At 69.0% G+C, this 45,083-nt stretch carries 53 protein-coding genes (1 of these 53 cut by a window edge); 22 read left to right on the plus strand and 31 right to left on the minus strand.

Translation table 11 applies throughout. The features are described from left to right. Positions 1–45, plus strand: partial view of a LysE/ArgO family amino acid transporter gene (locus ACIBG5_RS39730; RefSeq protein ID WP_396397102.1) — the final stretch only. Its footprint begins 552 nt before the window's first position; 45 of the gene's 597 nt are visible here — the last part of the coding sequence; its start codon lies beyond the left edge, outside the window; its stop codon occupies positions 43–45. A gap of 120 nt (positions 46–165) precedes the next feature. Beyond that, a complete protein-coding gene (locus tag ACIBG5_RS39735; RefSeq protein WP_396397104.1) occupies positions 166–966 on the plus strand; it encodes an MBL fold metallo-hydrolase in 801 nt (266 codons plus the stop codon). Here the strand turns inward: ACIBG5_RS39735 and ACIBG5_RS39740 are convergent. Next, positions 963–1,874, minus strand: a complete 912-nt coding sequence (locus ACIBG5_RS39740; protein ID WP_396397106.1) for an SDR family oxidoreductase — start codon at positions 1,872–1,874, stop codon at positions 963–965. The genes ACIBG5_RS39735 and ACIBG5_RS39740 overlap by 4 nt on opposite strands. A gap of 50 nt (positions 1,875–1,924) precedes the next feature. On the opposite strand from ACIBG5_RS39740, the gene ACIBG5_RS39745 reads away from it, so the two are divergent. Continuing rightward, positions 1,925–2,614 carry a TetR/AcrR family transcriptional regulator gene (locus tag ACIBG5_RS39745; RefSeq protein ID WP_396397107.1) on the plus strand — a complete coding sequence of 230 codons (690 nt, stop codon included), beginning with the start codon at positions 1,925–1,927 and terminating at the stop codon, positions 2,612–2,614. Here ACIBG5_RS39745 and ACIBG5_RS39750 read toward each other — a convergent pair. Continuing rightward, positions 2,539–3,465 (minus strand): DMT family transporter, encoded by a 927-nt coding sequence (locus ACIBG5_RS39750; protein WP_396397108.1) that lies wholly within the window; start codon positions 3,463–3,465, stop codon positions 2,539–2,541. The two genes, ACIBG5_RS39745 and ACIBG5_RS39750, sit on opposite strands and share 76 nt — an antisense overlap. 10 nt (positions 3,466–3,475) lie before the next feature. Beyond that, on the minus strand, positions 3,476–4,612 hold the full coding sequence (locus ACIBG5_RS39755; protein ID WP_396397110.1) for an MFS transporter: 1,137 nt from the start codon (positions 4,610–4,612) through the stop codon (positions 3,476–3,478). A 240-nt stretch (positions 4,613–4,852) separates the two neighbouring features. Between ACIBG5_RS39755 and ACIBG5_RS39760 the strand changes: the two genes are divergently transcribed. Further along, positions 4,853–5,734 carry a hypothetical protein gene (locus tag ACIBG5_RS39760; RefSeq protein WP_396397111.1) on the plus strand — a complete coding sequence of 294 codons (882 nt, stop codon included), beginning with the start codon at positions 4,853–4,855 and terminating at the stop codon, positions 5,732–5,734. Here the strand turns inward: ACIBG5_RS39760 and ACIBG5_RS39765 are convergent. From ACIBG5_RS39765 to ACIBG5_RS39780, 4 genes are read right to left on the minus strand one after another with little or no spacing between them, the layout of a single operon-like run. Then, positions 5,718–6,119 carry a GNAT family N-acetyltransferase gene (locus ACIBG5_RS39765; RefSeq protein ID WP_396397112.1) on the minus strand — a complete coding sequence of 134 codons (402 nt, stop codon included), beginning with the start codon at positions 6,117–6,119 and terminating at the stop codon, positions 5,718–5,720. The two genes, ACIBG5_RS39760 and ACIBG5_RS39765, sit on opposite strands and share 17 nt — an antisense overlap. Next, positions 6,116–6,889, minus strand: coding sequence for a phosphotransferase family protein (locus ACIBG5_RS39770; protein WP_396397113.1), 774 nt, complete (start codon positions 6,887–6,889; stop codon positions 6,116–6,118). The genes ACIBG5_RS39765 and ACIBG5_RS39770 overlap by 4 nt, the downstream gene beginning before the upstream one ends. Before the next feature lie 41 nt (positions 6,890–6,930). Then, positions 6,931–7,914, minus strand: coding sequence for a pyridoxal-phosphate dependent enzyme (locus tag ACIBG5_RS39775; RefSeq protein WP_396397114.1), 984 nt, complete (start codon positions 7,912–7,914; stop codon positions 6,931–6,933). Positions 7,915–7,917: 3 nt separating this feature from the next. Further along, entirely contained in the window at positions 7,918–8,274 is a 357-nt protein-coding gene (locus ACIBG5_RS39780) for a helix-turn-helix domain-containing protein (protein WP_396397116.1), read from the minus strand. Positions 8,275–8,400: 126 nt separating this feature from the next. On the opposite strand from ACIBG5_RS39780, the gene ACIBG5_RS39785 reads away from it, so the two are divergent. Continuing rightward, positions 8,401–8,979: a ClpP family protease gene (locus tag ACIBG5_RS39785; RefSeq protein ID WP_396397117.1), complete on the plus strand. Its 579-nt coding sequence runs from the start codon at positions 8,401–8,403 to the stop codon at positions 8,977–8,979. A gap of 105 nt (positions 8,980–9,084) precedes the next feature. Here ACIBG5_RS39785 and ACIBG5_RS39790 read toward each other — a convergent pair whose 3' ends face one another. Further along, on the minus strand, positions 9,085–10,245 hold the full coding sequence (locus ACIBG5_RS39790; protein ID WP_396397119.1) for a trans-sulfuration enzyme family protein: 1,161 nt from the start codon (positions 10,243–10,245) through the stop codon (positions 9,085–9,087). 133 nt (positions 10,246–10,378) lie between these two features. Between ACIBG5_RS39790 and ACIBG5_RS39795 the strand changes: the two genes are divergently transcribed. Beyond that, on the plus strand, positions 10,379–10,906 hold the full coding sequence (locus ACIBG5_RS39795) for an Lrp/AsnC family transcriptional regulator (RefSeq protein ID WP_396397121.1): 528 nt from the start codon (positions 10,379–10,381) through the stop codon (positions 10,904–10,906). Between the two features lie 82 nt (positions 10,907–10,988). On the opposite strand, the gene ACIBG5_RS39800 is transcribed toward ACIBG5_RS39795, so the two are convergent. The 3 genes from ACIBG5_RS39800 to ACIBG5_RS39810 form a co-directional block, all read right to left on the minus strand. Then, on the minus strand, positions 10,989–11,993 hold the full coding sequence (locus tag ACIBG5_RS39800) for an LLM class flavin-dependent oxidoreductase (protein ID WP_396397123.1): 1,005 nt from the start codon (positions 11,991–11,993) through the stop codon (positions 10,989–10,991). Between the two features lie 207 nt (positions 11,994–12,200). Beyond that, on the minus strand, positions 12,201–12,728 hold the full coding sequence (locus ACIBG5_RS39805) for an NADPH-dependent FMN reductase (protein WP_396397125.1): 528 nt from the start codon (positions 12,726–12,728) through the stop codon (positions 12,201–12,203). 45 nt (positions 12,729–12,773) lie between these two features. Continuing rightward, a complete protein-coding gene (locus tag ACIBG5_RS39810; protein ID WP_396397126.1) occupies positions 12,774–13,997 on the minus strand; it encodes a M4 family metallopeptidase in 1,224 nt (407 codons plus the stop codon). A gap of 171 nt (positions 13,998–14,168) precedes the next feature. Here ACIBG5_RS39810 and ACIBG5_RS39815 point away from each other — a divergent pair, with 171 nt between their 5' ends. Beyond that, entirely contained in the window at positions 14,169–16,418 is a 2,250-nt protein-coding gene (locus ACIBG5_RS39815; RefSeq protein ID WP_396397127.1) for a HelD family protein, read from the plus strand. A 6-nt stretch (positions 16,419–16,424) separates the two neighbouring features. On the opposite strand, the gene ACIBG5_RS39820 is transcribed toward ACIBG5_RS39815, so the two are convergent. The 3 genes from ACIBG5_RS39820 to ACIBG5_RS39830 are packed head-to-tail and all read right to left on the minus strand — an operon-like array spanning position 16,425 to position 17,374. Next, positions 16,425–16,607, minus strand: coding sequence for a DUF5808 domain-containing protein (locus ACIBG5_RS39820; protein WP_360454144.1), 183 nt, complete (start codon positions 16,605–16,607; stop codon positions 16,425–16,427). 21 nt (positions 16,608–16,628) lie between these two features. Beyond that, positions 16,629–17,201 (minus strand): hypothetical protein, encoded by a 573-nt coding sequence (locus ACIBG5_RS39825; protein WP_396397128.1) that lies wholly within the window; start codon positions 17,199–17,201, stop codon positions 16,629–16,631. Next, positions 17,198–17,374 carry a hypothetical protein gene (locus ACIBG5_RS39830; protein WP_396397130.1) on the minus strand — a complete coding sequence of 59 codons (177 nt, stop codon included), beginning with the start codon at positions 17,372–17,374 and terminating at the stop codon, positions 17,198–17,200. The genes ACIBG5_RS39825 and ACIBG5_RS39830 overlap by 4 nt, the downstream gene beginning before the upstream one ends. Positions 17,375–17,540: 166 nt before the next feature. On the opposite strand from ACIBG5_RS39830, the gene ACIBG5_RS39835 reads away from it, so the two are divergent. Continuing rightward, positions 17,541–18,215 carry a hypothetical protein gene (locus ACIBG5_RS39835; protein WP_396397132.1) on the plus strand — a complete coding sequence of 225 codons (675 nt, stop codon included), beginning with the start codon at positions 17,541–17,543 and terminating at the stop codon, positions 18,213–18,215. A gap of 251 nt (positions 18,216–18,466) precedes the next feature. Further along, a complete protein-coding gene (locus ACIBG5_RS39840; RefSeq protein ID WP_396397134.1) occupies positions 18,467–18,982 on the plus strand; it encodes a M23 family metallopeptidase in 516 nt (171 codons plus the stop codon). Here the strand turns inward: ACIBG5_RS39840 and ACIBG5_RS39845 are convergent. From ACIBG5_RS39845 to ACIBG5_RS39875, 7 genes are all read right to left on the minus strand, one after another. Then, on the minus strand, positions 18,911–19,519 hold the full coding sequence (locus tag ACIBG5_RS39845) for a hypothetical protein (protein WP_396397135.1): 609 nt from the start codon (positions 19,517–19,519) through the stop codon (positions 18,911–18,913). The genes ACIBG5_RS39840 and ACIBG5_RS39845 overlap by 72 nt on opposite strands. Positions 19,520–19,580: 61 nt before the next feature. Beyond that, positions 19,581–20,234, minus strand: a complete 654-nt coding sequence (locus ACIBG5_RS39850) for a response regulator (RefSeq protein ID WP_396397136.1) — start codon at positions 20,232–20,234, stop codon at positions 19,581–19,583. Then, positions 20,231–21,343, minus strand: a complete 1,113-nt coding sequence (locus ACIBG5_RS39855) for a sensor histidine kinase (protein ID WP_396397137.1) — start codon at positions 21,341–21,343, stop codon at positions 20,231–20,233. The genes ACIBG5_RS39850 and ACIBG5_RS39855 overlap by 4 nt, the downstream gene beginning before the upstream one ends. A 52-nt stretch (positions 21,344–21,395) precedes the next feature. Next, positions 21,396–22,361: a GNAT family N-acetyltransferase gene (locus ACIBG5_RS39860; protein WP_396397139.1), complete on the minus strand. Its 966-nt coding sequence runs from the start codon at positions 22,359–22,361 to the stop codon at positions 21,396–21,398. 17 nt (positions 22,362–22,378) lie between these two features. Continuing rightward, the gene (locus tag ACIBG5_RS39865; protein WP_396397140.1) at positions 22,379–22,735 is read right to left on the minus strand and encodes a YciI family protein; all 357 of its coding nucleotides are present in this window, start codon (positions 22,733–22,735) and stop codon (positions 22,379–22,381) included. Beyond that, positions 22,735–23,184: a YdeI/OmpD-associated family protein gene (locus ACIBG5_RS39870; RefSeq protein ID WP_396397141.1), complete on the minus strand. Its 450-nt coding sequence runs from the start codon at positions 23,182–23,184 to the stop codon at positions 22,735–22,737. Before ACIBG5_RS39870 ends, ACIBG5_RS39865 begins: the two co-directional genes overlap by 1 nt. Further along, a complete protein-coding gene (locus tag ACIBG5_RS39875; protein WP_396397143.1) occupies positions 23,181–23,822 on the minus strand; it encodes a DUF998 domain-containing protein in 642 nt (213 codons plus the stop codon). The genes ACIBG5_RS39870 and ACIBG5_RS39875 overlap by 4 nt, the downstream gene beginning before the upstream one ends. Before the next feature lie 59 nt (positions 23,823–23,881). On the opposite strand from ACIBG5_RS39875, the gene ACIBG5_RS39880 reads away from it, so the two are divergent. Beyond that, a complete protein-coding gene (locus ACIBG5_RS39880; protein ID WP_396397144.1) occupies positions 23,882–26,539 on the plus strand; it encodes an alpha/beta fold hydrolase in 2,658 nt (885 codons plus the stop codon). Positions 26,540–26,618: 79 nt separating this feature from the next. Continuing rightward, the gene (locus ACIBG5_RS39885; protein ID WP_396397146.1) at positions 26,619–26,984 is read left to right on the plus strand and encodes a VOC family protein; all 366 of its coding nucleotides are present in this window, start codon (positions 26,619–26,621) and stop codon (positions 26,982–26,984) included. A 245-nt stretch (positions 26,985–27,229) separates the two neighbouring features. On the opposite strand, the gene ACIBG5_RS39890 is transcribed toward ACIBG5_RS39885, so the two are convergent. Both ACIBG5_RS39890 and ACIBG5_RS39895 read right to left on the minus strand, forming a co-directional pair. Next, positions 27,230–27,460, minus strand: a complete 231-nt coding sequence (locus tag ACIBG5_RS39890) for a hypothetical protein (protein ID WP_012924486.1) — start codon at positions 27,458–27,460, stop codon at positions 27,230–27,232. 210 nt (positions 27,461–27,670) lie between these two features. Beyond that, on the minus strand, positions 27,671–28,435 hold the full coding sequence (locus ACIBG5_RS39895) for an SDR family NAD(P)-dependent oxidoreductase (protein WP_396397148.1): 765 nt from the start codon (positions 28,433–28,435) through the stop codon (positions 27,671–27,673). A 94-nt stretch (positions 28,436–28,529) separates the two neighbouring features. On the opposite strand from ACIBG5_RS39895, the gene ACIBG5_RS39900 reads away from it, so the two are divergent. Beyond that, positions 28,530–29,111: a MarR family transcriptional regulator gene (locus ACIBG5_RS39900; RefSeq protein WP_396397150.1), complete on the plus strand. Its 582-nt coding sequence runs from the start codon at positions 28,530–28,532 to the stop codon at positions 29,109–29,111. A 74-nt stretch (positions 29,112–29,185) separates the two neighbouring features. Next, positions 29,186–29,551 carry a VOC family protein gene (locus ACIBG5_RS39905; protein WP_396397151.1) on the plus strand — a complete coding sequence of 122 codons (366 nt, stop codon included), beginning with the start codon at positions 29,186–29,188 and terminating at the stop codon, positions 29,549–29,551. On the opposite strand, the gene ACIBG5_RS39910 is transcribed toward ACIBG5_RS39905, so the two are convergent. Then, positions 29,542–30,357 (minus strand): DUF3152 domain-containing protein, encoded by an 816-nt coding sequence (locus tag ACIBG5_RS39910; RefSeq protein WP_396397152.1) that lies wholly within the window; start codon positions 30,355–30,357, stop codon positions 29,542–29,544. The two genes, ACIBG5_RS39905 and ACIBG5_RS39910, sit on opposite strands and share 10 nt — an antisense overlap. A gap of 119 nt (positions 30,358–30,476) precedes the next feature. Then, complete coding sequence (locus ACIBG5_RS39915; RefSeq protein ID WP_396397154.1) at positions 30,477–30,959, minus strand: GNAT family N-acetyltransferase; 483 nt, start codon at positions 30,957–30,959, stop codon at positions 30,477–30,479. Between the two features lie 104 nt (positions 30,960–31,063). Here ACIBG5_RS39915 and ACIBG5_RS39920 point away from each other — a divergent pair, with 104 nt between their 5' ends. Further along, entirely contained in the window at positions 31,064–32,572 is a 1,509-nt protein-coding gene (locus ACIBG5_RS39920; protein ID WP_396397155.1) for an LCP family protein, read from the plus strand. 8 nt (positions 32,573–32,580) lie between these two features. On the opposite strand, the gene ACIBG5_RS39925 is transcribed toward ACIBG5_RS39920, so the two are convergent. Together ACIBG5_RS39925 and ACIBG5_RS39930 are read right to left on the minus strand one after the other, a co-directional pair. Further along, positions 32,581–33,348 (minus strand): SDR family NAD(P)-dependent oxidoreductase, encoded by a 768-nt coding sequence (locus tag ACIBG5_RS39925; RefSeq protein WP_396397156.1) that lies wholly within the window; start codon positions 33,346–33,348, stop codon positions 32,581–32,583. A gap of 10 nt (positions 33,349–33,358) precedes the next feature. Next, positions 33,359–33,967, minus strand: a complete 609-nt coding sequence (locus tag ACIBG5_RS39930; RefSeq protein ID WP_396397158.1) for a TetR/AcrR family transcriptional regulator — start codon at positions 33,965–33,967, stop codon at positions 33,359–33,361. 105 nt (positions 33,968–34,072) lie between these two features. Between ACIBG5_RS39930 and ACIBG5_RS39935 the strand changes: the two genes are divergently transcribed. Together ACIBG5_RS39935 and ACIBG5_RS39940 are read left to right on the plus strand one after the other, a co-directional pair. Then, positions 34,073–34,999: an ATP-binding cassette domain-containing protein gene (locus ACIBG5_RS39935; protein ID WP_396397159.1), complete on the plus strand. Its 927-nt coding sequence runs from the start codon at positions 34,073–34,075 to the stop codon at positions 34,997–34,999. 2 nt (positions 35,000–35,001) lie between these two features. Continuing rightward, entirely contained in the window at positions 35,002–35,688 is a 687-nt protein-coding gene (locus ACIBG5_RS39940) for a virginiamycin B lyase (RefSeq protein ID WP_396397160.1), read from the plus strand. On the opposite strand, the gene ACIBG5_RS39945 is transcribed toward ACIBG5_RS39940, so the two are convergent. Then, the gene (locus ACIBG5_RS39945; protein ID WP_396397162.1) at positions 35,670–36,578 is read right to left on the minus strand and encodes a UbiA prenyltransferase family protein; all 909 of its coding nucleotides are present in this window, start codon (positions 36,576–36,578) and stop codon (positions 35,670–35,672) included. The two genes, ACIBG5_RS39940 and ACIBG5_RS39945, sit on opposite strands and share 19 nt — an antisense overlap. Before the next feature lie 164 nt (positions 36,579–36,742). On the opposite strand from ACIBG5_RS39945, the gene pip reads away from it, so the two are divergent. From pip to ACIBG5_RS39960, 3 genes are all read left to right on the plus strand, one after another. Next, positions 36,743–37,723, plus strand: a complete 981-nt coding sequence (pip, locus tag ACIBG5_RS39950) for a prolyl aminopeptidase (RefSeq protein ID WP_396397164.1) — start codon at positions 36,743–36,745, stop codon at positions 37,721–37,723. A gap of 46 nt (positions 37,724–37,769) precedes the next feature. Continuing rightward, positions 37,770–38,579 (plus strand): phytanoyl-CoA dioxygenase family protein, encoded by an 810-nt coding sequence (locus ACIBG5_RS39955; protein WP_393385558.1) that lies wholly within the window; start codon positions 37,770–37,772, stop codon positions 38,577–38,579. A 67-nt stretch (positions 38,580–38,646) separates the two neighbouring features. Then, positions 38,647–39,372, plus strand: coding sequence for a cupin domain-containing protein (locus ACIBG5_RS39960; RefSeq protein WP_396397165.1), 726 nt, complete (start codon positions 38,647–38,649; stop codon positions 39,370–39,372). Here ACIBG5_RS39960 and ACIBG5_RS39965 read toward each other — a convergent pair. After that, positions 39,369–39,953 carry a YdeI family protein gene (locus tag ACIBG5_RS39965; protein ID WP_396397166.1) on the minus strand — a complete coding sequence of 195 codons (585 nt, stop codon included), beginning with the start codon at positions 39,951–39,953 and terminating at the stop codon, positions 39,369–39,371. The two genes, ACIBG5_RS39960 and ACIBG5_RS39965, sit on opposite strands and share 4 nt — an antisense overlap. After that, complete coding sequence (locus ACIBG5_RS39970) at positions 39,950–40,915, minus strand: helix-turn-helix transcriptional regulator (RefSeq protein WP_396397167.1); 966 nt, start codon at positions 40,913–40,915, stop codon at positions 39,950–39,952. The genes ACIBG5_RS39965 and ACIBG5_RS39970 overlap by 4 nt, the downstream gene beginning before the upstream one ends. Before the next feature lie 88 nt (positions 40,916–41,003). Between ACIBG5_RS39970 and ACIBG5_RS39975 the strand changes: the two genes are divergently transcribed. The 3 genes from ACIBG5_RS39975 to ACIBG5_RS39985 all read left to right on the plus strand — a co-directional run bounded on the left by ACIBG5_RS39975 (position 41,004) and on the right by ACIBG5_RS39985 (position 44,047). Continuing rightward, positions 41,004–41,981: an ATP-binding cassette domain-containing protein gene (locus tag ACIBG5_RS39975; RefSeq protein WP_396397168.1), complete on the plus strand. Its 978-nt coding sequence runs from the start codon at positions 41,004–41,006 to the stop codon at positions 41,979–41,981. Continuing rightward, a complete protein-coding gene (locus ACIBG5_RS39980; RefSeq protein ID WP_396397169.1) occupies positions 41,981–42,796 on the plus strand; it encodes an ABC transporter permease in 816 nt (271 codons plus the stop codon). Before ACIBG5_RS39975 ends, ACIBG5_RS39980 begins: the two co-directional genes overlap by 1 nt. A gap of 93 nt (positions 42,797–42,889) precedes the next feature. Continuing rightward, positions 42,890–44,047: a hypothetical protein gene (locus ACIBG5_RS39985; protein WP_396397171.1), complete on the plus strand. Its 1,158-nt coding sequence runs from the start codon at positions 42,890–42,892 to the stop codon at positions 44,045–44,047. Positions 44,048–44,138: 91 nt separating this feature from the next. On the opposite strand, the gene ACIBG5_RS39990 is transcribed toward ACIBG5_RS39985, so the two are convergent. Then, entirely contained in the window at positions 44,139–44,984 is an 846-nt protein-coding gene (locus tag ACIBG5_RS39990) for an NAD(P)H-binding protein (RefSeq protein ID WP_396397173.1), read from the minus strand. Positions 44,985–45,083: the final 99 nt, after the last annotated feature.

Raw genomic sequence — 45,083 nt, forward strand, 5'->3', positions numbered from 1 at the left:
GCCCTCCTGATGGCAACCCTCGCCACCTGGCTTCTCCTGCCCTGACAACCTCCCGGGTGTCTGGACCTGTACCTCCGGGACGACGATCGAGGAGACGACGGTCAACGCGTATCTGTTCCGCTGACCCCCTCGCTGCGGTACCTCTGCGGGGAGGAGGGATCGAGCGTGGACGTGACCGTCTTGTGCGATGCGGTGGCGGTGTTTCCCGAGAGTGTGCCGGATGCGTTGCCTGGCTGGGGGAAGGAGCACGCCGCGTGGACTGCGGACGTGATGCCGGGCAACGTGTCGGGCGGCGGGTGGCTCCTGCACTTCCACAGCTACTTGGTGACTGGCGACGCCGGGGTGGTTCTGGTGGATGCCGGAGTCGGGCCGGCTGGTGGCGAGGCGGCGGAGTGGTTGGGGGTGGCCGGGCGGTTGCCGGGGCTACTGGAGTCGGCCGGGGTGGGTGTGGACGACGTTGACACGGTGGTGTTGACGCATGTGCATCTGGATCACGTCGGGTGGATTGCGGAGGGGTCGGAGCCGCGGTTCCCACGGGCGGAGTACGTCGTACAGCGGGATGAGCTGGAGCATGTGCGCGGCGGGGCGACGTACGAGCGGATGATCCGGCCGGTGGTGGAGGCGGGTCAGTTGCGGATGGTGGACGGCGAGGTGGGGTTGCGGGGGATGCGGTTGGTGCCGACTCCGGGGCATACACCCGGGCATCAGTCGGTGGTGACCGAGCGGGCCGTCCTCGGGGGTGACGTGCTGGTGCATCCGGCGCAGGCGCGGTGGCCCGAGCTCATCTATGTGTACGAGCGTGATCCGGCGCAAGCAGTCACTTCACGCCGGGAGGTGCTCGCGCTGGCGGCCGCGTCGGGGATCCCGATCGCGGCCGCGCATCCACATGCCGCCCTCGACGGCCACGCGAACCCGCTCGCGACACCGACCGCGGGCGACACCGCCTGTCCGCCGTACAACCTTTAGCGATAGCCGGTGGTGTCCGCCGGCTTGCCGGGTTCCTGGACCTCGACGATGTAGCGCCATGCGTCCGGGCGACTCCCGTCCAGGTCGGTGAATCCGTAGACCTGCGCGAGTTCACCGCTGGACGTGGACTTCCCGTTCCAGCGGCGTATGTCGGGGTCCGCCGCCAGCGCGGCCACCGCGCGGCCGACGTACGACGGGCTCTCGGAGATCGCGAAGTGCGGGATCCGCTCGGTCGCCTCGCGCCAGGTCTCCTCGGTGACGCCGAAGCCCTCCAGCATCGCCTCGGATCGAAGCCACCCGGGCGTCAGCAGTACGGCGGTCGCCTCGTGCTTGTCGAGTTCGTGTGCGAGGGCGAATGCCATCCGGCCGACCGCGCCCTTCGCCACGTCGTAGAAGAACGACACGCGGTACGTGTGAGCGTTGTACTCGTTGGTGCCGTCGGTCATCTCGATGACGAGGCCACCCGGTGACTTGATCAGCAGCGGCAGCGCGTAGTGGCTGGTGATCACGTGCGTGTCGATGCCGAGCCGCAGCAGCCGCAGGCCGTCCTCGAGGTTGCTCTCCCAGACCGTCTTGTCCCACTCGGGTTCGCCGTGCTGACCCCAGATGTCGTTGACCAGGATGTGCAGCGCGCCCTGCTCGCGGTCGATCCGGTCGACCAGGTCGCGCACCTGCTCAGGGACGAGATGGTCGACGGGTACGGCGATGCCGTGGCCGCCGGCCTGGTCGACGAGCTCCGCGGTGTCCTCGATCGTCTCCGGCCGGTTCATCTCGGAGCGACCGGCCCGCGTGGTCCGGCCGGTCACGTACACGGTCGCGCCGGCCGCGCCGAGCTGGACCGCGATCCCCCGCCCGGCCGCCCGGGTCGCCCCGGTCACCAGCGCCACCTTGCCCGCCAGCGGCTTCATCCGCCCGCCTCCTTCTTCCATACGTTGTATGATTATGTATCATACGACGTATGATTAACTCCGGCAAGCGGTCCGGACGGCCTCGCGCCGGGGAGGAGCGGCTGAGCCGCGAGGCGATCCTGACGGCGGCCCTGCGGATCGTGGACGACGAGGGGATCGACACGCTGACGATGCGGCGACTGGCCGCGACCCTCGAGGTCAACCCGATGTCGCTCTACCACCACCTGCCGAACAAGGCGGCCGTGCTGGCCGGGCTGGCGGAGTTGGTCTTCGCGGGGCTCGAGCAGCCCGATCCAGGTGATTCCGTGCCGTGGGACGAGCAACTGAAGGACGCCGCCCGGGGCTATCGCAACGCTCTCCGCGCGCACCCGAACCTCGCGCTCCAGGTGCTGTCGGACACGTCCGCGGTGTCGGCGGTCGTGGTGGTGGTCGTGGAGCCGTTCTACCGCGCGCTCGACCGGGCCGGGCTGTCACCGCGGCAGATCTTCGAGACGGCGAACACCCTGGTCGACTTCATCCACGGCTTCTCGCTCGGCGAGGCGTCGGTCCGCACGGAGAACTTCGACCTCGCGCCCGACCTGATCACCCGGGTTGAGCAGTTGCCCGCCGGCAAGGCGCCCGTACTCGCGCGCGTCGTCGGTGAGCTGGGCCCCGAGGGTCTCGCCTACGACTTCGACAGCGGGTTCGAGTCCGGGCTGGCCACGCTGACCGCGGGCATCGCCGCCACCCGTCGCCGGTAGCGCGAGATCGCGACGCCGATCAGACACAGGACACCGCCGAGGTAGGCCAGCGGCGCAGGGCTTTCGTCGAGCAGGAGCCAGCCGAGGAAGATCGTCAGCGGCGGGACCAGGTACGTCGTGGCGCCCATCCGGCCGGCCGTCGTCCGAGCCAGCGCATAAGCCCAGGTCGTGAATGCGATCGCGGTCGGGAACGCGCCGAGGAAGACGATCCACCAGATGGTCGACGGTCGCGCGTCGGCGGTCTCCCGCACCAGCGTCGGCGCGAACGGCAGACAGGCGATCGCACCGATCACGCATGACAGCCAGGTCACCTCCAGCGCGGGCAACCGAGACAGCAGTGGCTTCTGCGAGACCACCGCGATTGCGTACGCCACCGCAGCCACCAGACACAGCAGGACACCCCACGTCTCCGCGCTGCCGCTGGATGACGACAGGCCGATCAGGACCACGCCGCCGAAGGCCGCGACGCTGCCGATCACCAACTGACGTGGGAATCCTTCGTGCAGCAGGACACCGGCGAGCAGTGCGATCAGCAACGGACCGATGTTCACCAGCATCGCGGTTGTGCCGGCGTCGAGGCGGCGCTCGGCCTCGTTCAGCGCGAGGTTGTAGAGACCGAACCAGAGCAGACCGCAGACCAGCAGCAGCTTCCAATCGCCCCTCGCCGGCCAGCGGCGTGGCCGGGTGAAGACGAAGGCGCCCAGCAGCACGCTGCCGACCAGCAACCTGCCCATGGACAGGGCGCCCGCCGAGATCTCCTGGCCGACATGGCGGATCGCGACGAACGCCGATGCCCACAACACCACCGTCACCGCCGCCGCACCCGCGGCCAGCACACCCTGCTTCCTCATGACTGTGACCCTAGGTCTCCGTTGCTTCGGCGGATACCGAATTGACGGGTGCCGGCAGGGCCAGCGGTACGACGAACGCTGTCAGCAGCACCGGCACGGTGAGGGCGGCGACCAGGATCGCCATGCTGAACCAGAGCGAACCGAGCGCGAATCCCGCGAAGACCGCGATCGCGAACACCTCCGAGAAGAAGCCGGACACCGACGTGATCGTGGCGCGCGCCGGTCCGGTGATGGAGTCCTGCAGGCGTGCCTCCGAGACCACGATGACCAGTTGCATGACGCCGTACCCGACCGCGATCGGGATGAAGCCCCAGGCCGACCGGCTCAGCGAACCCCACGCGATCAGCACCGCGGTCACCCCCAGACCGATCGCGAAGGTTGCTTCTGGCAACCTGTACGCCGCTCCCGCCAGCGCACCGCCGATGGCTTGGGCGGCGACCGTACCGGCGATCAGCAACGGGATCGCGCCGGTGGACGCACCGGCCTCGCGGGCGAGCAACGGAAAGTACTCGTCGAACGCCATGAAGCCCATGAGCACGGCGACCAGACCTGCCGCCCGGCGTACCGTCCGGCCGGTCAGCACCTCCGTCACACCCGACCGCACCATGGCCAGGTACGCCGCGAACGCGGCACCCGTCGATTCGGAAGCATCGTCGGCGGCTGCTTCGGCCGGCGGCGCCTCCGGAAGGGTCAGCGCGACGACGGCCTGAACTAGACAGCTGAGCACGCTGAAGACGCCGGCCAAGGTGTAGCCACCGAGGGCGAACAGCGGTGTCGCCAGGGCGGTGGCTGCGAGGTTCGCCAGGAAGGATGCCGACCTGGCGCGACCGAGCAGACTCGCGTATCGACCAGCGCGGTCCCGGGCGACCAGTTCGTCGTACACGAAGGCTTCGAAGGTGCCGGAGATCAGCGCCGAGGATGTTCCCCACAGCACGAATCCCAGGGCGAAGCCGGCGAACGACGGCAGCGTGATCCAGGCGGCGTACCCGAGCCCGCTGATCAGTGCACCGAGCACCAGCAGCTTGCGCCGCGAGTACGTGTCCGCCCAGGCACCCGACGGCACCTCGAGCACGAACCCGGTCGTCGACCAGATGACGAACAGCGTCGAGATCTGGGCAGCCGACAGGCCGTGATCGGCGAACAGCAACTGGTACAGCGGATACAGCGGGATGAAGTCCTGCAGCGCCTCGAACGCGACAATCCGCGCGGAGAGACTGGTCGGCAGGCGGTCGGGGCGGTCAGTGCGTCAAAGGTGCGGGCTCGTGAATCTCATGTCTTGAAACATACGGCGAAATCACCGCGCCGGGCAGATGATTTCCGCGAGCTGTGGACAACCGCCACGCAAAATGAGGAGCGGTCCGGGACACGGGTCCGTCAGAGTAGAGCGATGGAAGATGTCAGCGAACGGTTCTGGGCGAAGCTGCCGGATGGCAGCCGGGACGCCCTCGTCGACGGGCTGAGCCAGTCCGAACTGCAGTCGGTCCTGCTGGACGTGAACCGCCGGCGGGCCGCCAAGGTGACGCCGGCCAGGCTCCTGCAGCGATGGCAGCAGGACCGGTTCGTGCGACCAGGGCCCGCCGACCCGCGGCAGCTGGTGAAGACCCAGCAGCGGCTGTGGGAGCGACTGCCGGCCCGGTTCGAGGGCGTCGAGCTGTCCCCGGTGACTCCGCTCGGCACGTGCTCCGCGATGTCGACCATCAACCAGAACCAGGTGGTCAGCACGATCCGCGGTACCGAGGTCGCCAGCGACCCGACGAACGAGCTCGCGATCGAGGCCGCCGTACGACGACGTGCCGGGCAGGCCCGGGTGGACCTGGCCGCGTGCCAGCGGGTGCTGCGCGCACAGCCGTTCGAGGGGCCGGGCATGTTCGCGCACTTCCAGCTGTTCGTGCTGGTCTCGAGTGCGCGGGACACCGGTTCGGGCCGGACCGAGGCCGAGCTGCTGATCGACCACCTGCGGTTCTGGCACGACGTACTGGGTGACACGGCTGATCTCACCTTCACCATGTTCAGGCCGTCCGCGGTGCGCGAGCGGATCGACGACACGGTCCGGCCGGCGCTGAAGATCAGCCTCACCGAGGACACAGAGCGGACGAAGAGCGAGAACTACTACTCCGGTACGGCGCTCGGCATCGGCTGCGACGGAGAAGGCCTTGGTGATGGCGGCTTCACCACCTGGACCGCGGACCTGCTCGGCGACCAGAAGGAACGCTGCCTGACGTCGTGCGTGTCCACCGAGCGCCTGACCGCGATCAGCCCCGCAGCTTGAGCAGTCCGGCGTCCGTCGGGCGGAACCCGCACGCGTCCAGGTAGAACGCCGTCAGGTGTGGCTCGAAGTCGACGTGGAGCCATTCACACCCGGCGGCCTTCGCCTCCGCGGCGGCGGCCAGCACCAAATGCTTGCCGATGCCTTGCCGGCCGTGGTCCGGATGGACGGCGGTGTCCAGCACGAACGCGTGAGCGCCGCCGTCCCAGCACACCTGCACGAATCCGATCAGCTGGTCGTTGCTGAAGGCCCCTACCCAGGTGAGTGCGTGCCGCTCCAGCCGCGCGGCCCACGGCTGCACGGTGACCTCACTCCCGAAGGCGATGGCGTGCAGGGTCGACAACTCCTGATCGTCGACCGGAAACCGCACCACGTAGCGCGCAGTCACACGCGACCCCGTGCGAGCAGCGCAGCGGCCGATTCCAGGCGGGCGTTCCAGCCGGCGGCCGGCTCCGAGCCGTCCGGGTAGTCCGCCATCGTGAGGTAGCCCTGGACCATCGTCGACGGCATCGCCTCAGCCAGGCCATGGCTCGTCCCGTAGGCGTCCACCGCCTCACTCCAGCGCTCGGGCTCCACCGACGACAGCAGGAACCACGCCAGGTCGAGCGCGCCCGGCGCCGCTGACACGTCCTCCCAGTCCAGGAACGCGACCACGCCATCCGGTGCGGTCCGCAGGTTCTGGGCCGATGCATCGCCGTGGGCCAGCGTGAGCTCGCCGGCTCGCGCCACATCGCGCTCAGCGTCGAGGACGTGACCCACCAGCCGCTCCCCCGCCTCACGCACCGGAGCGGACAGATCTGAGCGGGTGGCCAGTCGGGGCCAGGTCCGATCGAACAGGGCGGCCACCAGGTCCGCACCGGCTTCCAGTGGCCGCAGCCACGGCCACTCCAAGTGCGCACGGCCGATCCACCGATCGTGCAGGTCCCGCAGAGCCTTGGCAGCCGCCACGGGCTCGGCGCCGGGCTCCCAGGCGGAGAGGTCTTCCAGCACCAGCAGCGTCCCCTCGGCATTCGCCTCGGACTCGTAGCAGGCGGGCACCCGGACGCCGACGACCGGCGCGATCTCCCGATAGAACCGGACCTCGGACTCGAAGATGTTCAGGACCGCGGGGATCGACCCCGGTTCCGCCGGTGACCGGCGCTTCACATGGTTCGGCACCACGTCAGGCTAGGCGGGGATCGTCCCCGGCCGAACCTGATTTACTGCGCCGCCTCCGTGCTGATCAGGACGACAGTGCTGTCGGGCCGCAGGTCGAGGTTCTCTCGGGCCGCACGGAGTCCGGCCAGCGTGGCGGCTCCACTCGGGCCGGAGGAGATGCCGGCTCCGCGCAGGTCAGCTGCTGCTTGCAGGGCGGCGTCGTCGTCGACTGTCACCGCGTAGTCGAGGCCTGCACGTAGTACAGGCCAAGCGAGGGTTGACGCCGTACCGCAGTTGAGGCCGGCCATCACTGTCTTGCCGGTCGGCACCGTGACCAGCTCACCGGCCAGCAGACTGGTGGTGACGCAGGACGCGCTGGCCGGCTCCACACCGAGCACAGCCGCGGCAGACGAGCCACTGCGGTAGTGCGTGACCGCTGCCTGGGCGATCGACCCGACGCCCATCGGTACGACGACCAGATCGGGCTCGACCTCGATCTCGCGGAACAGCGTCGAGTACCCATCGACCACGTGCTGTGGCACATCCTCGTACCCGGGCCACGCAGAGTCCTGGATCAGCAGCCGCCCGTCCGCCGCGTACGCCGCTGCCTCAGCGACCGCGGCGTCGTACGAGTCAGGTACGACGGTCACGGTCGCTCCCTCGGCGCGGATGGCGTCGATCGCCTTGTCGCTCACCACGTCCGGTACGAACACGTGTGACGGCAGACCGAGCATGGCGGCCCGCCGCGCGACCGCACGGCCGTGGTTGCCGTCGGTCGCGGTGACGAGCTCCACCGGACCAGGGCGCTCCTGCAACGCACGGTGGATCGCCCACCAGGCGCCGAGCGCCTTGAACGCGGGCAGGCCGAGCCGTTGCGACTCGTCCTTCACGAGAACCTGTCCGACCCCCAACTCCGACGCCAGTGCGAGGACCGGCGTCAGCGGAGTCGGGCGGTAGCCGGGCAGGCTCTGGTGGAACGCCTGCACCTCAGCCGGTGCAGGCGTCGTACGCCAGGCCTGGGCAGACGCGTTGCTGTACCAGCGCACCAGCTAGGCGACCAGTGCGAATGCCTGTGCCGTGCTGGAGTAGGCCTGCGGGGACGAGGTGATGCGCTGCGGGCTGGACTGCTCGACCCGGATCGCCGCCGTCTGCAGGCGGACCGGCATGGTGGACCGGACCACCGTGGCCAGGTCGAACTGGACCTCGGAGAGCAGGTCGGACAGGTCGAGGTCGAGTGCCCGGCAGATCGCGGCGAGGATCTCCGAAGAGGGCTCCTTGCGGCCGCGCTCGATCTCGGACAGGTAGGGCACCGACACCTGGGCCAGCTCGGCGAGCTCACGCAGGGTGATGCCCCGCTCGCGCCGCAACCGGCGGAAGACGTTCCCTATCACCTGGCGTAGCAACACGTCGTGGCCCTCCTCGCATCATGAAGTCCTGTAACGAGTGTGCCATCTCGACGAGGTCTGCGGCGGGCAGATCTGCCACGGGCAGATTCCGGCCCGCTTCCGGGCGGTTCGCCGCAGGCTGGACGCATGAGTCAGTTTCAGCTTCCGAACAACCTGGACAGCCACATCTACGAGCGGCTGCTGTGGCAGCGCATCCTCGTCCTCGGGGACGAGATCAAGGACGAGAACGCCAACGCGCTGTGCGCCCAGCTGATCCTGCTGAACGCCGAGGATCCGAAGGCTGACATCTCGCTCTACATCAACTCGCCCGGCGGCTCTGTCTCGGCCGGGCTGGCGATCCTGGACACGATGAACTTCATCACCAACGACGTCGCGACGTACGCGATGGGGATGGTCGCGTCGATGGGTCAGGTGCTGCTGACCTGCGGTACGCCGGGGAAGCGGTACTCGCTGCCGCACGCGCGGATCATGATGCACCAGCCGACCGGGGGCATGGGCGGTACCGCGAGCGACATCAAGACCCAGGCGGAGCAGGCGATCAAGGCCCGGGAGGACCTGGCGCGGATCATCTCCGACCGGACCGGGCAGCCGCTCCCCCGGATCGAATCCGACTTCGACCGCGACCGCTGGTTCACCCCAACCGCCGCCCGCGACTACGGAATCATCGATCGAGTGCTCACGCGTCCGACTCCTGTTCCGGCCTGACGGCCGGAACAGCAGAGTGAAAGATAGGGCGGGAGGACCGAGCCGAGCGGACCCGGGTCGGGTCAGGCGGGGGTGGCGGCGTGGACCAGGTCGGGTGGGGGTGGGTCAGGTGAGGGTGGTGGCTAAGGCCTGGGCCAGGTCGGCGGTGAGATCCTCGGGATCCTCCAGTCCCAGGCTCAGGCGGAGCAGGCCAGCGCTCGGCTTCGCCTCGGGTGTGACCAGGCGGTGGGTGAGCGCGGCCGGGTGCTGGATGAGGGTGTCCACGCCGCCCAGCGACACCGCGTGAGTGATGAGCTTGAGAGCGCCGGCGACATGGGCCGCCGGCTCGTAGCCGCCGGTCAGGGTGAAGGCGAGGATGGCGCCTGGGCCGGATTGTTGGCGGCCGATCAGTTCTTGGGGATCGGAGAGCCCGGGGTAGTGGACCTTCTCGATGGCGGGCTGGGCGGTGAGCCAGTCCGCCACCTTGATGGCGGTCGCCTGCTGCGCCCGCACTCGCACCGGCAGCGTCTGCAGTCCCCTGTGCAGTTCGTACGCCGCCAACGGGTGCAGCAGGCCACCAGTCACTGCGCGGATCTGCCTCAGCCGGCCGATCCACTCCACGCCGGCCGCGACGACGCCACCCATCACGTCGCCGTGCCCGCCGAGGTACTTCGTTGCAGAGTGCAACACCAGACTTGCCCCGTGCCGAGCCGGCTGCTGCAGCACCGGGGTCGCGAACGTGCTGTCCACGAGCACCGGTACGTCGCCCGCCTGCCGGACCACCGCGGCGATGTCCACCAGCTCCACAGTCGGGTTGGCCGGCGTCTCCACGATCACCAGTCCGGTGTCCGGCCGGATCGCCGTACCGATCCCGGTGACGTCGACCCAGCTGACCGTCGTACCCAGAAGGCCTGTGGATAACAGGTGGTCGGAGCCGCCGTACAGCGGGCGTACGGCGACCACGTGCGGCTTGCCGGCAGCGACGGTAGCGAGGAGACAGGCGGTGAGCGCGGCCATCCCGCTGCCGAAAGCGACCGCACCATCGGTCTGCTCGAGCTCCGCCAGAGCGTCCTCGAAGCGCGCGACGGTCGGGTTCCACAGCCGCTGGTAGACGAGGCTGCCGCCGTCCGGGCCGTTGCCCTGCGCCAGCGCGTCGTACGACGCGCCGCCGCTGTCCACATCCGGCAGTGGATAAGTCGTGGAGAGGTCGATCGGCGGCACGTGGACGCCGAGGGCGGTGAGGTCGTCGCGACCGGCGTGGACCGACCGCGTGTCGAGCTGGGTCATCGAGCCTCCTCAGACGCTGGGCGTGACCGAGGATGGAATCTTCTGCGGATCTATCGCAATAGTTCCGAAGAAAATTCATCCACAGGTTCATCCACACGCTGTGGATTCTGTGGAGGAGCCCTACAGTGGTGCCATGCCGAAGGATCGTCGGAGCCCCGGACCGGCGCCGCGGGCCGCGCCCGGGTCCGGGCCCGGCGGGCTGGACGAGGTGGATCGGGAGCTGGTCCGGCTGCTCACCGCCGACGGGCGGATGCCGAACAACGCGCTGGCGGATGCGACCGGGATCGCGCCGTCGACCTGCCTGACCCGGGTACGGTCGCTGCGCGAGCGCGGGGTGATCCGCGGCTTCCACGCCGACGTGGACCTGGCGGCGCTCGGTCAGCCGTTGCAGGCGCTGATCGCGATCCGGATCGGCGCGCACTCGCGGGACGAGATCAACCGCTTCCGCAGCAAGGTCCCGGCGCTACCGGGTGTCCTGTCGCTCTTCCACGTCAGCGGCGCGAACGACTACCTGCTGCACGTGTCCGCGCCCTCGCCGGACGCCCTCCGCGAGTTCGTGCTGGATCACCTGACCGCCGACCCGGCGGTTGTGCACGCCGAAACCAGCCTCATCTTCGAACACGTCCGCGGCACACCCCGGACCTCCAGCACTCACCAATGACGCCGCGCCTGCGTGGTTCACGCTCAGGCAGCGGCGGACATCGCCTGTCGGCGCGCGTTGATGAGTGCTGCAGGTCCGCCACTCATCGCGGCTTGAGGCCCCAGGCGCCGGCGAGCAGGTCGAAGGACCTCCGCCGCTCGGCGGGGTCGTGGATGTTCGTGGTGATGATGAGTTCGTCGGCGCCGGCGGAGGTGGCTCGGCGGGAGAGGTCGGCGGCGACCTGGTCGGGGGTGCCGACCGAGACGAGCCCGGCCCACTCCTCGACCGCGGCGAGCTCGGCGTCCGACCACGGGTAGGCCTCGGCCTCCTCCGGCGAGGGCAGCGGACCTGGCCGGCCGGAGCGGAGCCGGAGCATGGACAGCGCGTTGGCCCGGGCCAGTTGCTGTGCGCGCTCCTCGGTGCCGGCCACGATCGCGGCCAGGGCGAGGATGGCGTGCGGCTCGGTCTGCTGGTCCGACGGCTGGAACATCTCCCGGTACGACGCGATCACGCCGGCCGGATCCAGAGTCCCGAAGTGACCGGCGTACGCGAACCCGGTCCCCAGCGCCGCCGCGGCCTGACCGCCGTACGTGCTGGAGCCGAGGATCCACACTGGCGGCAGCGGTACGTCGCTCGGTTGCGCGGAGATCGGCGCGAACGGATGGCCGGCCGGGAAGCCCTCGGCGTACGCGCGCAGCTCGGCGTACTGCTCGGGGAAGTCGTCGGCGCCGAGCGCCTCGCGGCTGCGGCGGAGCGCGAGCGCGGTGCGCTGGTCGGTGCCGGGCGCGCGGCCGATGCCGAGGTCGATGCGGTCGGGGTACAGACCGCCGAGGACGCGGAACGTCTCGGCGACCTTGAGCGGTGAGTGGTTCGGCAGCATGATGCCGCCGGAGCCGACACGGATGGTGGAGGTGGCCGCGGCGACGGCCGCGATCATCACCTCCGGGCTCGTGCTGACCACGCTCGGGATGTTGTGGTGCTCCGCCAGCCAGAAGCGGTGGTACCCGGCGGCCTCAGCGGACCGCGCGAGTTCGAGCGTCTCGTGCAGCGCCTGCGACGGTCGCGATCCCGTCGGTACCGGCGAAAGGTCGAGCACGGACAGGGGCATCGGTTCGGAGCTCACCTCAGGTCGCAACCGCCGGGTCTCGCCCGCTATTCCACCCCTGTCCCTTCCTCTTTGCTGGGTTCACCCATCGGATGGTGGGTTCGCCAGCTGCGTACGGGTGGCAAACCCCTCGTCTGCTGGGCGGACCCACCAGACGGGGAGGTGCTGCGGCGCGGAGCAGGAGGGAGGGAGGGAGGGAGGGAGGTCAGGTCAGGCCGGGTACGGCGTGTTTGCTCGGGCGTCACGTAGGCAGCGGGACCACCAGGCCAGTTGGCGGAGCAGCGCGGACGCGGCGGCGGGGGTGGTCGCGTCGGTGGGTTCGCCGGCCAGGGTGAAGTCGGCCTCGTGGAAACCCAGCGAGTCGCGGATCGTCACCGCATGAAGTTCGGCGAAGACCAGTCGCAGCTGCTCGGCGGCGCGCAGTCCGCCCGATCGGCCGCCGTACACGACGAAGGCGATCGGCTTGGCGTACCAGGGTCGGCGGACCGCGTCGATCGCGACCTTCAGATCGCCTGGGTACGCGTGGTTGTACTCGGCCGTCACGATCACGACGGCGTCCGCGTCCTCGATCCGCCGCGGCAGTTCGGTGAGCGGTACGACGCTGAGGTCGATCAGGTCGAGCTTGAACTCGTCGGTGCGCTCGACCTCGCGGGCGAACCACTCCGTGACCAGTGTCCCGAACCGCCCGGCGTCCACGTTGCGCGTGAGCAGCGCGAGCCGCAGCGGATGAACAGTCACGCTGAGGACGCTAGTACCTCAACTCGACTTGAGGTCAAACTCCGTTCACTCCTCGGAAGCGGACGGTGGGGTGGGCGACGGTACGGGCGGAGGTGTGGGCGGGGCGGGCGGGCTGCTGGACGGCAGGTGCGATTTGGCGGCGCGCATGAGTCCCTCCGACTCGGACTCGGCGCGCACCCGCGACGCGGGCTGCTTGGCACCAGACGGCTCAGCGGGCTCGGGCGTGGTCGACGACTCCGCCGTGAGGACTCCGACGGTCTGCCAAGCCTCCGTGACCGCGGCGAGTTGGCTGGAGTCGCCGCCGAAGAGCTCCCGCGCGGCCGCCTGAGTGGCCTCGGCGAACTCGGCGAACGTCGCGGTCTCGGAGAGCGTGCCCGACGTGAGGGTCTCGTACCAGATCTTCCCGGCGTCGTCGTACGCGTTGCCTCCGATCGCCGCCGCGGTCAGGTAGAACGCCCGGTTCGGGATCCCCGAGTTGAGGTGTACACCGCCGTTGTCGTCCTCGGTCTCGATGTAGTCCGACATGTGCGCCGGCTGCGGATCCCGGCCGAGCCGCGGGTCGTCGTACGCCGTGCCGGGCGCCTTCATCGAGCGCAGCGCCACACCCTGCACGCCCGGCTGGAACAGCCCAGCGCCGATCAGCCAATCGGCCTCCTCGGTGCTCTGGCCGAGGTTGTGCTGCTTCGCGAGCGAGCCGAACACGTCGGAGATGCTCTCGTTCAGCGCGCCCGACTGCCCTTCGTACGCGAGGTTCGCGGTGTACTGCGTGACGCCGTGGGTCAGCTCGTGCCCGGTGACGTCGACCGACCCGGTGAACCCGCCGAAGATCTCGCCGTCACCGTCACCGAAGACCATCTGCGCGCCGTCCCAGAACGCGTTCGCATAGCCGCGGTCGTAGTGCACCGACGACGTCAGCGCCAGCCCGTCGCCGTCGATCGAGTCACGGCCGAAGCACTCCCTGAACATCGTCCAGGTCGCGCCGGTCCCGTCGTACGCCTGATTCACGGACTCGTCCTGGACCGGATCCTCGCCCTCGGCGCGCACCGGCGTACCCGGCAGGTCCGTCCGGTTCTCCGCGTCGTACACGGCGCGTTGCAGTCCACCCGACTCGGCCGCAGGCTCGGCGGCAGCGGCTCCAGTCGCCCGGCGTGTTCGCAGTACGGCGTCGTGCTGCAGCGACTGGCGAAAGCGGGCGCGGAGGCTGGGGTCGTCCACGGCTTGCTCGAGCTGCTCGAGCAGGTACGGCGGGACGATGTAGTGGAACACCATCCTCCGATCGTGCCCGACCGGCCGATCCGGGGACAGGGGACGGGCCGGAAAAACTGCGGCAGTACAAAAACGCCGGGAAGGAGGATAAACTCAACGATTTGTATGGCTGCTACCAGAGAATGCGTCAGAAATGACCTCTGGGAACCAACGCGCGTAGTTTATCACAAGGGGATGGAATTGCCGAATCCGGTGCAGGCCGAACAGGGTCACCTGACGACGTTCTACGCCGCGCTCGATACCGAGCGCGAGCGGGCCGAGGAGCGCAAGCAGGACGAGCAACTGGTCCAGACCCGCAACGCGCAGGCACTCCACCAGCGCGACGGCCGGATCCGCGACCTGAACGCGCGGCTGGCCCGGCTGAACGCGGCCGAGGAGGGGCTGTACTTCGGCCGGCTGGACGCGGCCGACGGTGAGATCCTGCACCTCGGCCGGATCGGGTTGCACGACGACGACTACGAGTCCCTGCTGGTGGACTGGCGTGCGCCCGCGGCCCGCCCGTTCTACATCGCGACCGCGGTGGCGAACGAGGGCGTCGTCCGGCGCCGGCACATCCAGACCCGGCTGCGCAAGGTGATCGACGTCCAGGACGAGCAACTCGACCTGGGCCGGACCGCGGCCGACGCGTCCAAGCCCGGCACCGGCGTGATCGGCGAGGCCGTCCTGCTGAAGGCGCTGGACGCGCGGCGGACCGGCCAGATGGAGTCGATCGTGCAGACGATCCAGGCCGACCAGGACCGGATCATCCGCTCCGAGCTGCCCGGAATCCTGGTCGTCCAGGGCGGTCCCGGCACCGGCAAGACCGCGATCGCACTGCACCGCGCGGCATTTCTCCTTTACACCCACCGGGAACAACTGGAAAAGCGCGGAATTCTGGTGGTCGGGCCGAATGCGGCGTTCCTGCGCTTCATCGGTCAGGTGCTGCCGTCGCTCGGCGAGGACGGCGTCCGCCTGGTCACCGTCGCCGAGTTGTACCCGGGCCTGACCGCGACCCGCCCGGAGACGGCCGAGAGCGCCGAGGTGAAGGGCCGTCCGGTGATGGCCGACGTGATCGCGAAGGCGGTCGACGACCGGGAGTGGATCCCGGTGCGCCCCGTCCACGTCACTGTCGACCGGACCGTGCTTCGTCTCGATCCGACGGTGTGCCTGGAGATCCGCGAGCGGGCTCGCGCACGGAACCTCACCCACAACCAGGCCCGTCCGTTCTTCCTGACCGAGATGGTCGACCACCTGACGAATCAGTACGCCGATCTGGTCGCCACCGACCCGTACGACGGAGAGAACCTGCTCGACGAGTACGAGCTGTCCGAGCTGCGCAAGGAGGTCCTGGCCGAGCCGGCAGTGCAGGCGCTACTCGATCAGCTCTGGCCACTCCTCAGCCCACAGAAGCTGCTCGAGGACCTGTACGGCGACGAGGACCGGCTGGCGTTGGCCGCGCCGCAACTGAGCGAGCTCGAGCGCGAGCATCTACTGCGCTACGGCGCCGACTGGAGTCCGTCCGACGTACCGCTGCTCGACGAGGCCGCCGAGTTGCTCGGCGATGACGGGAGCGAGGCGGCTCGCGAACGGGCGGCCCGGGCGCGGGCGATCTCTTACGCGCAAGGGGCGCTGGACGTTCTCAGCGGCTCGGGGTCGACCGACTTCGACGAGGAGGACGACGCGGAGATCCTGACCGCGAAGGACATCCTCGACGCCGAGGCGCTGGCCGAACGCTACGAGGCGGACGACGATCGCACACTCGCGGACCGGGCCGCGGCGGACCGGCGCTGGACGTACGGGCACGTGATCGTGGACGAGGCGCAGGAGCTCTCACCGATGGCGTGGCGCGCGATCGCGCGCCGCTGCCCGCTGCGTTCGATGACCGTGGTCGGCGATGTCGCCCAGACCGGGTCGATCGGCGGCGGAACGAGTTGGTCGGCCGCGCTCGGCGAGACGTTCGGCGACCGCTGGCGGCTGGCCGAGCTGACGCTCAACTACCGCACGCCGGCCGAGGTGATGGACCTGGCCAGTCACGTCCTGCACGAGGTCGACCCGGCGGCGAAGGCGCCGCAGTCGGTGCGCTCCACCGGGGTGAAGCCGTGGCACGCCGACATCTCGGCGTCGGACCAGGCCATGTACGTCCACAAGGTCGCGGCCGAGGAGTCGGCGTACGGGCAGGTCGGGATCATCACGTCGCGCAGCCGGCTCGAGCTCGTCCAGGAAGCGGTCGCCGACCTCGACGTCACCGTTCTGAGTGCTCGCGAAGCCAAGGGCCTCGAGTTCGACTCGGTCCTGGTCGTCGACCCCGACGGCATCGTCATCGAGTCCCCGCGTGGTCTGCGTGACCTGTACGTCGCTCTCACCCGGTGCACCCAACGACTCGGGGTCATCGGCGAGCTTCCCGACGTACTGCGGGATTCCGACGCGTGGGACGTACGGCGGTGAGCCCGGTCAGTTCTTCTTGGGGTGGCGGCCGAACAGCCGCGCCAAGTTGAGGTCGTAGCCCCAGCCGAGCACCTTCGGCGTGAACAGCCGTGGCTCGTCGGGATTCCACCATCGTGACCTCGTGCGGTCCAGCGTCGGGCGGCGCCAGTCGTACGGGATGCCCAGGAACCTGCCTGTCCTATCGCCCATACTCCGACGGTAGCTCGCCGTTCAGTGGTCGGCGCAGCACTGCTGCTGGTGCTGGAGCTCGAACGGGATGAGCACATTGCCGGCGGCGGGCTGGAGCTGGAGGACCAGGCGGCCGTCGCGGCGGAGCGGGCGGAGGAAGTCGCAGGTGTCGACCATGGCGTCGTCGGCGACCGGCTGACCGCCGACGGCTTCCAGGTGGTCGATGTTGCAGCGGGTCCGGAGTTCCGCGGCCGGCAGGACGCCGTGGCCCAGTTCGTGTCCGGGCCAGCGGACCGCGCGGCCCGCCGTACCGAGGGCCGCCTCGACGGCGGCGACGTACGCACCGCGGACGAGTTGGCTCGGCCCGGCGAGCTCCGGTTCGGACGCGCCCGGGCGGGTGATGGCCAGGCCGATGTTCTGCCCGGCCAGGTGGTCCCGGACCGGTTGGGCGAGGTCTGCCGTACTCGTCAGGGACACCGCGACGTGCGGACGGTCGCCGCCCGACACCATGTGGGTGCAGGCGACGACCGGTTGGTCCATGGCGTCGAGCAGGTCGTACAGCAGGTGGTCGGCCGCGGCCGTGTCCCGGCTGTCCGCGTCGATGGCGATGATCACTTGGGCAGCACCCAGATGGGGTTCGTGTAGAACCACAGATCGACCCACGGGTCCGCGTCGCCGACGACGTCGAGGGCCGGACCGACCGGGTCGACCGCCGCGCCGAGGTACCCGGGCTGGCTGCGGTAGCCGTCGGTACCACGGACCCGCAGGGGGTCGTGCGAGTGCCCCATTGCATGTCCTCTCGGAAACCGGATCCGGGCCGGATCATCACCCACCCCGATGACCACCAGATGTTCTCCCGGTGAACCCACCGCCCCACCTGCGACCCAATCGCAACACCCGCGACCCATGGACAGCGCAAAGTCGCGAAGCTTCAATGGGTCGCGGGGGGAAATCATGAACGGAGAACCGCATTCACGCACGCATCGTCACCACACCGGTCACCTCGGTCACGAGCACGGCAACGCCACGCTGGCGGCGATCGGCGGAGTGGCCGTCGGGGTCATCGTGGTCCTGCTCATCTGGCTGGTGGTGCTGATGACGAACAAGGACGACCCGGTGCGCGACGCGGCCAGTACGCCGCAGCAGCCGACAACCGCAGCACCCGCACCGGTCACGACGCTGACCGTGCCTCCGTCGGCCAAAGGCACGACGACCTCATCCGTACCTGCGCCACCGAAGGTGGTCGGCGATGTACGTTCGTTGCCTGCGGGGTTGTTCTGCCGTGATCTGAAGGCCAAAGGCTTCAGCTACGTGGCGGCGATCGACTACTGGCGGCTGCATGGCCAACCGAACCAGATGGATGCCGACCGCAACGGAATCCCGTGCGAGACGGTGTACCCGCGCAGCGATGTCGCCGCATACTGGAGCGGCCGGGAGATCAGCGGGGCCGCTCCGCTGGGATCCGGACTGCTGTGCCGTGACCTCGCAGCCCGCGGAGCGACGTACGCCCAGGCGGTCGCCTACTGGTGGTACTACGACAGGCCGCTGCGGATGGATGCGGACAAGAACGGGATTCCCTGCGAGACGGTGTACTCGGCCGCAACGGTCAACGCCTTCTGGTACCCGTGACGCGTCCCGTCTGGGCAGTATTCCTGGCGGCCGCGGTGGCTGTCACGGCCACCGGACTGTTCGCGCTGTCTGCGACCGGCGTGTTCGAGGATGCACAATCCGGCCAAGCCAGTCCGCCGCCGCCGAACAGTCCCCGGACTACCACGCCTGCCCGGCCGACGACTACGACGGTGACGGCGCCGACTCCGACGCCAAGCGGTCGGGCCGAGGTCACCGCACCAGTGCAGTCGCCAGCCGCGCGGGTTCGGTATGTGTTTCCGGTTGGGGGGTGTCGGGGGGATGCTTCGGGGAGTCATCATGACTATCCGGCGGCGGACATTTTTGCGGCCGTGGGGTGCCGGTTCGTGTCGCCGGTTGATGGGCGGGTGGACGAGGTAACGCGGGTGGACGGGTGGGATGCGACGACGAATGTGGGGCGGGATCGGGGTGGGCTGTCGGTTTCCGTTGTGGGGGTCGACGGGGTTCGGTACTACGGGTCTCATTTGTCGGCGATCGCGGGCGGGATCCGGCCGGGGGTAGCGGTCCGTGCCGGGCAGACGCTGGGGCTGACCGGCAAGACCGGGAGTGCTCGTGGGACGCCACCGCACCTGCATTTCGGGATCAGCTGGCCGACGGCTCCGGACAAGTGGTGGATCCGGCGTGGGGCTGTGCCACCACAGTCCTTCCTGGCCAGCTGGCACAGCGGTGGGCAGCTGTCACCCGTCTCGTCGGTTGCCAAGGTCCGGCGTGCGTACGGCGTCGATCGTGGATGCCGGTCGTACTGCTAGCGCGAAGGCGGCGCCCAGGAGCAGGCCACCGAGCGGCATCAGGTCCAGGTTGGCGGTGATGACGGCGAAGCCGGCCGCCAGCAGGATCGGGGACCAGACCGGCAGCCGGCGGTCGAGCACGAGGAGTACCGCCAACGCGAGCAGTCCGATCAGGAACAACGCGGGGCCAACGGTGGACAGCGGTTCGTAGATGCCCAGGTTGCCCGGCCAGCGGTCGTACTCGTCGCTGATCCGCGACATACCGGCCCGGTCCTCGGCGCGGAAGCCGACCATGAGGTCCACCAGGATCACCCGGACGAACGCCGCCACTCCCAACAGCCCGACCACCACAGCCGCTGTCCCGACGCCCCGTCGCCGGATCAGCTCGCCGCGAGCGAGGACGAGCACCACAGCGAACAGCAGCATCCCGGCCAGGAACAGCAGATGTCCGACCGTCCACCACAGTCCCGGCCCGTGCGAGCCGTCCATCCCGTCGATCAACCGAACGATGCCGTAGGCAACCAGCAGCCCGGCCGCGATCATCCCTAGTCTCTTCATTCCTCCAGCGTCGTCACCACGACCACCCACCACATCGCCGACAAGAGGGAGCTTCCGGCAACTACTGGTTCGTGGGAGTGACCAGACCGGTCTCGTACGCCGCGATGACGGCCTGGACCCGGTCGCGGAGGTTGAGCTTGGTGAGGGTGTTGCTGACATGGGTCTTGACGGTGTGTTCGCTGACGGTCAGGGCAGCGGCGATCTCGGCGTTCGACAAGCCGCGGGCGAGGAGGACGAGTGTCTCGCGCTCGCGGCTCGTCAGTACGTCGAGCGCAGCGGCCGGCGTACTGCGGGGACGGCTCCGGGTCAGATCGGCGATCAGGCGACGGGTGACACTCGGCGCGAGCAGAGACTCGCCGGCCACCACAACGCGTACGGCGTGCACCAAGTCGTCCCGCCGGACATCCTTCAGCATGAACCCACTGGCCCCGGCGTACAACGCGTCGTACACATAGTCGTCGGAGTCGAAGGTGGTGAGCATGACCACCTTCGCCGGGGTGCTCGCGCAGATCGTGCGGGCCGCGGCGAGGCCGTCGACGCGCGGCATCCGGACGTCGAGGAGAGCTACGTCGGGTGTGAGAGCCCGGACAAGCTCGACCGCCTCGGCACCATCGGCCGCCTCACCGACGACCTCGATATCGGGTTGCGCGTCCAGGATCATCGCGAAACCGCTGCGCACCAGCTCCTGATCGTCGGCCAGTACCACCCGGATCATGAAACCCCTTCCAAATAAGGCAATCTGGCCCGTACCTCGAACCCGCCACCACCCAACGGCCCGGCTTCCGCGAAGCCACCACAGGCAGCGGCGCGTTCGCGAATCCCGACCAGCCCATGCCCGCCGACCGACACCTCGGCGCCGATCCCGTCGTCCGTGATCGACAGCTCCAACCCTGCCTTCGACCAGTCCAGTAGTACGGCGACCCGCTGGGCGCGCGCATGCTTCACCGTGTTCGTCAGCGCCTCCTGGACGATCCGGTACACCGCGACCTCGGTGTCCGGCGCCATCGCGCGTCGTACGCCGGTCTCCTCCAACGACGCCGTACCCGTCACCAGTTCCGGCAGCGAAGCCAGCGTCGGCTGCGGCGCCCGGTCCTCCCCCGCCTTGAGTACGCCGAGCAGGCGCCGGAGCTGCACCATCGCGTCCCGGCCGGCGTCGGCGATCGCGTCGAAGGCACGTTCGGCCCGGTCCGGATCGGTGCGTACGACGACCGGCCCCGCCTCGGCCTGGACGACCATCAGCGTGACCGCGTGGGCCAGGATGTCGTGCATGTCTCGGGCGACCCGGGCCCGTTCCTCGGCGGCGGCCCGGGCGGCCTCCGACACACGCTCCCGCTCGAGTTGAGCGGCGCGTTCGCGGTGACTGCGTTCGAGCGAGCCGGCCAGGAAGGCGGCGACCGGCAGCAGGAAGGTGAACATGAACTCGTCCAGGTCGTTGTGCTTCAGCAGCAGCGACGCCGGCGGGAACGTGACCAGGATGACGACGAGCAGCCCGATCCGCTGCCACCGTTTGTGGCCGAGGCTGGCGAGCGTGTAGATCGCGACCAGGCCGCCGTACTGCAGGTTCTGACCCGGTCGATGGTGGAGCGAGACCAGCACCGCGGCCGCGCCGACGACGACCATCACGCCGAATGGCCAGCGGCGGCGCCAGAGCAGCGGGATCACGGTGGCCAGGTTGGCGACGACGCCGAGCGCTGTGATGGCTCCGGGTTCGCGGCCGATGAACGGCACCGAGGACGCGACGCCGACCGCGAGCACGACGGCGACGTCGATCATCCGATCTCGCGTGCGTGGACCGGGGATGCCGAGCCGCTCGAGTCCGCCCATCGCATCAGTCTGTCTCACCCGGGTCCTGCGGACCTGGCTCCCACGACGGAGATCAGCCCAGCGCACTCCGTCGTACGAGTGAGAGCCGGTGCAGGATCGTCCGCGAGACGGTCTTGAAACCGAGGGAGTCGTAGAGGCGGGTGGCGCCGGTGGGGCTGTCGGCGTCGACGCCCAGGGCCGAGCGGTCGCAACCGTCGGTGCGGGCGATTCGGAGGCTGGTGCTGATCGCGGCGCGGGCGAGACCCTGGCCCCGGTACTCGCGACGGGTTCCGACCTGGCCGATCCAGAGCTCGCGGTAGCCGGTGCGTTCGGTGTCGATCGGGAACTCGTACCCGAACGCGTACGCCGCGACCCGGTCGGCGTCGAGGACGACGCTCGACCACTCCGCCCGAAAGTGGCGGCTGCCGGTGAACCACCGGCGCCACGCCGCGTCGTCCTTCTCACTGACTCCCCAGTGGTCCCGGAAGATCTCGTTGTGCGCCAGCCGCAGCCGTTCGTCGTACGACGGCTCGAATCTGATGATCGTGAATCCGGCGGGCAGCGGCCGCACGCTGACGGGCTGATCGTCGTACCAATGACGCATCACCTCGAAGTAGCGGACCGGCTGGAAGCCGTGGGATGCGAGCATCGCGAGGGCGCCGGTGGCGATCGCCTCGACTTCGACGTCGACCACGTCGGCGGCGCGCTCGCGGGCCCGGTTCGTCTGCCAGACGAGGAGTGGACCGCCAAGGCCGGTCCGGCGCGATCGTGGATGGATACCGCCTTTCGCCTCCGCGACCGACTGCCCGTCACGCACCTGCGGCGGATCGACGAGGCCGTAGCCGGCCAGCCCGTCGGCATCCCAAACAGCCATTGAATCCTTGGCCAGGTCGAGGTCCGCGATGGCATCGGAGACGCCTTCCGCGGTGACGTACTGACCGCTCTGGTCTGCCTCGGCGATCGCGTTCGCCACCTCGACCACGGCCGGCACATCCTCAGGCCGGAGTGGTCTCGTCGTCACCCCGGCCGGCCAGTCCACGCCGCAACAGTAGAGCCTCAGGACTCCGGGCCGAACACCTGGCGGATCTCAGACTCGCCTTCCCAGCCCGGCCACGTCCGGCGATGAAGGTCCATGAAACGTTTGGTCCAGTGGACGACCTCGTCGCGGCCGGCCACGTCGTAGACCGCGTACGCGCCGAGCGGCAGCCCGTCGTCTCGCGGCCCTTCACTGACGGTCAGCGTCCCGGCGGAGACGGCGACCCGGGTAGCGGTTGCCACCGGCAACAGACCGGCAGTGTCGACCAGCACCCCGCTCCGGACCGCCTCCGCGCCGAGGGCGGCGATCCCCTCCGCCAGCTCCGGCGGTGGAAACCCGTAGTCCTCGGCGGCACGCAGTACGGCGATGAACCGCATCAGCGGGCCCGGCCCTCGTGCAGCATCCCGATCGACTTCTCGATCCGCCGGTCCCGGGTGGCGTCGGTCTTCGCGGACGTCACCTGCAGCACGTGCCACTGCTGCTTGCTGTAGCTCAGCGTCTCCCAGAACTCCTTGGCCTTCCCGTCCGCCGCCAACGCGGCCGCAAACTCCTCGGGTACCTCGAGCACCCGCTCGGCCGTGTCGAGTTCGACGTCGACCTCCATCACCCCACCGGGTACGACGCCTGCCTCGGTACGACGTTCAGCGCTGAAACCCAGCAGATAGCGGCCACCCATCCGGGCGATCGAGGTGCGGAAGGTGTAGCCGTTGACGGTGACACAGACCTTCGGGTGACCGCCGCCGCCGAGCGCCTCGACGACGTCGGTGGGTACCTCGAAGCCGGCGGTGTTCTTGCCCGTGGACAAGAGTTCGGCAGTGAACTTCATCGGACCTCCTCCGTCCGAGCGTGGAGCATCAGAAGGGTCAACCAGGTCCAGCCGAGGATCACGGCGACGGTGAAACCGAGGTTGCCGACGGTGCTGCCGCCCCCGGTGGACAGGCCGACGAGGCTGAGGAAGTAGACGACACCGGTGACCAGGGAGAAGCGGGACCAGCCTCGCTCGTTCTGGCGGGCGAACCTCCGGCTGAGCACGCAGCAGGCGACGATCAGGCCGATGAAACCGATGAAACCGGCGATGACGTGGCCGAACCCATGCCAGCTGACGCTGTCCGGGATCCCGGCGGGGGTACCGATCGGGAAGCCGTCGGCCGGGTCGGCCCGCATCAGACCGGCAGCGGCGACGCCTGCGCCGTACACGACGAGTCCGCCGACGGCCCAGCGGGATCGGAGTCCGGCGCGGCGCAGCGCGAGAGCGCCGACGACGGTGAGCAGGCCGGTCACGACCATCATCGTCGAATGGATCCAGCCGCCGTTGCCGTTCGCGAGCAGGCTCAGCGAGTGCCTGCGGATGTCGTAGCCGTCGCGGACGATCGCCTCGATGGTGCCGATGCCGACGTACAGCGGGCCGGCGATCGCACCGGCGAGCAGGAGTGGTGGTGCGGATTGCTTCGTCATGGTTGTCATGGCGGCAAGCCTGGAGCGCACCACTTCAGAAAACCTTTGGAGGACCTAGTCTGAGCCGCATGCGTTTCGGCGTACTGGGTCCGGTCACCGCGTGGACCGACGACGGCCAGGCGGTGCGGATCCCTGATCGCAAGGTGCGGGGGCTGCTGGCCGACCTGCTGCTGCACGCCGGCCGCCCGGTCGCCGTGACGACGCTCATCGACAATCTGTGGGGTGACGAACTACCCGGCAACCCGACCGCGACGCTGCAGACCCGGGTGTCCCAGTTGCGTCGCGCGCTGGAGGATGCCGAGCCGGGTGCTCGAGACCTCGTGCAGACCGGACCGGCCGGCTACCTGATCGCAGTGGCACCGGAGGCAGTCGACTCGGGCCGGTTCCGTGCCCTCGCCACTCGTGCCCGGCAGACCGGCAGCGCCCGGATGCGCGCCGCGACCCTCGCCGACGCGCTCACACTGTGGCGCGGTCCGGCGTACGCCGATGTGGCGCAGGAAGCGTTCGCCCGGGCGACGATCGACCGGCTCGACGAGGAGCGGCTCGCGGTCCAGGAGGCGTACGCCGAAGCGCGGTTCGTCCTTGGTGAGCACGAGGTACTTGTCGCCGAGCTGGCGGAGCTCGTCGCGCGTCATCCGTTGCGGCAGCGGCTGCGCGCCGTACAGATGAAGGCGCTGCATCGGTCCGGGCGGCAGGCCGAGGCGCTGGAGAGTTACGGCGACCTTCGAGATCGGTTGCGAGACGAGCTCGGGCTCGATCCGAGCGCAGAGCTGGGAGCGCTGCATCAGGAGATCCTGACCGAGGAGCCGGCTGCGACGACGGCGGCGAAGAGCAACCTTCCGGCCGGGCTCACGGAACTGATCGGCCGGGACGCGGCGGTCGACGACGTGGTGGAGCAGCTCGAGTCTGCGCGGCTCGTAACACTGACCGGCGCGGGTGGGGTCGGCAAGACGAGCCTCGCGCTCGCGGCCGCTCGTCGCGTCGACTCACCCGACGGGGTCTGGCTGGTGGAGTTGGCCGCGCTCGAGCCGGGCGCCTCCGCGCGCGAGCTGTCGACGCTGGTCGAGGCGACCGTGCAGCCGGGTGCCGACGTACTTGTTGTCCTCGACAACTGTGAGCACGTGATCGAGGCGGCCGCGGAGGTTGCGACCGGACTCCTGCGGTCGCCTGGTCTGCGGATTCTCGCGACCAGCCGCGAACCCCTGTCGATTGCCGGCGAACACCGGCGGCCGGTCCCTCCGTTGGACCTGCCGGCAGCCGGCGCCGACGCGGCCGAGAGTGCGGCGGTCCAACTCTTCGTCGCCCGCGCCGAGGCCGCCGATCCGCGCTTCCGGCTGACCGCTGACAACACCGATGCGGTCATTGCGTTGTGCCAGCGGCTGGACGGTTTGCCGCTTGCGCTGGAGCTGGCCGCGATCCGGGTGGGCGCGATGGACGTTCACGACCTCGTCGACCGCTTCGACAACCGGTACCGCCAGCGCGGTCTGCCCGACCGGCAGCAGACCCTGTCGGGGATGGTCGAGTGGAGCTGGGACCTGCTCGGCGAACCCGAACGCGCCGTGCTGCGCCGGCTCGCACCACATCCCGGCGGGTGCACGCTGGCCGCGGCCGAGGCGGTGTGCGCGGGTGACGACGTACCGGTGGCTGAGGTTGCGGAGCTTCTGACCAGGCTCGTCGACCGGTCGCTCGTCGTCCGTGTGGATGGAACGTCGGGGTCGCGCTATCGGTTGCTGGAGACGGTCCGCGCGTTCTGCCTGCAGCGGTTGGACGCTGCCGGCGAGCTCGACGCGACGCGGCGGCGGTACGAGCGGTACTTCGAGGGATTGGCGCAGCACACCGAACCGCGGCTGTACGGACACAGCGACCTGTTTGCCTACTTGGGCGGGCTGTACGGCGAGTCCGCCCCGCAGCGATCTCCGTCCACCGCGGCGTTGCGGCCGCGAATCGGGACCGTGGTGTCGCGCGACGGGACACCGATCGTGGTCGAGGTGTACGGCGACAGCGGTCCGGCGATCGTGCTCGTCGGTGGGGCGCTGAACGACCGGCGGACCTTCATTCCTTTGGCGAAACGGTTGGCCGACGGGTTCACGGTCGCGACGTACGACCGTCGTGGCCGCGGGGACAGTGGCGACGTGCAGCCGTGGGCGGTCGAGCGTGAGCTGGAGGACCTGGCCGCGGTCGTCGACGTCGTGGGAGGTTCGGCGTACGCGCTGGGTGTCTCGACGGGTGCCGTGTTCGCGGCGGAAGCCGCCGCGCAGGGGGTTCCGATCCGCGGGCTGCTGCTGATCGAACCGCCGTTCATCCTCGACGACACCCGATCCGTGCCGGTCGATCTCGCGAACCGGCTGCACGAGCTGATCGCGCAGGACCGGTACGGCGACGCGACCGAACTGTTCCTGGTGACAGCCGTGGAGATGCCGGCCGAGGTGGTCGCACCGCTGCGGAACGCCCCGCTGTGGAAGGACCTGGAGGCACTGGCCCCGACGCTTGTGTACGACGTACTGCTGATGGACGACTTCACGATCCCGGCTCACTGGGCGACCGCGATCACCGTGCCGACGCTGGTGATCGACGGCGGCGAGAGCCGGGATTGGCGGCGCAACACCGCGCGGATCGTGGCGGACCTGCTGCCGCAAGGCCGGCGGCTGACGATGGACGGTCAGCCGCACGATGTCGACCCGGAGGTGCTCGGCCCGATCGTGGCGGAGTTCATCACCGGGAGCTGAGGATGTCGAGACAGCCGAGCTGACTCCGACGTACCGGACGTGTGAGCTGATCGGCAGCTCGACGGACTCAGGAGACACTGTGGCTCAGCCCGTTCTGAACAGCATGTTGCTCGGCACTGCCGACCCCGACCGGTTGAAGGCCTGGTATCGCGACGGCTTCCACGCGGAGGTCGACGGCCACGGCAACCTGAACCTCGGCGGGTTCGGCCTGGTCGTCGAGCACCGCGACGACGTCGCCGTGAAGACCGCCGAGCCTGGCCGGTGCATCGTGAACTTCGCCGTCGACGACATCGAGGCGACGGCCGCACACCTGCGCACGCTCGAGGTGGAGTGGCTGGTCCAGCCGGAGGACCGCGGCATCGGCTGGTTCGCGACGCTGATCGATCCGGACGGCAACTACGTCCAGCTGATCCAGATGCGGCCGGAGTACTACGCCAAACTCTGACCAACGAAACGTCCGCACCGGACCTTGGGGATCCCGGTGCGGACGTGGTTCTCGGTTTCAGGTGGTGCTGTCAGGCGCATGTGTGCACGGGAGAAACGGCGGCAAGCGAGGGGCAGACTGCCCACACTCGCTTGCCGCCCGAACCCGATGCCTTCAGGGTGATCGAGGTGAGGTTCTCGACCGGCCGCGTTTCCGGGTGGGTTGTCTGGTGAGAAACGGAACGCGAGAAGGTATCGGGGGCTTTCTCAGCGGGGTGCTACGTCCCACATGCGCTCGCCGGGCAGGGGGTCGGGGAGCCGGTCCACGGCGGGCATCGGGTCGTTGGTGACCCGAAGTCCGGCGAAGCGACGGCTCATGGCGTGTGCATACCGTTCGGCCAACGCCGGCTCGGCGTTGTAGTCGGCGATCACGTGCTCACCGAACCAGACTCGGACGCGTCGGCGCTCAGACGTCTGGGTGGCGGTCGCGGTTGTCACTGGTCCTCCTGGCTGTCTTTCGAGATGTGCGGCCTGGGAACGCGGAGCGAGCGCGGTGCCGGTGCGCCGTGTGTTCACCGTCACGTCAGATCCAACGGAGGACGCGGACGCTAAGTCACGCCTCGATCGCGATTTGTCCGGCTGTGGGCAAACTTTTTCGAGACCGGGCAGGACCCAATTCTTCGAGCAGGTTTTCGACTGTCGTGATCGTCAGTCGAACGGCCCGCGCACGGAGACGCCGCCGTCCAGCACGACCTGCTGGCCGGTCATGTACGCCGAGGCGTCCGAGGCCAGGTAGACGACGGCAGCAGCCACCTCTTCCGACCTGCCGAACCGGCCTACCGGGATCTCCTCGACGACCTCGGCGTCCACGTTCTCGTTGGCCACCGCGGTCGCGATCGCACCGGCCGCCGCCACGTTCATCCGGATGCCGTCGCCGGCGTACTCGGCAGCGACCGTCCGGGCCAGGCTGAGCAGTCCCGCCTTCATCACGCCGTACGCCGCTTGTTGTGGTGCCGCCATGAAGCCGGTCACCGAGCCGACGCTGACGATCGCGCCGCCGGTGCCCTGGTCGAGGAACACCCGTAGCGCCGCTCGGACCGCGCGCGCCACGTAGCGGAGGTTGACCTCGTAGATGGTGTCCCAGTCCTCGTCGGCCATCTCGTGCAGCTTGACCGCCGGCACGAACGCGACCTGCCCGCCGACCACAGTGACCAGCACGTCGAGCCCGCCGAGATTTTCGACCGCTGCGGCAACCATCGCCTCGACGTCCTGTAGTGAACGGACATCCCCGGTCACGGCGTACGCCGTCGCGCCGCGCTGCCGCAGCGCCTCGGCCGCCTCTTCGGCCCGGCCGAGGTCAATGTCCGCGACAGTCACCGCGGCTCCCTCGACCCCGAAAGCCGCACTGACGGCGCGTCCGATCCCGCCGCCGCCTCCACCGATCACCAGTGCTCGTTTGCCGTTCAACCGCATGTCCGCGAGGGTAGATGATCGAGGCGTTCAGATTCACAGGGTTTCCTCAGGAACGACACGCCGGGCTGTCGGAACGACTCCGTACGCTGGAGACGTGACCATCGAAGACGCTGGAACGAAGGCACTGGCGGTCCCTGAAAGAGTGGCCGACGGAGTCGTGCAACCATCCGATCGGGTCCACCCCAACGGCCTCGAGGCTGTCCAGACCGAGCACTTGATCGGCAATGTCGGCGACGCGCTCCGTCTGCTCGACGCGGTGGAGCGAGTCCGCGGCCACGCGCATCCACTCATCCTCGGCCTGCAGGACGCGGTCGGGATGAAGATGCCGGCCGCGCTGATGCTGCACGCGATCGCGAACGGCCGCCGCACCGCGGACGACGTGGCAGAGCAGGTCGGTACGACTCCGGGCGAGGCGGAGCTGGCGATCGCCGAGCTCGAGGCGCTCGGCATGGTCCGGACCAACCCGGGGCTCGCGGTGACGTCGCTGGGCCAGGCGCGGCTGTCACAGCTGGACGGCCTGACGGTCCGCGTTCTCGACGTGATCACAGGGATTCTCGGGCCGACCGACGCGGCCCACCTGGTCCGTCTCCTGCACACCGTTGCCGACGGCCTCGAATCCGCCGCGGTCACGGCCACGGTCACACAGGCGATCCCACAGGTGGCGCTGCACAACTGAGTTCGCCGCGGTGTCGAAGAGCCCTCGACAGCCTCGACGTACCTGATATCAGGGAGTCAACCAGGAGGTTCGAGATGTTCAAGGACACCAAGGCGTTCAGCGGTTTCTCCGTGGACGACATCGCGATTGCGAAGGAGTTCTACGGGAGCACGCTGGGTCTGACCGTCGGCGAGGAGAACGGGATGCTGCAGCTGCAGATCTCAGGCGGCATCCCGATCCTCGTCTACCCGAAGCAGCATCACGTGCCGGCCGAGTACACCGTCCTCAACTTCCCCGTCGCGGACATCACGTCGACCGCGCGTGAGCTGACGGATCGCGGCGTGACGTTCGAGCGGTACAACGACGACCAGGACGAGCTCGGTGTCTACCGTGGCGTCGGCCCACTGATCGCCTGGTTCAAGGACCCGGCCGGCAACGTGCTGTCGATCATTCAGGAGTGAGGAATAGTGTCGTCGTACTGACCTAGGCGGCCCTTGTAGCGCACGCCGTTGAGGTACGGCCAGGCGTACGCCGTACAGCCGTGGAGACCAAGGGTTTGCTGCTGCATGACCGGTGCCGGCCGGCCCGGGCGCGGGCAGAGTTCGTGGCCGTAGCCGAGCCGGTGCCCGGTCTCGTGGTTGATCATGTACTGCCGGTACGTCGTCAGCGGTGCACCGAAGTTCGGTACGCCGTGCACCCAGCGGGCGACGTTGAGGACAACGCGGTCCCCGATCCGGCAACTGGTGTAGCGATCCGGCGCGGCACCGCAGATCGTGTCGCGCGTCTCCGGCGTGACCAGCATCAGCTTGAAGTCCGGCGTCTCGCCCGGCCCGAGCTGCCGGAACCGCCATTGCCCCTGCGACGCCCAGCCTTGCGGAGCGCCGTACGTCGCCCGCACGAACTGCGCCAGCTCAGTGCGATCGATCCCCTTGATGCCACCCTCGATCGCGATCTGGAACGTCAGCAAGGTCCCGGCCCGCCCGATCACCGCCGGATTCTCAGGCAGAACGGCGTACGACTGTGTCCCGCGCATCGGGTACGTGATCACCGGCTTCGGCGTCGCCGGCACCGGCGTCTCACCAGGTGCGGCTGTTCTGGACAGCTGTGGTACGACGCCTTGCGCGGACGCCTGCGCGCTCTCGGCACCCGGCTTCGACGGGTAGCCGTGGCGGGCGAACGGGCTGGCCGGCAGCTCGTACAGGGCCCCGATCGCGACCACCACAGCGGCGGCCAGCCCGACCGTCCTGACAACACTCCAGCGGCGCATCCCGTGAGCTCCTCACGACACCCCGGCGGGCGTCTTCTCACTCTCCTCTTGCCACTGTGCCCCGAAACCCTTCTCAATCCACAGATGAAGCCAGATCCGCCGGGTGATGCCGTGGCGGGTCAGCGGGTCAGGTGCAGCCGCAGAGCCGGGTAGCGGGACTCGATGAAGCCGAGCTCCCGGTAGAGCTCGATGCCCAGATCGGTCGCGTGCAGCTCGACCACACCCACAGGGGTCTCGTCGCGGAACCAGTCCATCAGCGCGCCGACGCACGCCCGCGCGAGGCCGCGGCGCCGGAAGTCCGGCTCGGTGCTGACGTTGTACAGGTGACCACGGTACGTGCTGAGGTCCTTCGGGCCCGGCGGGTGAACGAGTACGTCGCCCGCCGCGCCCGCGACCACGCCGGCTGCCGGGTCGTCCACGACGTACGCCGCGAACGCGTCCGGGGCCGCGAGCCGCTCGGCGAACCAGGCCAGCGCGATCGGCCGCCAGGGAGCGTCCGGTCCGCCGATGTCGGTGCCCATCGCGGCGAGCATCAATCCACGGAGCCGGACCAATGCCTCCGCGTCGTCCGGCTTCGCCCGTCGTACCTGAATGTCGGTCACCTGGAAGATCATGCCAACTTTTTGCCGCCCGGGTGAATCGAAGGAAGTGGACGCGCACCGGGGACGCGTCCACTTGTCCTGCCGTCGACCGCCGAGTGGAGCCCATGTCCTCGAGCAGCAGAGCCCGCCGTGCCTCTGGCTCCACCCGAGCCCGGAGGGCAAGGCCCCGCCGGCACACCTCGGTCGCCGCTGCCTGTCTCGCGGTCCTCGGCGCGCTCCTGCCAGGGACGGCGTACCTGGTCGCCCGCCGGTTCCGCCTCGGTATCGCCGTGACGATGCTGAGCCTCGCCGGGTACGCCGCAGCGGCGTACGTCGGCGTGAAGCGCCGGGACGACGTGATCGCGTGGGCCCTCGACCCAACGCTGCTGCTGTGGATGGTCGCCGGCCTGAGCGCGGTCGCGCTCCTGTGGGTCGTCGTGCTGGTCACGTCGTACAAGATGTTGCGCCCGCTGGCCGCGGGGCCCGGTGCGCGGATGTTCGGGTCGCTGGTGATCGGGCTGGTGTGCTTCGGGATGGCGGCCAGTACGGCGATGGGCGCGGAGACCCTGATGGCGCAGCGCAGCCTGGTCCAGAAGGTGTTCGGCGGGGAGGAGTCGAAGAGCCAGACCCGGCCGACGATCACCGCGAAGAAGGATGTCTGGGACCAGTTGCCGCGGCTGAACGTGCTGCTGCTCGGCGCGGACGACGGCGCAGACCGGGACGGCGCGCGGACCGACACCGTCATCGTGGCCAGCATCGACACCAAGACCGGTGACACCGCGCTGATCTCGCTGACGCGAAACTTCATGCGGATGCCGTTCCCGGCCGACTCACCGCTGCACGAGAAGTATCCGACCGGGTTCTGGGATCCGAAGCTGGGCGACACCGAGCAGTCGAACTTCTACCTGGACGCGATGTACCGGATGATCCCGCAGAAGTACCCCGGCATCCTCGGTCCGTCGGACAACGAGGGCGCCGACGTGCTCAAGCTGTCGGTGGGCGAGGCGGTCGGGCTGAAGCTGCACTACTACGTGCAGATCAACGTCATCGGGTTCTCGCAACTCGTGCAGGCGCTCGGTGGGATCAAGGTCAACATCAACTACCCGGTCCCGGTCGGGGGCGACGACGACAAGGACATCCCGCCGAGCCGCTACCTGCAGCCCGGGCCGGACCGGGAGCTGAACGGCTTCGACGCGATGTGGTTCGCCCGCGGCCGCTACCGGGTGCCAGGCGCGGATCTGGCCCGGCAGGCCCGGCAGCGCTGCACGATCAAGGCGATCGTCGAGCGTGCGACCCCGCAGAACGTGCTCGCCAACTACCAGTCGATCGCGAAGGCCGGCGAGCAACTGATCCGGACCGACATCCCGCAGAACCTGCTGCCGGAGTTCGTCACCCTCGGTCAGCGGGTGAAGTCGGCGAAGATCACCAACATCGACCTGGACAAGAAGAAGAACTTCCCGAACGGACGCAATCCGAACTACGCGGGGATGCGCGAGATCATCAACCGCGCCCTGAACCCGGCGGCGGCCCCCAAGCCGCACCCGACCACGACGGCACCTACTCGCAAGCCGACGACCACCAAGACCACCCCCGGGGACCTGGCGGACGACTGCGCCTACCATCCGACCAACTGAGGCCGGGGTCAGGCGTAGCGGACGCCGAGTCCGCCGTCGACGGCCCAGTTGGCGCCGGTGACGAAGGCGGCGGCTTCGGAGGCGAGGAAGCAGACCACCTCGGCGACGTTCTCCGGCGTACCGATCCGGCCGAGCGGGTGGACGCCGAGCGCTTTCTCGCGTTCGCCCGGGATCGTGTCGAAGAACTCCTCGAGCAGGTCGGTGCCGATGTAGCCCGGGCTGACCGCGTTCACCCGGACGTTGTGCTCGGCAACATCCAGCGCGAGTGACCGGGTCATCCCGACCAGGCCGGACTTGGCCGCGGCGTACGGGAACATCCCCGCGGTGGTCAGCTGCGAGTGGATCGACGCGATGTTCACGACCGACCCGTGCCGGCTCGCGATCATTGCCGGGAGCACCTGTCGCGCCATCAGCCAGGCGCCCTTCAGGTCCACGTCGAACACGCTGTCCCACTCGGCCACCGTCATCTTGGTGGCGTCGGCGTACGCGTTCTTGCCGGCGTTGTTGACCAGCACGGTGACCGGCTGCCCGAGGTCGTTCGTCAGCTTGTCCACCGCTTGCCGCACGGAAGCCTCGTCAGTGATGTCCCCCACCGCGGCCGCGGCCTTCGCCCCGGACTCCTGCAACTCCGCGGTCGTCGCGGTCAACTGATCCGCCAGTACGTCGACCAGCCCCACGGCCGCGCCTTCGGCAGCCGCCTTCACCGCCACCGCTCGCCCGATCCCCCGAGCAGCCCCCGTCACCAGCACAACTTCGTTCGCCAACCGTCCAGTCAACACAGTCTCCTCACGCTTGCCCGTCCCCCGACCCTAATCCGCCCCGGGCGGACGCGGCGGCTACCTGCGCGTAGTGGACAGCCATGGCCTGGTTCATGGGTTGTCGTAGGAGGACCAGTTGGTGGTAGAGGGGGGCGGTTGCGGTCATGACGACCTGGTGGGGGTCGGTTGACGAGGGAACCTCGCCTCGGGTGATGGCCCGCCGTACGACGGTCTCCGTACGGGTGTAGCGGTCGGTCCAGAAGCGAGTGAGGGCTTCGGCGGCCTCCGGCGTACGGAAGGAGGCTGCGATCACCGCTTGAGTGACGGACGGACGGGCGGTGAGCGCGGCGAACACCTCGCGGTTGATCGCGATCAGATCGCCCCCGAGCGAGCCTGTGTCGGCAGGCGCCCAGGCATCATCCGCGCCGGCCTGGAGCAGATCGACGAGCAGGCCCGCGACGGTCTTCCACCGGCGATAGACAGTCGTCCGGTGTACGCCGGACCGCGCCGCGACCGCATCGATCGTCAACCCGTCGTACCCGTGCTCGGCCAACTCGACCTCGACTGCCGCGAGCACGTCCGCCCGCACCCGCGCCGTCCGTCCGCCCGGCCTGCTTGCGCGTTCCGCGTCCGCCATGGCATCATCTTAATACGACATTCGTCGCATTAGTGGAGGACGCCAGTGATCTTCTGACCCGCCGTTCGCAGTCCAACGAACCCGCGAGAGAGTCAGGAGATCCGTATGTCTACCCAGCTGTCCCTGCACGACGTCACCAAGTCCTACGACCACCGAGTGGTGCTCGACCAGGTCACCTGCGCGTTCCCACCGGGCCAGGTCAGCGGCCTGATCGGCGAGAACGGCTCCGGCAAGTCGACGATGCTGCGGATCCTCGCCGGCCTCGAGCCGCCCACGGACGGCACGGTCACCGCGGCCGGCAGCATCGGCTACCTGGCTCAGGACAACCCGCTGCCGCTCGACCTCGACGTGAACGCGCTCGCCGACCACGCCCTGGCCGACCTGCGCCGGATCGAGTCACGCACGCGCGACCTGGAACTCCTCCTCGCCGAGGGCCGCACCGACGTCCTCGACGAGTACGGCGAACTCCAGACTGTGTTCGAGCTCCGCGAGGGGTACGACGCGGATGCGCGATTCGCTCGTGCTACCCACGGACTCGGGCTGAGCACGATCCCAGGCGATCGACGCCTGTCGGACCTGTCCGGCGGCGAACTCGCCCGCCTGCACCTGGCCGCAGCACTGGCGTCGGCACCGGAAATCCTCCTGCTGGACGAACCGACGAACCACCTGGACCACGCCGTACGACGTGTTGCTGCTCGACGAACCCACCAATCACCTGTCGCTCGTCCTGGTGGAGGAACTGGAGGCGGCCCTCGACCGGTACGCCGGTGCGCTCGTCGTGGTCAGCCACGACCGCCGGTTCATCTCCCGCTGGCACGGAGCCGTCCTCGACCTGAAGGAGACCTGCCTTGTCACTCGCTGAGTTCACCGCCGCCGGCCCGAACGAGGGCCCGTACGGCGTCGCTGTCGTCGACGGCGCGGTGTGGACGACGCTGGTCCACGCCGGCGTGGTCGCGCGCCTTTCGCGGTCTGCGAACCGGGCTCCGGGTGATCGGTTCGATCTCGATGCACCTGGTTCGCGGCCGAGTGTGATCGTGCCAGGACCCGACGGCGCCGTCTGGTTCACCCGCAACGGAGACGACCGCATCGGCCGGATCGATGCTGAAGGCAACATTTCGGCGTTCGCGGCGGCCGGGGCGCCGTACGGCCTGTGTGTGGGACCGGACGGCGCGTTGTGGTGCACGTTGATGAATACGGATCAGTTGGCCCGCATCACAGTCGACGGCGATGTCACGACGTACCCGATCGGAACCAGTGGCGGATTCCCGGCGATGATCACGGCCACCGACGAACTGTGGTTCACGCTCAACCAAGGCAACGCGATCGGCCGCATGACCACGAGCGGCGTGGTCACGACCTATCCCCTGCCGACCGCGGCCGCCGGACCCGTCGGGATCAGCGCCGGACCCGACGCGGTGTGGTTCGTCGAGATCCTCGCCGACCAGGCCGGGCGGATCGCGGCCGACGGGACGATCGAGGAGTTCCCGCTCCCCGAAGGATCCAAGCCCCACGCGGTCGCGGCGACCGGCGACGGCGGCTGCTGGATCACCTTGTGGGGTACGCATGCCCTGGTCCAACTCGATGCTGACGGCAACCTCATCACTCAGGTCCCGTTAGGCGACGGCTCCGAGCCGCACGGTCTGGCGGTCGACGCCGACGGCTCGGTCTGGGTAGCCCTCGAGACGGGCGCCCTCGCCCATTTTCAGAGGACGCCGGTGTAGGTCAGGGCAAACGTGCCGCACGGGAGGAGGAACAGCGATGCGAGCACGATGATCCCCTTGAACGACTGCCGCGGACCGATCAGCTTCGGGTACGCCGCAACCAGGACCGGCACCATCACCAACTCCAGCGGGAGCATGCTGCGCGGGATGATCGTTCCGGTCGCGGCCAGCACGACCGAGAGCGTTGCGGCGGCGATCCAGGCGACGTACCCGATCAGGTACGTCGTCCGCGCGCCGAAGCGCACCGCGATCGTGTGATAGCCGGCGGCCCGGTCGGCATCCAGGTCGGCGAGAGTCGTAGGAAGGTAGAGGCCCACTGCGGCAAGAGTTCCCTGCAGGCCCATCAGCCAGGGGAAGTCGCCGAGGTCGGGGTTGATCGCGGCCCAGCCGGCGAGCGGTCCGAAAGCGCCGAGGGCGAGGGCGTTGACCGCGACGTCGAAGCCGGCGCGAGTCTTCAGCCGGATCGGCGGCACGCTGTAGGCGTACCCGAGGAGCACCGCCAGCAGGACCCCGAGCGCGAACACGATGCCGACATGCAGGCTGACCCCGACGGCCACGACCGCGGCGGCGAACGCGAGACGCTTGGCCGCCCGCAGCGTGATCCGTCCGTCGAGGAGCGGGGACTTCGCCTTGCGCGGGTTGAGGCGATCGCTGGGCAGGTCGTACGCGTCGTTCACAGCCAGCACCGCCAGCCACACCAGCGGCCCCATCACCACCGCACCGACAATCAGCCGAGGCCACTCCTCGAGTGGCGGCACCAGGCGGTGCGTCGCGAGCAGGATGCCCACGTAGTACGGAACCACCGACACTGCCCAGAAGGCCGGCCGTCCCACCGCAATGACATCCCGAACTCTGGGCCCGACCGTCCGAACCGCCACCGACGTGGTCACACCATCACTGTCCACCCACCCCGGCCCACCACACCTCCACCCGAGGAGTGAACCGCCTCACGCCTACGAGTGACTGTGGCGCGTCCCACCTGCCTCTCCCGAAATCTGACAGTGCTGTTATGTTTGATACAACAGCACTGTTATATCTGGCTGGAGGAGCGTGTATGTACCCCGAGACGGAGCCGTACGACCAAGGGATGCTCGACGTCGGCGACGGGCACCGCATCTACTGGGAGGTCTGCGGCAACCCGGACGGGAAGCCCGCAGTGGTGATCCACGGTGGCCCGGGGTCCGGTGCCGGCGCCTGGTGGCGGCGGTACTTCGACCCGGCGAAGTACAAGGTTGTCCTGATGGACCAGCGGAACTGCGGCCGCAGTACGCCGGACGCCGCCGAGCCTGACGTGGACCTCAGCACCAATACGACCGCCCACCTGATCGCAGACCTCGAGCAGCTCCGCCAACAGCTCGGCATCGAGAAGTGGCTGCTGCTCGGCGCGTCCTGGGGCGCGACCCTCGGTCTCGCGTACGCCGAACAGCACCCGGAGTCGGTGTCCGAGATCGTGCTGTTCAGCGTCACGAACACGACCCGGCGTGAGGTCGACTGGGTCACCCGGGACATGGGCCGCGTCTTCCCCGAGGAATGGGAGAGGTTCCGCGACGTCGTACCCGCGGACCAGCGGGACGGAAACCTGGCCCTCGCCTACAGCCGACTGCTGCACGACCCGGATCCCGCCGTCCGGGAGCGGGCCGCCCGGGCCTGGTGCGACTGGGAGGACACCCACATCGCGACGCACCCGAACTACAAGCCGGACCCACGGTACGACGACCCCGTCATCCGGCTGCGGTTGGCCCGGCTCGTCACCCACTACTGGGGGCACGCTGCCTGGCTGGAGGAGGACGTGCTGGTTCGCGAGGCCGGAAAGCTGGCCGGCATTCCCGGGGTCCTGATCCACGGGCGGCTCGACATCAGCAGCCCGCCTGACATCGCCTGGCGGATGGCGCAGGCCTGGCCGGACGCGGAGCTTCACCTGCTCGAACAGGCGGGCCACGGCGCCGGCGGAGTGGGCATGCGGGAGCTGATCCTGGCGGCGCTGGACCGGTTCGCCGATCAGCGCCAGCACGTGCACGACAGGGCAAAGATTTGATCACTGATCTTTACAACGATTACTCGCCCCGGAACCCTTGGGTGGCATGACTCTGACCCGCCCGGAGCTCGTGACCGACTACACCCTCAGCCGGTCCGACATCGCGCACTTCGCCGAGCACGGCTTCGTCAAGCTGAAGAACGTGCTCAGCCCCGAGACCATCGCGGCGTACGAGCCGGAGATCACCGGCAAGGTGATCGAACTGAACACCCAGGACCTCCCGCTGGACGAGCGCGACACCTACGGGAAGGCGTTCCTGCAGGTGATGAACCTGTGGCAGGACAGCGAACAGGTGCTGGACTTCGTCTCGTCACCGCGGCTGGCCCGGATCGCGGCGCAACTGCTGGGCGTGCAGTCGGTCCGGCTGTACCACGACCAGGCGCTCTACAAGGAGTCCGGCGGTGGCGTCACGCCCTGGCATGCGGATCAGTACTACTGGCCGTTCGCGACCGACCGGTGCGTGACGGTGTGGGTGCCACTGCAGGAGACGCCGATGGAGATGGGCCCGCTGTCGTTCGCCGCGGGCAGCCACGTCTTCGAGCACGGCCGGGACCTGCCGATCAGCGACGAGTCCGAACAAGTCCTGCAGCAAGCCCTGGCCGAGCAGAACTTCGCTGAGGTATCCGAGCCGTACGAGCTCGGCGAGGTCAGCTACCACCTCGGCTGGACCTTCCATCACGCGCCGCCGAACACCACCGACGTACCGCGGCGGGTGATGACGATCATCTACGTCGACGCCGCCATGGAGATCGCCCCGCCGGTCAACAGTTTCCAGGAGGCCGACCTCGCCACCTGGATGCCCGGCAACGAGCCCGGCGAGCCGATCTCCTCACCCCTGAACCCCGTCCTGTACTGACGGGGCTCCCGGCAGGCGGCTGACAAAGCGCGTGCGCTCTGTACCTATTGGTATGTACGATCCCGCCATGGACAGCGATCGCCCACCGTTCCCCCGCACCGTCGCCTCCGACGCCTGGATCACCGGCCCGGCCTGGATCGAGAGCGTCGTACGACCCGGCCCGGCGCCGTCGACGCAGATCGACAGCGTCACGTTCGCCCCGGGCGCGCGCACCCGCTGGCATCGCCACGACGGCGAGCAGGTGCTGGTCGTGACCGCAGGCATCGGCCTTGTCCAGCGCAAGGGCGGCCCGGTGGAGGCGATCCGGACCGGCGATCGGGTCCGGATCAAGCCCGGCGAGTGGCATTGGCACGGCGCCGGGACGACGTCCTCGATGACCCATCTGGCGATCGAGCACCTCCCGCACGAGGGCGAGTGCGCCGAGTTCGGCGAGATAGTCGGGACGCTGCCCGGGGAGCCGGAGCCGGCGGCCGTGAGCCGAGCCGTCGTTCTCAACCAGGAGTTGCCCGAGGATCTCGCTGTACGGCGGGTCGAGGTCCGCCGGATCACCATCGAGCCGAACGGCCTGGCGGGCGCGCATGTCCACAACGGACCGGTGTTCGGCAGCATCGAGACCGGCTCGGTCAGGTACCAGGTGGCGGACGACGAGGAGCGCGTACTCAGGCCCGGTGATGTGTTCTACGAGCCGGCGAGCGAGCGCATCTCCCACTTCGACGCCCTCGAGGACGGCGTGACGTTCCTGGCCTACTTCCCCCTCACCACCGGCCAGGACGCGACCCTCGACATGCTCTAAAGCGTCCGCTTCTGGGGATAGATCGTCTCGCCTCGCGCCAACTGCTCGACGTACAGCGCGATCCGCTTCGTCCTGGTGTCGGCCCGCTTCGCCTCGTTGACCCGGTGGACGACCGCGAAGCGGTTCGCACTGGTGAGGATCTCGAACATCGCTTGGGCCCGGGGCTCCGCGGCCAGTGCCTCGACCAGATCCGTGGGGATCTCCAGCGCACTCGAGCCGCCGTACGCCTTGTCCCAGCGCCCGTCCGCCTGGGCTCGCTCGACCTCGGCGCGGCCGGCCGGAAGCATCCGGCCTTCGCGTTCCATCCGGGCGACAAGGCCGACGTTCCGCTGCGACCACAGGCTGCGCGACCGCCGCGGCGTGTAGCGCTGGATGAACGTGTGCTGGTCGCGACCTTTGCGCTGACCGTCGATCCAGCCGTGGCACAGCGCCTCCTCGAGTGCCTGGTCGTAGGTGAGGCTCGTCGGCGTGGTCACGTTCTTCTTCGCCAGCACCAGCCAGACGCCGTCGGGCTCACCATGGTGCTCGGCGAGCCAGGCATGCCAGTCGGCCGCGTCCGCGACGATCAGCTCGGCAGTCATGAGGCGGCCGCGGTGTAGCGGGCGGCGAGGTGGTGCGCGGCGTCGATCAGCTCGGCCGGGCCGACGAACTCGAGGTCGCACTCGAACATGCCGAAGGTTGCGGCCAGTCCGGTCCACGACCAACTGCTCAGGGTCAGCCGGCAACTCGACGCCGTGACCTCCTCGACGATCGCCCCACCGCCGGCCCACTGGACGATGTCGGACGCCTTCGCCTGCAGGATCGCCTCGCCTGTGCACGGCAACTGACCCCGGCCCTTGAACTTGCTGGAGATGTACGTCGCGACGTCCGGCGCGGGCAGGTCACGCGGCGTGAACCGCGGACCGGTCGGCGTCTTCGGCGTCATCCGATCCACCCGGAACGTCCGCCAGTCCTTCCGGTCGAGGTCCCAGCCGACCAGGTACCACCGCCCACCCCACGTCACGAGATGATGCGGCTCGACCTTCCGGGGCGGTACGAACTCGTCCGACGCACCCGGTGAGGCGTAGTCGAAGCGCAGTACCTCGTGCGCCCGGACCGCCATGCCGACCGCGATCAGCTGGTCCGAGTCGACCGCCGTACGACGTCTGTCGGCGTACTTGTCGACCGTCGTGACCTGGAGTGCATCGACGCGTTGGCGCAACCGGGCAGGCATCACTTGGCGGACCGTGGCGAGCGCGCGCAACGCCCCCTCCTCGATCCCGGTGACCGTGGTGGTCGCGGTCTGCAGAGCGACCGCGACCGCGATCGCCTGATCGTCGTCGAACAGCAGCGGCGGCAGGTCCGCCCCCGCATCGAGGCGGTAGCCGCCATCCGGTCCCTTGGACGCGCGCACGGGGTAGCCGAGGTCGCGCAACCGGTCGACGTCGCGGCGGACCGTACGCGGGCTGACCTCGAGTCGTTCGGCCAGCAGCGCGCCCGGCCAGTCGCGGCGGGCCTGCAGCAGGGACAGCAGCGAGAGGAGTCGGGCCGAGGTTTCGGACATGACTCCAGATTGCCAGAAGAAGCGGCCACAACCTGTCCGCTACTGCTGGAAATGTCTGAGGCATCAAGCCAAGACCGAAGGAGACATCGTGATCAGCACCCGACAGCTCACCCGCGACTTCGTGGTGAGCCGTACCGAGACAGTGCACGCGGTCCGCGGCATCAGCCTGGACGTCGAGCCCGGCGAACTGGTCGCCGTCCTCGGCCCGAACGGCGCCGGCAAGACCACCACGCTGCGGATGCTCACCACCCTGATCACCCCGACGTCGGGGACGGCGACGGTCGCCGGGTACGACGTGACCGCGCAGCCCGGCCAGGTACGCCGCCGGATCGGGTACGTCGGCCAGGGCAACGGCGCGGGCCACAACCAACGGGCCGGCGACGAACTGGTCGGCCAAGGCGTCATCTACGGACTCGACCGGCGTGATGCCAGGCGTCGTACCGGGGAACTGCTGGAAGCGCTCGAGCTGACCGAACTCGCCGGCCGCAAGGTGTCCGAGCTGTCCGGGGGTCAGCGTCGCCGGCTCGATGTCGCGATGGGACTCGTTCATGCGCCGAAACTGCTGTTCCTGGACGAGCCGTCGACCGGTCTCGACCCACAGAACCGCGCGAACCTGTGGGACCACATCCTGCGGATGCGCGAGCAGTACTCGATGACGATCGTCCTGACCACGCACTACCTGGACGAGGCCGACTCGATGGCCGAGCGGGTCGTCGTGGTCGACCACGGCGAGGTGATCGCGGACGACACCGCCAATGCACTCAAGGCCGAGCTGGCCGGCGACCGGCTCGCCATCACCGTTGCTCCAGGCAACCTTTCGAGGCTGGCCGAGCTGGCGGAGAAGGTGCCCGGCGCACGCGAAGTGGTTGCCGTCGGCGACGAGCTCAGTGTGCGGGTCGCGGACGGACCGGCCGCACTGCCCGAATTGATCACAGCAGCCCAGCAGTACGGCGTACCGATCGCGGCGGCGCAGGTGCATCGCCCGACCCTCGACGACGTGTTCCTCAACCTCACCGGCCGCAGCCTGCGCGAGACGGATGTTGCGACCAACGGAAAGGCCGCCTGATGACCACCCTCACCCTGTCCACCGTCGACCTTGCCGCGACTCAGGACCAGCCGGCGCGCAGCCTGGTGCGCGATATCCGGATCGTGATGACGCGCGAACTCAAGCCGGTGCTGCGGGATCCGTTCTCCTTGTTGTTCGGGATGATCCAGCCGCTGGTGTTCCTGGTCCTGTTCGGGCCGCTGCTGTCCGGGTCGATGGGCGGTGCGTTCGGCGACGGCGTCTGGCAGTGGTTCGTGCCGTCGATCCTGGTGATGACGACGCTGTTCGGTACGTCGACCACCGGCGCGAACCTGTTGTTCGAGTTCCAGACCGGCGCGCACGAACGGATGCTGGTCACGCCGCTGTCGCGGTCGTCGCTGCTGATCGGCCGGGCGCTGAAGGAGATGGTGCCGCTGTTCGGCCAGGCGGTCATCGTGATCGCGGTGATGACGCCGTTCGCGTTCGACCTGCACCTCGGTGGCGCGGTGGTCGGGATGGCGCTGCTGGCGGTGTTCGGGATCGGGCTGGGCGCGTTCAGCTACGCGCTGGCGATCGCGGTCCGCAAGCAGGACTGGATGTTCTGGGTGGTGCAGCAGACGTTCCTGTTCCCGGTGATGATCCTGTCCGGGATGTTGCTGCCGCTGGAGACCGGTCCAGGGTGGATGAAGGTCGCGGCGAAGTTCGACCCGCTCTCGTACGTCGTCGACGCGGAACGGGCACTGTTCTCCGGCGACGTACTGACCACCGCGGTGCTCTGGGGCTGGGTCGCCGCGATCGTCACCGCCGCCCTCGGGCTGACCGTCGGCATCCGGTCGATGCTTCGCTCGGCCGGCTGACCCAATTGGGTCACTGGCTCTCCTGAGCCGCTCGCGGGGCCATGATTCACCTACGGTAGCGGGCAGATCACCCACCGCCCACAAGGAGATCTGATGAGGCCCCGCCCTGCGCTTCTGACCATGTTCAGTTCCCTGGCCGTCGCCGCGCTCGTCGCCACGAGCGCGGCGGCCGCCGTACCTCCCTCGCCCGACGGATCCCGCGCCCCGGCCGTCCAGGCCGCGACCGACACTGATCGCGACGCCCTCCCCGACGCCTGGGAGACAGGAGGATACGACGCCAACGGTGACGGCGTGGTCGACGTCGACCTGCCCGGGATGGGCGCGACGCCGGACAAGAAGGACCTGTTCGTCGAGATGGACTACATGGACGGCCGGCTCGCCAGCGCGGCCGCGCTCGACCGGATCGTCCAAGTCTACGCGACCGCGCCGGTCAGCAACCCGGACGGCAGCACCGGCATCCGGGTCCACCTCGACGCCGGCTCCGCCCGCGGAACGAAGTACGACCTCGGCGGCGGCAACCAGGTCCCGTACGACGCCGATCTCAAACCGTCGGCCACCCAGACCAACGCGATCAAGGCAGCGAACTTCGCCTCGGTGCGCAAGGCCGTCTTCTACTACATGATCTGGGGCGACAGCTACGACGGCGGCTGCAGCAGCGGCCAGGCCTTCAACATCCCGAACGACACGTTCATCGTCACGGTCGGCCCGAAGTGCAGCTGGAACGCGACCGACAACTACAACGTCGGCACGTTCGTGCACGAGTTCGGCCACAACATCGGCCTGAAGCACGGCGGCACGAACAACGTGAACTACAAGCCGAACTACCTGAGCGTGATGAACTACTTCTTCCAGCTCGGCGGCGTACTGAAGTCCGACGGAAGCCTCTACTGGGGCTACTCGAACGTCGCCCCGCCGGCGCTGAACGAGGCCAGCCTGAAGGAGTCCGCCGGCCTCGGTAGCTCCGCAGCGGCGTTCAAGACGATGTGGAAGTGCCCGAACGGTTCGAACCGTACGACGTCCGGCGCCGCCAGCGGCCCGATCGACTGGAACTGCGACGGTGACACCGCGGACACCACCGCAGCCGACATCAACGACGACAACGCCACCACGTCGCTGACCGCCCAGAACAACTGGGCCAGCCTGATCTTCGGCGGTGGGGCCGTCGGTGGAGGCACCACGGTCCAACCCAAGGCCGGCACGGGGGAGATCCAGGAACTCACCCACGACGAGTGGACCGCGATGCAGCACTGACCCGGACCGCCAGCACTCATCAAGTGACTTCGCGGGTGGTCGCCTGAGCGTGCGACCACCCGCGAAGCATCGGTTGGTGAGTGCTGGCGGTTCACTCCGCCCAGACGCCGGTCGCCGCGGTCTCGCGGGCCCAGTCGGCGAAGTCACGCGGCGGCCGGCCGAGAACCCGCTGGACTCCGTCGGACACGTACTCCGAGCGGTGGTTGCGGATCACCGCGAACAGGTCGCGGACGGCCTCGGCATCCTCCTGGGGCAGACCGTCCTCGCGGAGCTCTTCGACGTGGACGTCCGGCTCGACGTCGACGTACTCGATCGGGCGGCCGGTGGCGGCCGAGAGCTCGGCGGCGACCTCGGTCATGGTGAGCGGGCGCGGACCTGACACCGCGATCACCTGGCCGGTGTACGACTCGTCGAGCAACGCGGCGGCCATCACGTCGCCGACGTCGTTGGTGTCGATCCAGGCCTCGCCACCAGTGCCCGCGGAAACGCGGATCTCGCTGGCCTGGACGTGGGATCGGAGGAAGTCCTCGCTGAAGCCCTGCGCGAACCAGGCCGGCTGGACGATGGTCCAGTCCGCGCCGCTCGCCTGCACCGCGTGCTCCAGGTCGAGCTGACCGTCGTACACGGCGAAGTCCCGGCCAGGGCTGCCGACGCCGCGGCCTGACAGGAGGACCACGCGGCGGAGGCCTTGGGCCGCAGCCTCCTTGATGAACCGGCCGGCCTGCGCGAGTCCGGTCGGCCCGACCGGCGGCGCCAGGTACGCCGTGTCGGCGCCGGCGATCGTTTCCGGCCAAGTGCTGTCGTCGTACCAGTCGAAGCGCTGCTCGCTCGACCGGGACGCCAGCCGGTACGGGACGCCGCGTGTCTCGAGCTGCTCGACGACGCGGCGGCCGGTCTTGCCTTTACCACCCAGGATGAGAATCGGTGTCGTTGTCATGCCTCTAGTGCCGCGCGTCGTTAGTTGATTTACGGTTGGTGGTTGGGATGATGAGGCATGGCCAATCGTCCTGCTGCTGCGTTGGTGTTGCGTGAGGGT

The sequence above is a fragment of the Kribbella sp. NPDC050241 genome (assembly GCF_044459685.1).
Lineage (GTDB): Bacteria > Actinomycetota > Actinomycetes > Propionibacteriales > Kribbellaceae > Kribbella.

Excerpts from the sequence above, each read along its gene's own strand:
- ACIBG5_RS39740 (WP_396397106.1), bottom strand. The coding sequence starts at position 1,874 with ATGAAGCCGCTGGCGGGCAAGGTGGCGCTGGTGACCGGGGCGACCCGG.
- ACIBG5_RS39745 (WP_396397107.1), top strand. The coding sequence starts at position 1,925 with ATGATTAACTCCGGCAAGCGGTCCGGACGGCCTCGCGCCGGGGAGGAG.
- ACIBG5_RS39750 (WP_396397108.1), bottom strand. The coding sequence starts at position 3,465 with ATGAGGAAGCAGGGTGTGCTGGCCGCGGGTGCGGCGGCGGTGACGGTG.
- ACIBG5_RS39760 (WP_396397111.1), top strand. The coding sequence starts at position 4,853 with ATGGAAGATGTCAGCGAACGGTTCTGGGCGAAGCTGCCGGATGGCAGC.
- ACIBG5_RS39785 (WP_396397117.1), top strand. The coding sequence starts at position 8,401 with ATGAGTCAGTTTCAGCTTCCGAACAACCTGGACAGCCACATCTACGAG.
- ACIBG5_RS39790 (WP_396397119.1), bottom strand. The coding sequence starts at position 10,245 with ATGACCCAGCTCGACACGCGGTCGGTCCACGCCGGTCGCGACGACCTC.
- ACIBG5_RS39795 (WP_396397121.1), top strand. The coding sequence starts at position 10,379 with ATGCCGAAGGATCGTCGGAGCCCCGGACCGGCGCCGCGGGCCGCGCCC.
- ACIBG5_RS39800 (WP_396397123.1), bottom strand. The coding sequence starts at position 11,993 with ATGCCCCTGTCCGTGCTCGACCTTTCGCCGGTACCGACGGGATCGCGA.
- ACIBG5_RS39810 (WP_396397126.1), bottom strand. The coding sequence starts at position 13,997 with ATGGTGTTCCACTACATCGTCCCGCCGTACCTGCTCGAGCAGCTCGAG.
- ACIBG5_RS39815 (WP_396397127.1), top strand. The coding sequence starts at position 14,169 with ATGGAATTGCCGAATCCGGTGCAGGCCGAACAGGGTCACCTGACGACG.
- ACIBG5_RS39820 (WP_360454144.1), bottom strand. The coding sequence starts at position 16,607 with ATGGGCGATAGGACAGGCAGGTTCCTGGGCATCCCGTACGACTGGCGC.
- ACIBG5_RS39830 (WP_396397130.1), bottom strand. The coding sequence starts at position 17,374 with ATGGGGCACTCGCACGACCCCCTGCGGGTCCGTGGTACCGACGGCTAC.
- ACIBG5_RS39835 (WP_396397132.1), top strand. The coding sequence starts at position 17,541 with ATGAACGGAGAACCGCATTCACGCACGCATCGTCACCACACCGGTCAC.
- ACIBG5_RS39845 (WP_396397135.1), bottom strand. The coding sequence starts at position 19,519 with ATGAAGAGACTAGGGATGATCGCGGCCGGGCTGCTGGTTGCCTACGGC.
- ACIBG5_RS39850 (WP_396397136.1), bottom strand. The coding sequence starts at position 20,234 with ATGATCCGGGTGGTACTGGCCGACGATCAGGAGCTGGTGCGCAGCGGT.
- ACIBG5_RS39855 (WP_396397137.1), bottom strand. The coding sequence starts at position 21,343 with ATGGGCGGACTCGAGCGGCTCGGCATCCCCGGTCCACGCACGCGAGAT.
- ACIBG5_RS39865 (WP_396397140.1), bottom strand. The coding sequence starts at position 22,735 with ATGCGGTTCATCGCCGTACTGCGTGCCGCCGAGGACTACGGGTTTCCA.
- ACIBG5_RS39870 (WP_396397141.1), bottom strand. The coding sequence starts at position 23,184 with ATGAAGTTCACTGCCGAACTCTTGTCCACGGGCAAGAACACCGCCGGC.
- ACIBG5_RS39875 (WP_396397143.1), bottom strand. The coding sequence starts at position 23,822 with ATGACAACCATGACGAAGCAATCCGCACCACCACTCCTGCTCGCCGGT.
- ACIBG5_RS39880 (WP_396397144.1), top strand. The coding sequence starts at position 23,882 with ATGCGTTTCGGCGTACTGGGTCCGGTCACCGCGTGGACCGACGACGGC.
- ACIBG5_RS39895 (WP_396397148.1), bottom strand. The coding sequence starts at position 28,435 with ATGCGGTTGAACGGCAAACGAGCACTGGTGATCGGTGGAGGCGGCGGC.
- ACIBG5_RS39905 (WP_396397151.1), top strand. The coding sequence starts at position 29,186 with ATGTTCAAGGACACCAAGGCGTTCAGCGGTTTCTCCGTGGACGACATC.
- ACIBG5_RS39910 (WP_396397152.1), bottom strand. The coding sequence starts at position 30,357 with ATGCGCCGCTGGAGTGTTGTCAGGACGGTCGGGCTGGCCGCCGCTGTG.
- ACIBG5_RS39920 (WP_396397155.1), top strand. The coding sequence starts at position 31,064 with ATGTCCTCGAGCAGCAGAGCCCGCCGTGCCTCTGGCTCCACCCGAGCC.
- ACIBG5_RS39930 (WP_396397158.1), bottom strand. The coding sequence starts at position 33,967 with ATGGCGGACGCGGAACGCGCAAGCAGGCCGGGCGGACGGACGGCGCGG.
- ACIBG5_RS39935 (WP_396397159.1), top strand. The coding sequence starts at position 34,073 with ATGTCTACCCAGCTGTCCCTGCACGACGTCACCAAGTCCTACGACCAC.
- pip (WP_396397164.1), top strand. The coding sequence starts at position 36,743 with ATGTACCCCGAGACGGAGCCGTACGACCAAGGGATGCTCGACGTCGGC.
- ACIBG5_RS39955 (WP_393385558.1), top strand. The coding sequence starts at position 37,770 with ATGACTCTGACCCGCCCGGAGCTCGTGACCGACTACACCCTCAGCCGG.
- ACIBG5_RS39960 (WP_396397165.1), top strand. The coding sequence starts at position 38,647 with ATGGACAGCGATCGCCCACCGTTCCCCCGCACCGTCGCCTCCGACGCC.
- ACIBG5_RS39965 (WP_396397166.1), bottom strand. The coding sequence starts at position 39,953 with ATGACTGCCGAGCTGATCGTCGCGGACGCGGCCGACTGGCATGCCTGG.
- ACIBG5_RS39970 (WP_396397167.1), bottom strand. The coding sequence starts at position 40,915 with ATGTCCGAAACCTCGGCCCGACTCCTCTCGCTGCTGTCCCTGCTGCAG.
- ACIBG5_RS39980 (WP_396397169.1), top strand. The coding sequence starts at position 41,981 with ATGACCACCCTCACCCTGTCCACCGTCGACCTTGCCGCGACTCAGGAC.
- ACIBG5_RS39985 (WP_396397171.1), top strand. The coding sequence starts at position 42,890 with ATGAGGCCCCGCCCTGCGCTTCTGACCATGTTCAGTTCCCTGGCCGTC.
- ACIBG5_RS39990 (WP_396397173.1), bottom strand. The coding sequence starts at position 44,984 with ATGACAACGACACCGATTCTCATCCTGGGTGGTAAAGGCAAGACCGGC.